General features: G+C 70.0%; 45 protein-coding genes, 1 tRNA gene and 5 pseudogenes (2 of these 51 only partly in view). 27 read left to right on the forward strand and 24 right to left on the reverse strand.

Annotation, left to right across the window (positions count from 1 at the left end; translation table 11 throughout):
* The 3 genes and pseudogenes from ACJ512_RS23820 to ACJ512_RS23830 all read left to right on the forward strand — a co-directional run.
* A pseudogene (locus ACJ512_RS23820) lies at positions 1–317 on the forward strand (PPE family protein); its annotated part reaches 288 nt to the left of the window's first position; the annotation flags it as partial.
* A 111-nt stretch (positions 318–428) separates the two neighbouring features.
* Positions 429–698 (forward strand): annotated as a pseudogene (locus tag ACJ512_RS23825) (PPE family protein, SVP subgroup); the annotation flags it as partial.
* A gap of 55 nt (positions 699–753) precedes the next feature.
* On the forward strand, positions 754–1,239 hold the full coding sequence (locus ACJ512_RS23830; RefSeq protein WP_461480150.1) for a PE/PPE C-terminal domain-containing protein: 486 nt from the start codon (positions 754–756) through the stop codon (positions 1,237–1,239).
* Positions 1,240–1,249: 10 nt separating this feature from the next.
* Here ACJ512_RS23830 and ACJ512_RS23835 read toward each other — a convergent pair whose 3' ends face one another.
* The 4 genes and pseudogenes from ACJ512_RS23835 to ACJ512_RS23850 form a co-directional block, all read right to left on the reverse strand.
* Positions 1,250–2,464, reverse strand: a complete 1,215-nt coding sequence (locus ACJ512_RS23835) for a PPE family protein (RefSeq protein WP_407689761.1) — start codon at positions 2,462–2,464, stop codon at positions 1,250–1,252.
* Between the two features lie 70 nt (positions 2,465–2,534).
* Complete coding sequence (locus ACJ512_RS23840) at positions 2,535–3,395, reverse strand: PE family protein (protein ID WP_407689760.1); 861 nt, start codon at positions 3,393–3,395, stop codon at positions 2,535–2,537.
* 138 nt (positions 3,396–3,533) lie between these two features.
* Positions 3,534–4,772 carry an ISL3 family transposase gene (locus ACJ512_RS23845; protein WP_407689819.1) on the reverse strand — a complete coding sequence of 413 codons (1,239 nt, stop codon included), beginning with the start codon at positions 4,770–4,772 and terminating at the stop codon, positions 3,534–3,536.
* A 354-nt stretch (positions 4,773–5,126) separates the two neighbouring features.
* Positions 5,127–6,436 (reverse strand): annotated as a pseudogene (locus ACJ512_RS23850) (ISL3 family transposase).
* A 613-nt stretch (positions 6,437–7,049) separates the two neighbouring features.
* Between ACJ512_RS23850 and ACJ512_RS23855 the strand changes: the two are divergent.
* Together ACJ512_RS23855 and ACJ512_RS23860 are read left to right on the forward strand one after the other, a co-directional pair.
* Positions 7,050–8,771 carry a transposase gene (locus ACJ512_RS23855; protein WP_461479751.1) on the forward strand — a complete coding sequence of 574 codons (1,722 nt, stop codon included), beginning with the start codon at positions 7,050–7,052 and terminating at the stop codon, positions 8,769–8,771.
* 247 nt (positions 8,772–9,018) lie between these two features.
* On the forward strand, positions 9,019–10,740 hold the full coding sequence (locus ACJ512_RS23860) for a transposase (RefSeq protein WP_461479751.1): 1,722 nt from the start codon (positions 9,019–9,021) through the stop codon (positions 10,738–10,740).
* A 180-nt stretch (positions 10,741–10,920) separates the two neighbouring features.
* Here the strand turns inward: ACJ512_RS23860 and ACJ512_RS23865 are convergent, their stop codons facing one another.
* On the reverse strand, positions 10,921–12,513 hold the full coding sequence (locus ACJ512_RS23865) for a Na+/H+ antiporter (RefSeq protein WP_461479865.1): 1,593 nt from the start codon (positions 12,511–12,513) through the stop codon (positions 10,921–10,923).
* Positions 12,514–12,897: 384 nt separating this feature from the next.
* Here ACJ512_RS23865 and ACJ512_RS23870 point away from each other — a divergent pair, with 384 nt between their 5' ends.
* From ACJ512_RS23870 to ACJ512_RS23910, 9 genes are all read left to right on the forward strand, one after another.
* The gene (locus ACJ512_RS23870) at positions 12,898–14,337 is read left to right on the forward strand and encodes a PPE family protein, SVP subgroup (protein ID WP_407685114.1); all 1,440 of its coding nucleotides are present in this window, start codon (positions 12,898–12,900) and stop codon (positions 14,335–14,337) included.
* Between the two features lie 56 nt (positions 14,338–14,393).
* A complete protein-coding gene (locus ACJ512_RS23875) occupies positions 14,394–15,818 on the forward strand; it encodes a PPE family protein, SVP subgroup (protein ID WP_407685100.1) in 1,425 nt (474 codons plus the stop codon).
* A gap of 96 nt (positions 15,819–15,914) precedes the next feature.
* A complete protein-coding gene (locus tag ACJ512_RS23880; RefSeq protein WP_407685099.1) occupies positions 15,915–16,028 on the forward strand; it encodes a potassium ABC transporter ATPase in 114 nt (37 codons plus the stop codon).
* A complete protein-coding gene (kdpF, locus tag ACJ512_RS23885) occupies positions 16,025–16,114 on the forward strand; it encodes a K(+)-transporting ATPase subunit F (protein WP_407685098.1) in 90 nt (29 codons plus the stop codon). The genes ACJ512_RS23880 and kdpF overlap by 4 nt, the downstream gene beginning before the upstream one ends.
* Positions 16,114–17,784 (forward strand): potassium-transporting ATPase subunit KdpA, encoded by a 1,671-nt coding sequence (gene kdpA / locus ACJ512_RS23890; RefSeq protein ID WP_407685097.1) that lies wholly within the window; start codon positions 16,114–16,116, stop codon positions 17,782–17,784. Before kdpF ends, kdpA begins: the two co-directional genes overlap by 1 nt.
* Positions 17,784–19,907, forward strand: coding sequence for a potassium-transporting ATPase subunit KdpB (gene kdpB / locus ACJ512_RS23895; RefSeq protein WP_407685096.1), 2,124 nt, complete (start codon positions 17,784–17,786; stop codon positions 19,905–19,907). Before kdpA ends, kdpB begins: the two co-directional genes overlap by 1 nt.
* Position 19,908: 1 nt before the next feature.
* A complete protein-coding gene (locus tag ACJ512_RS23900; protein ID WP_407685095.1) occupies positions 19,909–20,784 on the forward strand; it encodes a potassium-transporting ATPase subunit C in 876 nt (291 codons plus the stop codon).
* A 10-nt stretch (positions 20,785–20,794) separates the two neighbouring features.
* Positions 20,795–23,350, forward strand: a complete 2,556-nt coding sequence (locus ACJ512_RS23905; protein ID WP_407685094.1) for a DUF4118 domain-containing protein — start codon at positions 20,795–20,797, stop codon at positions 23,348–23,350.
* A 19-nt stretch (positions 23,351–23,369) separates the two neighbouring features.
* Positions 23,370–24,047 (forward strand): response regulator, encoded by a 678-nt coding sequence (locus tag ACJ512_RS23910; protein WP_407685093.1) that lies wholly within the window; start codon positions 23,370–23,372, stop codon positions 24,045–24,047.
* 55 nt (positions 24,048–24,102) lie between these two features.
* On the opposite strand, the gene ACJ512_RS23915 is transcribed toward ACJ512_RS23910, so the two are convergent.
* From ACJ512_RS23915 to mfd, 8 genes are all read right to left on the reverse strand, one after another.
* Positions 24,103–24,390 (reverse strand): hypothetical protein, encoded by a 288-nt coding sequence (locus ACJ512_RS23915; protein WP_407685092.1) that lies wholly within the window; start codon positions 24,388–24,390, stop codon positions 24,103–24,105.
* Between the two features lie 102 nt (positions 24,391–24,492).
* The gene (locus ACJ512_RS23920; RefSeq protein ID WP_407685091.1) at positions 24,493–25,437 is read right to left on the reverse strand and encodes a Ppx/GppA phosphatase family protein; all 945 of its coding nucleotides are present in this window, start codon (positions 25,435–25,437) and stop codon (positions 24,493–24,495) included.
* Positions 25,431–25,919, reverse strand: coding sequence for a DUF501 domain-containing protein (locus ACJ512_RS23925; protein WP_407685090.1), 489 nt, complete (start codon positions 25,917–25,919; stop codon positions 25,431–25,433). The genes ACJ512_RS23920 and ACJ512_RS23925 overlap by 7 nt, the downstream gene beginning before the upstream one ends.
* On the reverse strand, positions 25,912–26,613 hold the full coding sequence (locus ACJ512_RS23930) for an FtsB family cell division protein (protein ID WP_407685089.1): 702 nt from the start codon (positions 26,611–26,613) through the stop codon (positions 25,912–25,914). Before ACJ512_RS23930 ends, ACJ512_RS23925 begins: the two co-directional genes overlap by 8 nt.
* Positions 26,614–26,618: 5 nt before the next feature.
* Entirely contained in the window at positions 26,619–27,908 is a 1,290-nt protein-coding gene (gene eno, locus ACJ512_RS23935; RefSeq protein WP_407685088.1) for a phosphopyruvate hydratase, read from the reverse strand.
* Positions 27,909–27,969: 61 nt separating this feature from the next.
* Positions 27,970–28,698, reverse strand: a complete 729-nt coding sequence (locus tag ACJ512_RS23940) for a lytic transglycosylase domain-containing protein (RefSeq protein WP_407685087.1) — start codon at positions 28,696–28,698, stop codon at positions 27,970–27,972.
* A 295-nt stretch (positions 28,699–28,993) separates the two neighbouring features.
* Entirely contained in the window at positions 28,994–29,956 is a 963-nt protein-coding gene (locus ACJ512_RS23945) for a nucleoside triphosphate pyrophosphohydrolase (RefSeq protein WP_369737274.1), read from the reverse strand.
* Entirely contained in the window at positions 29,953–33,594 is a 3,642-nt protein-coding gene (gene mfd, locus ACJ512_RS23950) for a transcription-repair coupling factor (protein WP_407685086.1), read from the reverse strand. Before mfd ends, ACJ512_RS23945 begins: the two co-directional genes overlap by 4 nt.
* Before the next feature lie 121 nt (positions 33,595–33,715).
* On the opposite strand from mfd, the pseudogene ACJ512_RS23955 reads away from it, so the two are divergent.
* Positions 33,716–34,417, forward strand: a pseudogene (locus ACJ512_RS23955) (diaminopimelate decarboxylase); the annotation flags it as partial.
* Positions 34,418–34,453: 36 nt separating this feature from the next.
* On the opposite strand, the gene ACJ512_RS23960 reads toward ACJ512_RS23955, so the two are convergent.
* Complete coding sequence (locus tag ACJ512_RS23960; protein ID WP_369741464.1) at positions 34,454–35,047, reverse strand: TetR/AcrR family transcriptional regulator; 594 nt, start codon at positions 35,045–35,047, stop codon at positions 34,454–34,456.
* A gap of 185 nt (positions 35,048–35,232) precedes the next feature.
* Between ACJ512_RS23960 and ACJ512_RS23965 the strand changes: the two genes are divergently transcribed.
* The 8 genes from ACJ512_RS23965 to pth all read left to right on the forward strand — a co-directional run bounded on the left by ACJ512_RS23965 (position 35,233) and on the right by pth (position 41,264).
* Positions 35,233–35,304, forward strand: a tRNA-Gln gene (locus ACJ512_RS23965).
* Positions 35,305–35,437: 133 nt separating this feature from the next.
* Positions 35,438–36,916, forward strand: a complete 1,479-nt coding sequence (glmU, locus tag ACJ512_RS23970) for a bifunctional UDP-N-acetylglucosamine diphosphorylase/glucosamine-1-phosphate N-acetyltransferase GlmU (protein WP_369737272.1) — start codon at positions 35,438–35,440, stop codon at positions 36,914–36,916.
* Between the two features lie 103 nt (positions 36,917–37,019).
* Positions 37,020–38,000: a ribose-phosphate diphosphokinase gene (locus ACJ512_RS23975; RefSeq protein WP_369737271.1), complete on the forward strand. Its 981-nt coding sequence runs from the start codon at positions 37,020–37,022 to the stop codon at positions 37,998–38,000.
* Positions 38,001–38,357, forward strand: coding sequence for an arsenate reductase (glutaredoxin) (gene arsC / locus ACJ512_RS23980; protein ID WP_369737270.1), 357 nt, complete (start codon positions 38,001–38,003; stop codon positions 38,355–38,357).
* A complete protein-coding gene (locus ACJ512_RS23985; RefSeq protein ID WP_369737269.1) occupies positions 38,354–39,004 on the forward strand; it encodes an LpqN/LpqT family lipoprotein in 651 nt (216 codons plus the stop codon). The genes arsC and ACJ512_RS23985 overlap by 4 nt, the downstream gene beginning before the upstream one ends.
* 23 nt (positions 39,005–39,027) lie before the next feature.
* Positions 39,028–39,897 carry an oxidoreductase gene (locus tag ACJ512_RS23990; RefSeq protein WP_369737268.1) on the forward strand — a complete coding sequence of 290 codons (870 nt, stop codon included), beginning with the start codon at positions 39,028–39,030 and terminating at the stop codon, positions 39,895–39,897.
* A 140-nt stretch (positions 39,898–40,037) separates the two neighbouring features.
* Positions 40,038–40,676 (forward strand): 50S ribosomal protein L25/general stress protein Ctc, encoded by a 639-nt coding sequence (locus tag ACJ512_RS23995; protein ID WP_369737267.1) that lies wholly within the window; start codon positions 40,038–40,040, stop codon positions 40,674–40,676.
* Positions 40,677–40,688: 12 nt separating this feature from the next.
* Positions 40,689–41,264: an aminoacyl-tRNA hydrolase gene (pth, locus tag ACJ512_RS24000; RefSeq protein ID WP_369737266.1), complete on the forward strand. Its 576-nt coding sequence runs from the start codon at positions 40,689–40,691 to the stop codon at positions 41,262–41,264.
* 14 nt (positions 41,265–41,278) lie between these two features.
* On the opposite strand, the gene ACJ512_RS24005 is transcribed toward pth, so the two are convergent.
* The 5 genes from ACJ512_RS24005 to ACJ512_RS24025 form a co-directional block, all read right to left on the reverse strand.
* On the reverse strand, positions 41,279–42,913 hold the full coding sequence (locus ACJ512_RS24005) for a fatty acyl-AMP ligase (RefSeq protein WP_369737265.1): 1,635 nt from the start codon (positions 42,911–42,913) through the stop codon (positions 41,279–41,281).
* A 274-nt stretch (positions 42,914–43,187) separates the two neighbouring features.
* Entirely contained in the window at positions 43,188–44,138 is a 951-nt protein-coding gene (locus tag ACJ512_RS24010) for a 4-(cytidine 5'-diphospho)-2-C-methyl-D-erythritol kinase (RefSeq protein ID WP_407685085.1), read from the reverse strand.
* Between the two features lie 82 nt (positions 44,139–44,220).
* Positions 44,221–45,165 carry a 16S rRNA (adenine(1518)-N(6)/adenine(1519)-N(6))-dimethyltransferase RsmA gene (gene rsmA, locus ACJ512_RS24015; RefSeq protein WP_369741463.1) on the reverse strand — a complete coding sequence of 315 codons (945 nt, stop codon included), beginning with the start codon at positions 45,163–45,165 and terminating at the stop codon, positions 44,221–44,223.
* Positions 45,138–46,265, reverse strand: coding sequence for a transglycosylase family protein (locus ACJ512_RS24020; RefSeq protein WP_369737263.1), 1,128 nt, complete (start codon positions 46,263–46,265; stop codon positions 45,138–45,140). The genes rsmA and ACJ512_RS24020 overlap by 28 nt, the downstream gene beginning before the upstream one ends.
* 151 nt (positions 46,266–46,416) lie before the next feature.
* The gene (locus ACJ512_RS24025) at positions 46,417–47,292 is read right to left on the reverse strand and encodes a TatD family hydrolase (protein ID WP_369737261.1); all 876 of its coding nucleotides are present in this window, start codon (positions 47,290–47,292) and stop codon (positions 46,417–46,419) included.
* A 19-nt stretch (positions 47,293–47,311) separates the two neighbouring features.
* Between ACJ512_RS24025 and metG the strand changes: the two genes are divergently transcribed.
* The gene (metG, locus tag ACJ512_RS24030; RefSeq protein WP_369737260.1) at positions 47,312–48,868 is read left to right on the forward strand and encodes a methionine--tRNA ligase; all 1,557 of its coding nucleotides are present in this window, start codon (positions 47,312–47,314) and stop codon (positions 48,866–48,868) included.
* Between the two features lie 7 nt (positions 48,869–48,875).
* Here the strand turns inward: metG and ACJ512_RS24035 are convergent, their stop codons facing one another.
* From ACJ512_RS24035 to ACJ512_RS24050, 4 genes and pseudogenes are all read right to left on the reverse strand, one after another.
* Positions 48,876–49,571, reverse strand: a complete 696-nt coding sequence (locus tag ACJ512_RS24035) for a TetR family transcriptional regulator (RefSeq protein WP_369737258.1) — start codon at positions 49,569–49,571, stop codon at positions 48,876–48,878.
* 133 nt (positions 49,572–49,704) lie between these two features.
* Entirely contained in the window at positions 49,705–50,382 is a 678-nt protein-coding gene (locus ACJ512_RS24040; RefSeq protein ID WP_369737257.1) for a TetR family transcriptional regulator, read from the reverse strand.
* Between the two features lie 447 nt (positions 50,383–50,829).
* Positions 50,830–52,482 (reverse strand): hypothetical protein, encoded by a 1,653-nt coding sequence (locus ACJ512_RS24045; protein WP_369737255.1) that lies wholly within the window; start codon positions 52,480–52,482, stop codon positions 50,830–50,832.
* 50 nt (positions 52,483–52,532) lie between these two features.
* A pseudogene (locus ACJ512_RS24050) lies at positions 52,533–53,027 on the reverse strand (diguanylate cyclase domain-containing protein); the annotation flags it as partial.
* A gap of 400 nt (positions 53,028–53,427) precedes the next feature.
* Between ACJ512_RS24050 and ACJ512_RS24055 the strand changes: the two are divergent.
* Positions 53,428–54,684, forward strand: a complete 1,257-nt coding sequence (locus ACJ512_RS24055; RefSeq protein WP_369737254.1) for an aminodeoxychorismate synthase component I — start codon at positions 53,428–53,430, stop codon at positions 54,682–54,684.
* Positions 54,685–54,806: 122 nt separating this feature from the next.
* Complete coding sequence (locus ACJ512_RS24060) at positions 54,807–55,871, forward strand: hypothetical protein (RefSeq protein ID WP_369737253.1); 1,065 nt, start codon at positions 54,807–54,809, stop codon at positions 55,869–55,871.
* A 5-nt stretch (positions 55,872–55,876) separates the two neighbouring features.
* On the opposite strand, the gene rsmI is transcribed toward ACJ512_RS24060, so the two are convergent.
* Positions 55,877–56,713 carry a 16S rRNA (cytidine(1402)-2'-O)-methyltransferase gene (gene rsmI, locus ACJ512_RS24065; protein ID WP_369737252.1) on the reverse strand — a complete coding sequence of 279 codons (837 nt, stop codon included), beginning with the start codon at positions 56,711–56,713 and terminating at the stop codon, positions 55,877–55,879.
* A 25-nt stretch (positions 56,714–56,738) separates the two neighbouring features.
* Here rsmI and ACJ512_RS24070 point away from each other — a divergent pair, with 25 nt between their 5' ends.
* On the forward strand, positions 56,739–57,671 hold the 5' portion of the coding sequence (locus tag ACJ512_RS24070) for a dolichyl-phosphate-mannose--protein mannosyltransferase (RefSeq protein WP_369737250.1). 624 nt of this gene lie beyond the right edge of the window; 933 of the gene's 1,557 nt are visible here — the first part of the coding sequence; it begins with the start codon at positions 56,739–56,741; its stop codon lies beyond the right edge, outside the window.

Raw genomic sequence — 57,671 nt, forward strand, 5'->3', positions numbered from 1 at the left:
TTGCGGCAACGGTTCCACCGCCGGTGATCGCGGCCAACCGCAGCCTGCTGATGGCGCTGGTCGCGACGAACTTCCTGGGGCAGAACACCGCGGCGATCGCGGCCACCGAGGCGCAGTACGCCGAGATGTGGGCCCAGGACGCCGCGGCGATGTACGGCTACGCCGGCCAGTCGGCGACGGCCGCCCAGGTGACGCCGTTCCGGGCGCCGCCCCAGACCACCAACCCCGGCGGTCCCGCCCAGCAAGGCGCTGCGGTCGCCCAGGCCACGGGCACGCGGGCGGCGACCGCCGCGGTCCCGCAGACGCTGGCGACGAGCTTCCTCAACGCCACCATCGGGCCGTAGACCCCGTCGAAGGTCTACGACCCGCTCGGCACCTTCTACGACTTGGGCGTCCAGAGCTTTCTGGTACCCTTCAACAACTTTCAGATGCAGCAGTCATACCTCAGCGCCCTCGGTGGCACCGGCGGCGCCGGTCCGGCCAGTGCGCTGCGCGCATTCGATCCGGTGCCGCCGGGCGCGCTCGGGTCGGGGATACGCGCGGTGGGCTCGGCCGTCTCGACGGATGTGGGCCACGCGGGCGTGATCGGAAACCTGTCGGTGCCCCAAGGCTGGGCCAGTGCCGCCCCCGCGATCCGGCCGGTCGCCACCGTGTTGCCGCAGAACGGCTTTGGCGCCGTGCCCGCCCGTCGCGGGGCCCGCCGCGGCCGCGCCGACGGTGTCGGCGAGCCTGGGGCAGGCGGCCGCACCGGCGATGTCGGCGGGTGTGGCGCGGGCGGGCGTGGTGGGCGGGCTGTCGGTCCCGCCGAGCTGGACCGCGGCCACCCCGACGGTTCGCCTGGCCGCGACGGTGTTGCAGAGCACCGGCCCGGCCGCCCCGCTGGTCGCGGCCGGCGACAGCGGCGTGTTCGGCCAGATGGCGCTCGGCGGCCTGGCCGGTGGCGTCTCCGGCGGCGCCGCATCCCGAGCTAAGACGAGAGTCGTTGCGCGCGAGAAGGACTCGAGTGAATCCGATACCGACGAGGCGGATGACGCCGAGGACAAGGCCGGCACGAAGCAGGACAAGCTCAACCGGGTCCTGGCGGAGCTGTCGACGAACCCGGAGTCGGTGCAGCACTGGCACACCGACAGGGCGCACCCCGACGGTCTGCTCGAGCAGCTGTCGTCCAAGCCCGGCGTCCACACGGTGCACGTGTCGTCGCGCTACACACCGCAACCGCCCCGGCCCCGGTGGGGTTGAACCGGTCGTCCTACACGAGAACCTGTTTCGGCATCACGGTGGGCTTGACCCCGTAGCGTGGTGCCGCGCCATAGCCCCCGCCGCGGCCGGCCGCGTTGGCGATGGCCGGCATACCGCTGGCCACCGTCATGTCGCCGCCCTCTTCGGCAGGCGCCGTCCAGCCCGAGCCGGCGAGCTCCGTCGCACCGGTGTCGGCCGGGGTGGCCACGGACCAGCCCGCGGGCACGGACATGCCGCCGACCGTGGAGGCCTCGCCCATCCCCGCCAGCACCGGCGCCCCGCCGGCGCCCGCGGAACCCGCTGTGCTCGCCAACGTTCCGCTGCCCAGACCGGCGCTCAAGCTGCTGGTGGACGCGGAAGAAACGGCGCTGACGGCCTGACCGGCGAAGAAGACGTGCCCGGAGAGTATTCCGGCCACCGCGCCGTTGAACGCGTTCCACGAGGCGACATCGAAGAACCCGGTAGTGCTGTTCAACACCAGGTTGTTGTCCAGGATCTGGTTCAGTGGGCCGCCGGTCAGGACGTTCTCGATGGTACTCAGGCTTTGCGCGGGTGATGCAGCCGCGGACGTCGGTGCGCCCAGTGACTGCACGGCGTTGGGCACGTTGGCGACCAGCCCATTGAGACCCGCCGTCTGCGAACCGTTCGCCGCCGCCTGGGAAGCCGCGGCAGCTTGCGCACCCGAACCCCCGGGGTTGGTGGCGGGCGTCGGTGGGTGTAGCGGGTCCAGCCTGCCCGCCGCGGCCGAGGATGCGGCGTAGCCGTACATGGCGGCGGCGTCCTGGGCCCACATCTCGGCGTACTGGGCCTCGGTGGCCGCGATCGCCGGGGTGTTCTGCCCGAGGAAATTCGTCGCGACCAGGGCGGCCAGCTGGGCCCGGTTGGTCGCGACGACCGGTGGGGGCACGGTCGCCGCGAACGCCGTTTGGTAGGCGGCCGCAGACGCCATGGCCTCCGTTGCCGCCAGTCGGGCGGCCGCCGCGGTGTTCTCCATCCACGCCACGTAGGGCGCGGCCGCCGCGGCCATCGCCGCCGAGGACGGCCCCAGCCACTGCCCACCGGTCAGCTCCGAGACCACCGACTGGCTGGCGGCGGCCGTCGTGCCCAACTCGGCGGCCAGGTTGTTCCACGCCGCCGCGGCGGCCATCATCGGCCCGGCCCCGGCGCCGGTGTACATGCGTGCGGAGTTGACCTCCGGGGGCAGCGCCCCGAAATCGAAAACCATTTCTACGATCCTTTGCCTTGGTCGAAGTGATTGCGATTTTGTCGAACTGACGCGTTTGCCAGCGGCCGTCCTACACGACTGTGGGCTTGGGCATGACGGTGGGTTTCGCCCCATAGCGCGGTGCACCCAGGCCGAGACCGCCGCGCCCGGCGTTGGCCATCGACGGCACGCCCGCCGGCAAAGCCGTCACCGACCCGGCGTGGGGCGCAGGAGCAGCCCAGCCCTCGCCGACCAACGCCGCGGGGGCCGGGCTGACAGCCGGGGCGGCGGCCGCGGCCCAGCTGGGCGGCACCGACATGCCGCCGAGAGAGGATGCCTGGCCCAAACCCGCCAGCACGCTTCCCCCCGAGCCCGCCGGGCTGACGCTGCCCATCAATCCCGCAGCAATGTAGTCGGGGATTTCCGAAGCTTTGAATTCAGAAGCCCCCGGCCAGAAGGCGCCGGCGGCCAAGGTGAAGAAGTCGGACGCGGCGGCGCCGACGGTCTGAGTCCAGTTGATCGGGGTGCCCAGGGCGGAGCCCGCCGACGTCGACACGAGGTTACTTCCCGAAAGCGTGCTGAGGAGGGAGGAGAGCGATGGGGCGGCCGGGGCCGACGTGGGCGCCGCGCCGGCAAGCCCCGACAGCGCCGACGACGCAGTCGCCGCATGATTGGCCGCCTCGGTCGTCCCGTAGGAACCGGCGCTGCTGCCCAAGGTGTTCACCAGCATCTGGTGGATCGCCGCCGCTTGGGCACTGACCGCCTGGTACAAGTTGCCGTACGCGGCGAACTGGGTCGCCTGCAATACCGATACCTCGTCGGCGGCCGCGGGAACCAGACCCGTGGTGGGTGCCGCCGCGGCCGCGTTCTCGGCGGCCATGGAGGTGCCGAGGTGCTGCAGCGTGCTCGCCGCAGCCGACAACGCCTCCGGCTGCGTAGTAACGAAGGACATGGGCTTCTCCTTACGAAAACGCGCCGGCCAGTGGGAGGTCGGCGAAGGATGTTGTGTTGTACGGCAGAACCCGCGAGAGCTAGGTACCCGCAAACGCGAGAAATATTTATGGCTCTATTGCCATGAATGTGGATGACCTCATGTGTGGTATGGGAGCTCGAGGGTGACCGGTCCGCAGACGAGCATGATCATGGCGAGCGCGTTCTCGGCGCTGTGGAAGCCATAGGCCCTGCGGATGATCAACCGGACCTTGTTGTTGAGCCCTTCGTGGCGGCCGTTGGCCAGACCGCGCTCGACCGCGGCGTGGATGCCGTCGAGGTGTTTCTTGATGGTTCGGCCGACCTTGACGAACTGCGGTATCCGGCACCGCTGCGCCCAAGCACACCATTTGTCCAGCATGTGGGTGACGGTGTTGGTGTCGAGGTCCCCGGCGAACACCGCCCGCAGCGATTCCTTGAGTTCGTAGGCACGCACCAGTGCGCCGCCCTCACGTTTGAGCTGGGCGAGGGTGGCCTGCTGTGTGTCGGTGAGGGATCCGGGATTCTTCAGCAGCGCCCAGCGGGCTCCCTTGTAGGTTTTGGCGATCTGCTTGTCCGACAGCGTGCGCGCGGACTGCCACACCTGACGGCGCACCTCATCGAGGGCATCGGTGGCCAGCTTGACGACATGGAACGGATCGAAACAGATCACCGCCTGCGGGGCATGCGCGCGAACAGATTTCGCGAACGCCGGCCCGAGATCCATCGACACCGCCTGGATCTTCTTCGCGCCGTCGGCGGGCAGAGCCTCGGTGAAGAACACGTCGAGAGTGGCCGCATTCTTGCCGGGTGCACCCCACACGATTTTGCCGGTGTCGTGGTTGGATACCAGCGTCAAGTACTTGTGGTGCTTGCGCCAGGAGATCTCATCGACACCGATGTCGACCAGCCCACTGAGCCGGTCGGTGTCCAGTTTTTCGGCCATGACGCGCGAACACATCGCCCCGACGGTGCGCCACGCGACGCGGCAAAAGGTCGACACCGTCTTCTTGTCACACTTGGTGGCCAACCAGACCACAAGGTCCTCGAAGTCGCGGGTGAACCCCGACCCCGGCCGCGCGAACGGCACCGACTCGGCCAGCACACCGTGCTCGGGGCAGCGCAACCGGCGTCGCCGCAGCTTGAGCACACATACTTGCCCGCTCAGGTCCAGGTGCCGCCACGTGGAATCCACATCCCGTGTGTCGTAGCGATGCCGGGTGCGGAAATCGCAATGCGGACAGGACATCACCCGTTGTTGCGGGCGCACCCACAGCGTCGCCTCGGCACCGAATTCGACGTCGCGGATCGTGGTCTTCGGCAGGTGAACGAGACGGTTGAGTAAGGTGGTCGCGCGCACGGGCAAGCTCCTTGGTACGAGGTTTTGGAGCTTTCGAACCTATGGGCTGCCCGTGCGCCCAGGCCGTCACGCCACGCGAGACATAGCACACCCCACCCGACCCACATTCATGGCAATAGAGCCATATTTATGGCTCTCCTGACGCATCCGTGGGTCCGATCTGGTGATGGTTGGACGTTTGTCTGGTCCTTTCCGCGATAGTTGCTTTTGGCGCTGCCTCGCGTAGGGAGGGGTCCATGTGGAGCCCCCGAGCGCAGCGAGGCGGAACGACATGGACGCCGACGAGCGGGTGGCGCAGAATCGGCAACGCTCGGGGAAGGGGGCACCCTCCGAGAGGTGCCCTGGTGGGGGGTGTCAGCCGCGGCCGGGTAGGGCGGGTCGCTGCCCGCCGAGGGCGAGCATGGCCAGGGCGATCAGTGCGGCGGGGTTGTGGAAGCCGAATGCGATGCGGGTCAGGACCCGGATCTTGGTGTTGGTGGATTCGATCAGTCCTTGGGATAGGCCGTGGTCGAGGGCAGCGTCGATGGCTTGACGGTGGCGCACGATGCGGCGGGCCAGCTCGACGAACACCGGGATGCGGCAGCGCCGCGCCCAGGAGGTCCATTTATCGAGGGCGTCTTTGCCTTGTTGGCCTTTGACCGAGAACACATGCCGCAGGCCCTCTTTCAAAAGGTAGGCGCGGTAAAGCCGGGTGTCGGTTTTGGCGATCCAGGCCAACTTGGCGCTCTGGCGTTCGGTGAGGTCTTCGGGGTTTTTCCACAGCGCGTAGCGGGCGCCTTTGAGTCGGCGGGCCTGCTCGTGTCCGGGTCTGGGTGCGGCGTCGTTGGCGGGGCGGCCGCGGCGGCGTTTGGGCTCGCTACGGGCCAGCGTCCGCGCATCGTTCCAGGCCCGGCGCCGCTCGGCATCAAGGGCCTCGTGGCCCAGGACACGACATGAAACGCATCGGCGCACAGGATCGCGTCCGGGCAGCGTTCGGCGACCACGGCAGCGATCCAGTCCGCGGCATCGGCGGAGACGTGGGTGATCAACGCGGCCCGCTCAGCACCCAAAGCGTCGAAGAAGCGTCGCAGGGTCGCCTTGTCGCGTCCCGGCGCGGCCCAGACCAGATGCCCGCTGTCGTGGTCAACGACCACCGTCAAGTACTTGTGGTGGCGTTTGTAGGAGATCTCGTCGATGCCGATCCGGCGTAGGTTGGCAAACCGATCAACAGTCTTTTCGGTGTCGGCCCACACCCGCGCCACGATCGCCCCGACGGTGCGCCACGCGATGCGCATCAACTCGCAGACCGCCGTTTTCGAGCAAGCCACCGCCAGCCAGGCCACCGTGTCATCGAAGGCCAGCGTGTGTCCGGCGTGATGACGCGCCCACGGCACCGCAACCACGGTCGGCCCGTGGGTGGGGCAGTTCACCCGCGGCGCCTCGGCCTCCAACAGCACTTGCACCGTCCCCAAATCCAGGCCCCGCCACCGGCGGAGACCCTCCCCGCGGTCATACCAAGGCGCCTTGCTCCCACAGCGCCCACAACGCTGTGAAACACCGCTGCGTGGGCGCACCCGCGCCACCACCACCTCGGCGCCCTCGTCCTCCTCGCAGAATTCGATGTCCTCGACCACCGTGCGCCTATCGACACCCAGCAGCGCACGCCATAACCTCGCATTGCGCACGTCGTTGCCCGCTTCCTTTGGTTCCTGACCTTTGACAGCCAGAAACCCTAAGCCACAACGACGTGCGCCTACTCAGCGCACAAAACCACCCACGGAAGCGTCAGGGGAGCCATATTTATTGCCGCCCTGGCACGCGCGGGGCAGCCCCTAGCCGGCCGCGCCGGCTCGCGGCAATGAGCGGTCTGCCGACTCCGCCGTGCCGAACCCCCGCCAATGCACGGCAACATAACCCGCGGCGCACCGGTGGTGTCCGGCGAGCCCGTGGACACCTTCCGGCAGCCCGAAAATTGTTCAGCCTCAAGGTGTTAGGCGCGCGAACAGGCACCCGCGCAGTCGGACCTGTCGCGCCGTGCAAGCGCCGGCCTGGCGTGGTGGGCCATCAGCTCGCGGTCAGATTCAGGGCGGCCCGGGCAGTCACTCACCGTGCGCTCACGGCGATACCGCGCACCGATTTTTACACCAGACTGCGTGTCCGACGCAGCGAAAGCGTTCCGGCAGGGCGCCCGTCGACGCCCGCTGCCGGCAACGAGTTGACGACCCCTGCCCCTAGGTGGCTGGTGTTTTTCGCGTGGCGTTGACCGGGTAATCGGGTGCGGTCGGCGAGAATGGTTGGGTGAGTTTGGGTTTGACGCCGAAACAGGCGGATTTGTGGCGGTCGACGGTGGATTTCTGCGAGGGCCGGGTGGCGCCGGACTCGATTTACAGCGTGCTGCACCGGGAGTGCTTCAACTTGTTCGGCGATGAAATGTTCGCCGACTTGTTCACCGATGTCGGCCGGCGCAGCGTGCCGCCGATGATTGTGGCGGTGGTGATGGTGTTGCAGCGCATCGAGGGGCTTTCGGATCGGGAGGCGGTGGATCGGTTCGCGTTCGACGCGCGGTGGAAGTATGCCGCGGGCGGGCTGGACTTCGATTATCCGGGGTTTGTGCACACCGTGTTGGTGGACATGCGCGCGAGGCTGGCCCGCTCGGATCGCCCGGACCGGATCTTTGAGGTCACCCTGCAAGCGGCCAAGGCGGCCGGGCTGGTGGGCCGTAAGCGGGTGCTGGACTCGACCCCGCTGTATGACGCGGTGGCCACCATGGACACGGTCACATTGATCCGCTCGGCGATCCGGGGACTGCTGGCGGTCGCCGGCGCGGAGCTGCAACCCGCGCTGCGGGCGCGGCTGTCCCGCGACGACGACTACGTCAGCGCCGGCAAACCGGTGTGTGACTACGACGACGTGGCGGCGCGCGAGGCGCTGGTGGACGCGCTGGCCCGCGACGCGTCTGCGCTGCTGGCCTGCCTGGATGAGCAGGCGCTGAAGCCCGAGGTGGACAAGGCGGCCAAACTGTTGGCCACCGTGGTCGGCCAGGACCTCGACCAAGACGCCGCCGACGGGATATTCCGCATCGCGCGCCGTGTGGCCGCCGATCGGGTGATCTCCACGGTGGACCCGCAGGCACGCCACGGCCACAAGACCTCCGCGCGGGGTTTCGACGGATACAAGGGTCACATCGCGATCGACCCCGACGCCGAGATCATCACCGCCACCGAAGTCACCGCCGGCAACGCCGGCGACGCCCAACCCGCCACCGACCTGCTGGCCGGCGACCTACCCACTCCGGTGACCAGCGACACCAACACCGCCGACGGAGATTGCGTTGATCCTCAGGACGACTCGAGCCTCGGTGCAAGTGCTGGCACGACGACCGCGGCCGGCGCGGTCGGTGATGGTGATGGCGACGGGAGCGCCCCCAGCGTGTGCGGAGCCCAAGACCAGCGATGCCCGGCGGTTTACGGCGACGCCGCCTACGGTGCGGGCAAACTGCTGGCCGTGTTGGAAACCGCGGGCGCGGAAATCTTCACCAAGGTGCAGCCACCGACCGCGCCGGGTGGCCGCTACGCCAAGGACCGCTTCGTCATCGACCTCGACGTCGGCACGGTCACCTGCCCGGGCGCGGTGACCGTGCCGATCCGCCCGGCCAAGGGCGGCGGCGGCAACGCGGTGTTCGGCCCGGCTTGCGCCTGCTGCCCACTGGCCGAGCAGTGCACCAGCTCAACCGCCGGGCGCACCATCGCGATCAGCCGCTACGAGGCCGAACTCACCCGTGCTCGCACCACCCAAGCAGATCCGGGCTGGGTCGCCGACTACAAGGCCACCCGGCCGAAAGTGGAACGCAAGATCGGCCACCTGATGCGCCGCCGCCACGGCGGCCGCCGTGCGCGCGTGCGCGGCACCACCAAGGTCGCCGCCGATTTCTCCCTGCTGGCCGCCGCGATCAACCTCGCACGCCTGGGTGTGCTCGGATTACACCGGGAAGGCGCAAACTGGGCCGCCGCCACGACCTGAGGCCGGTCGGCGATGCCAACCGGCCCACCAGGACCGCCTGTAGACCAGCCAAGCAACGGAATCGCCAATCCCGACAACCGAATTCACCTGAGCTAGGAACCGCTCACGACCACACGAGCATCGCCCAATAGCCCGACCGGTCAACCAGTGCCCCCACAATGGCCGTTCGACACCAGCCACCTAGGTGGCTGGTGTTTTTCGCGTGGCGTTGACCGGGTAATCGGGTGCGGTCGGCGAGAATGGTTGGGTGAGTTTGGGTTTGACGCCGAAACAGGCGGATTTGTGGCGGTCGACGGTGGATTTCTGCGAGGGCCGGGTGGCGCCGGACTCGATTTACAGCGTGCTGCACCGGGAGTGCTTCAACTTGTTCGGCGATGAAATGTTCGCCGACTTGTTCACCGATGTCGGCCGGCGCAGCGTGCCGCCGATGATTGTGGCGGTGGTGATGGTGTTGCAGCGCATCGAGGGGCTTTCGGATCGGGAGGCGGTGGATCGGTTCGCGTTCGACGCGCGGTGGAAGTATGCCGCGGGCGGGCTGGACTTCGATTATCCGGGGTTTGTGCACACCGTGTTGGTGGACATGCGCGCGAGGCTGGCCCGCTCGGATCGCCCGGACCGGATCTTTGAGGTCACCCTGCAAGCGGCCAAGGCGGCCGGGCTGGTGGGCCGTAAGCGGGTGCTGGACTCGACCCCGCTGTATGACGCGGTGGCCACCATGGACACGGTCACATTGATCCGCTCGGCGATCCGGGGACTGCTGGCGGTCGCCGGCGCGGAGCTGCAACCCGCGCTGCGGGCGCGGCTGTCCCGCGACGACGACTACGTCAGCGCCGGCAAACCGGTGTGTGACTACGACGACGTGGCGGCGCGCGAGGCGCTGGTGGACGCGCTGGCCCGCGACGCGTCTGCGCTGCTGGCCTGCCTGGATGAGCAGGCGCTGAAGCCCGAGGTGGACAAGGCGGCCAAACTGTTGGCCACCGTGGTCGGCCAGGACCTCGACCAAGACGCCGCCGACGGGATATTCCGCATCGCGCGCCGTGTGGCCGCCGATCGGGTGATCTCCACGGTGGACCCGCAGGCACGCCACGGCCACAAGACCTCCGCGCGGGGTTTCGACGGATACAAGGGTCACATCGCGATCGACCCCGACGCCGAGATCATCACCGCCACCGAAGTCACCGCCGGCAACGCCGGCGACGCCCAACCCGCCACCGACCTGCTGGCCGGCGACCTACCCACTCCGGTGACCAGCGACACCAACACCGCCGACGGAGATTGCGTTGATCCTCAGGACGACTCGAGCCTCGGTGCAAGTGCTGGCACGACGACCGCGGCCGGCGCGGTCGGTGATGGTGATGGCGACGGGAGCGCCCCCAGCGTGTGCGGAGCCCAAGACCAGCGATGCCCGGCGGTTTACGGCGACGCCGCCTACGGTGCGGGCAAACTGCTGGCCGTGTTGGAAACCGCGGGCGCGGAAATCTTCACCAAGGTGCAGCCACCGACCGCGCCGGGTGGCCGCTACGCCAAGGACCGCTTCGTCATCGACCTCGACGTCGGCACGGTCACCTGCCCGGGCGCGGTGACCGTGCCGATCCGCCCGGCCAAGGGCGGCGGCGGCAACGCGGTGTTCGGCCCGGCTTGCGCCTGCTGCCCACTGGCCGAGCAGTGCACCAGCTCAACCGCCGGGCGCACCATCGCGATCAGCCGCTACGAGGCCGAACTCACCCGTGCTCGCACCACCCAAGCAGATCCGGGCTGGGTCGCCGACTACAAGGCCACCCGGCCGAAAGTGGAACGCAAGATCGGCCACCTGATGCGCCGCCGCCACGGCGGCCGCCGTGCGCGCGTGCGCGGCACCACCAAGGTCGCCGCCGATTTCTCCCTGCTGGCCGCCGCGATCAACCTCGCACGCCTGGGTGTGCTCGGATTACACCGGGAAGGCGCAAACTGGGCCGCCGCCACGACCTGAGGCCGGTCGGCGATGCCAACCGGCCCACCAGGACCGCCTGTAGACCAGCCAAGCAACGGAATCGCCAATCCCGACAACCGAATTCACCTGAGCTAGGAACCGCTCACGACCACACGAGCATCGCCCAATAGCCCGACCGGTCAACCAGCGCCCCCACAATGGCCGTTCGACACCAGCCACCTAGGACCGCCGGAGCCTGGCCATCTCCAGGTCGACGTCTCGTTCGAGGCTGCGCAGCAGGGTCGCGTTGATCTTGCCTTCGCGCCGCAGACCCAGCATCACCGACCGCTCGATGTCGAGCAGCCGGAGCCGCAAGTCGTTATAGCGTTGCGCCTCCTCGGCATTGTCCTCCGGACGGCATCGTTCGTCATCGCCCGGGGCCGCGATCTCGAGGCGCCGCACCCTGGCCTCGTACCTGGCACGGACCGATTCGACGGCCGCATCGGTGTCCTCCTCGCCGCCGCCGTCGACATTGTTCTGCAGCCACTCCAGCGCGGCGCAGGCCGCCTTCAACCGGGCCTGGTTCTCCTCGGTCTGGAAATCCTCGGCCCTGAGCCGCAATCGGCGCAGCACCCAGGGCAGGCTCACACCCTGCACGAGCAGGCTCATCACGATCACCACCGCAGCGACCAGGATCACCAGCGTGCGGTCGGGAAACGGTGAACCGTCGGCACGCCGCAACGGGATCGCGAGCGCCGCGGCCAGCGACACACCGCCGCGCATCCCGGCCCAACCCAGAACCAGCCGTTCCCGCCAGAAGGCACCGCTGTGCGCACGTCCGCGCAGCCTCGCGACGGCGGGCCCGGACAGGATCCACACCAGCCGCAACCCGATCACCACGGCGACCACCGCCGCCGCCACACCCAAAAGGTGCAGCGCGGGCTTGCCCGGCACCAGGTGCACGTCGCGCACCAGGATCACGCCCAGCAGCAGGAACAGCGCCGAGTTCAGCAGGAATACCAGCACGTCGAAGAATGCCAGCGCCTCCAGCCGGCCACCGGGCTTGAAGATGGCGCTCAGGTGCGAGCCCGTGTAGACCCCGGCGGCAACGGTGGCCAGCACCCCCGACAGGTGCGCGGCCTCCGCGGCCGCATACGTGAAGTACGGGGTCGCCAGCGAAATGGTGATCTGCAGCAGCGGTTGCTCGATGCGCCGTCGCACCCGCACGAGCAACCAGGCAACGGCGAGGCCGAGCACCGCACCGCCGGCGGGGGCCGCCAGCAGCTTCACCGCGAGGTCACCGACGTGCACCTCGCCCTGCACGGCGGCGCTCAGCGCGCCCCCGTAAAGCACCAGGGCCACCCCGTCATCGGTGAGCCCCTCCCCCTCGACGATCGTCGACAGCCGCTCCGGCACGTCCAGCCGCCTGAAGACCGAGGTGGCCGACACCGGGTCGGTCGGCGCGACCACCACGCCCGCGACCAACGCCGCCGCCAGGGGCAGGCCGGCGAGACCGACCAGAACGCCGCCGACCGCCGCCGTGGTCACCACCACCAGTCCCACCGCCAGCAGCCCGATCGACCGCGCGTTGGCCCGCAGGTCGTCGGGCGCGATGAACAACGCCGCGTAATACACCAGGGGCGGCAGGAACAGGTAGAAGACGATCTCCGGCGAGGCGTCCGGCGTTCCCACCCACGGCACCAGGTAGAACAACGCCCCGACACCCACCAGCGGAACCGGATACGGTACGCCGACCCGCTCGGCCGCCCACACCGCCGCCGCGGCCAGCAGCGGGCCGCAGATCAGCAGGATGGTGTAGTCGAAGGGAATCACATCCGTACCTCTCACTCTCAGCGCGGCAGCTGGTGGGCCGGCCCGGCCGCGCTGGGATCACATCGCTGACTCCAGGCCTGGTTACCCCGGTGCATTGCGTGCTTAACGACGGGCCCGGCGGCGCCGCGGCGAACAAAAGCGTTGTTTACCGGCCATCACAGCGGGAAAGTTTGCACCAGTCGGTTATACGGTGGAGACCGCAAACGCCACTGCGACCCCCAACGGAAGGGGGCGCCGCCGCCCATCGACGAAGTTGTCGGCCCGCGGACCGCGCCAGACCACGTAGTTCGCAAACCGTTCTCGGTCGACGCGGAGACCCGCAACGAGTCGTATGCTACCTGCGCCGCAAACGCAGTCGCGGCCAGCAAGAGGAGGGGTGCCGTACTGGACTTCGCGGCGTTACCACCGGAGATCAACTCGGCGCGGATGTACAGCGGTCCGGGATCGGGATCCCTGCTGGCCGCTGCCGCGGCCTGGGACAAACTGGCCGCCGACCTGCACCTGACCGCGGCGTCGTACGGGTCGGTCATCTCCGGGCTGACCTCCGGGCCGTGGTCGGGTCCGGCGTCGGCGTCGATGGCGGCCGCGGCCGCCCCGTACGTGGCATGGCTGAACGGCAGCGCTGCGCAGGCCGAGGAAGCCGCGTTGCAGGCCCGGGCAGCCGCCGCCGCGTACGAGCAGGCTTTGGCCGCGACGGTCCCGCCGGGACTGGTCGCGGCAAACCGCACCCGGCTGCTGACGCTGGTGGCAAAGAACACGTTCGGGCAGTACACGGCCGCGATCGCCGCCGTGGAAGCGCAGTACGCCGAGATGTGGGCCCACGACGCCGCCGCGATGTACGGCTACGCGGGCTCGTCGGCGGCGGCGACCGCGATGGCGCCGTTCACCAACCCGCCGCAAACCACCGATCCCAGCGGGTCCGCCAACCAGGCCGCCGCCGCGGGGCAGGCGTCCGCCACCTCCGCCGGGACCGTGCAGAGCGCCGTATCGAGCGCACCGCAAGCATTTTCGGCGGTGCCCGGCGCCCTGCAGAGCCTGGCGGCCGCGACGTCGGCGCAGGCCGTGGACCCGACGACCGTGCTGGAGATCATCAGCGACCTGATCACAATTTTCCTCGACGCACCGGCCAACCTGGCGACGCTGTTCATCGACACACCGCTGGCCCCCCTGGCGGCGGTGTCGCTGCCCCTCGACATCATCGGCGCCGGGACCGGTTTGCACACCGACGACATCGTCAGCGGCTGGGACGGCGAGCAGTCCTGGCCGTTCTCCGGGGATCGGCCCCCCACGGATTTCCCGGCGAAGATCACGGGTCCCATCGAGCCGGCGGCGACGTCGGCGGCGGCGACGTCGGCGCAGCTGTCGGCCGGTCTGGGCGAGGCGAACACGGTCGGGGCACTGTCGGTGCCGCCCACGTGGACCATCGCCACACCGGCCGTACAACCCGTTGCCGTGACGCTGCCCGCGCTGCCGGCCGCCGCCGTCAGCGCGGCGGCCGCCGAGGCCGCGGAAGTCGGGTCGGGCAGCACCTTCGGCGAGATGGCAACGGCGGGTATGGCCGGGCGTGCCATGGCCGGGACGGTGGGCACCGGGGCGGGGAAAGGTGGCCGCACAGCGACCTCAGGCGCCCGTGTGCGCGCCGGTGCCACCGGTACGAGCGAGGGTGCCGCGCCGGTCGCCGGCGACGGAGCCTCGCAGGACAAGCCGCGCAACGTGGTGACCGGGGTCGCGGCCGAGCTACGCGAGTTCGCAAAGCTGCGCGACGAGGGGATTTTGACCGACGAGGAGTACACGGAACAGAAGAACCGCCTGCTCGGGCGGTGATCCAGGCAGCACCGTTCGGGTGAGCACCAACTTTCTGGGACGAGAGACACGCAGCGATGGATTTCGGGATTTATCCACCGGAGATCACCTCCGGACGGATGTATACCGGTCCTGGAGCGGGGCCCATGCTGGCCGCCGCGGCGGCCTGGGATGAGGTGGCCTTCGAACTGCACTCGGCGGCGGCGGCGTATCGGTCGGTGATCTCGGAGCTGAACGCGTCCTGGTCGGGTCCGTCGTCGATGGCGATGGTGGCTGCGGCGACCCCCTACGCGGCGTGGTTGCAAACGACCGCCACCCGGGCCGAGGACACCGCGGCCCGGGCCCAGGCGGCGGTTGCCGCCTACGAAACGGCGTTCGCGGCGACGGTGCCGCCGCCGGCGATCGCGGCGAACCGCAGCCTGCTGCTGGCGCTCGTGGCGACCAACTTCTTCGGGCAGAACACGCCGGCGATCGCGGCGACCGAGGCGCAGTACGCCGAAATGTGGGCCCAGGACGCCGTGGCGATGTACGGCTACGCGGGGTCGTCCGCGGCGGCGACAACGCTGACGCCGTTCGACCCGCCTCGGCAGAACACCGATCTCGCCGGGCCGGCCGGCCAGGCCACCGCGGTCGGCGACGCCGCCGGCACCCCGGCCGGCAACGTCCAAAACACCGTTTCGATTGTACCGCAAGCACTTTCGGCGGTTCCCAGCACACTGCAGGCCGTCGCATCGGCGGCGCCGACGCCCGCAGCCGCCCCACCGGGCCCGCTCACCGCGCTCAATCTGACGAGCTACCTGCTCGCGATTTTTCTGTCCGCGCCGGGCGACGTGGCCGAGTTTTTGGGCAACGCCCCGTTCCTGATCTTGTCGGTGCCGGATCTTTTCCCCACCATCATCATCGACACCGGGACGGCCGTGCACACCGACGACATTCTCAGCGGCTGGCAAGGGGTCAAGTCCTGGCCATGGCTAACTCCGAAGCCTCCCACGGAGTTTCCCGCGATCATCACGGACCCGGGCTCCTTGGCAGGGGCGGGCGTCTCGGCGGGCCTGGGCCAGGCGAACACGATCGGGTCGATGTCCGTTCCGGGGGCATGGACCGTCACCGCACCGGCGGTGCGCCCCGTCGCGCTGAGGTTGCCGGCACTGCCGGAAACGACCGTCGCCGCCGCCGAGGAGACCATGGAAGCCGGGTCGGGAAGCTCGTTCAGCCAGATGGCGTTGGGTGGGATGGCCGGCGCCAGCATGGGCGGCGCGGCGGGCTCCGGTACCGACGGTGACGGCGGCAAGCCGGCGACCGGCACCCGTGCGGCCCCGCGCGCCCCGCGCACCGACAACCGTGCGGCCGCTACCGGCACCGGGGAAACGTCGCCCCGCGAACCGCGGACCGTGGTCACCGGGATCGCTGCCAGGATCCGGGAGATCACGAAGCTGCGCGACGCCGGCGACCTGACCGACGAGGAATACGCCGAACAAAAGAACCTCTTGCTCGGGCGCTGAACCCGACGCGAGGGCGTTAGGAAGCCGTTAGGAATGTCTCGACCAATGGCCCTTCCGGACGGCGCCGTCTAGTTTCAAGCTGATGTGCCTTGACGGATGCACGAACCGGCGCGGAACGGAGACGGGATGGGCGTGTTGGCATTCATCGTGCTGACGGTGGTTGTGTTCGCCGCGCTGGGCCTGGCCCAGAAGTTGGTCGAGCGGCTGTGAGCTACGAGAACGTCGTCGGCCTGGTGCTCTCGATCCTGCTGGCGCTCTTCCTCTTTGGTGCGCTTCTCTTCCCGGAGCGGTTCTAGTGGACACAACAATAGCGGGGATCGTTTTCCTCGCCGCTCTCGTCGTGGCACTGGTGGTGGTGCATGTGCCCCTGGGCGACTACATGTTTCGCGTGTACACCGCGGAACGGGACTCCTACGCCGAGAAGGCGATCTACCGGCTGATCGGCGTCGATTCGCGCTCGGAGCAGTCGTGGGGCCCCTACGCCCGCAGCGTCCTGGCGTTCTCGGCGGTCAGCATCCTCTTCCTGTTCGTGTTCCAGCTCGTGCAGGACAAGTTGCCGTTGCATCTGCACCACCCGGCCACCGCCATGACCCCGTCGCTGGCGTGGAACACCGCGGTCAGCTTCGTCACCAACACCAACTGGCAGGCCTACTCGGGCGAGTCGACGCAGGGCCATCTGGTGCAGATGGCCGGGCTGGCCGTGCAGAACTTCGTCTCGGCCGCCGTCGGCATGGCGGTGGCGATCGCGCTGGTACGCGGGTTCGCCCGCAAGCGCACCGGTGACCTGGGCAACTTCTGGGTGGACCTGGTGCGCGGCACGCTGCGCATCCTGTTGCCCATCGCGACCGTCGGCGCGATCGTGCTGATCGCCGGCGGCGCGATCCAGAACTTCCACCTCGACGACCAGGTCGTCACCACCCTGGGCGGCGCCCACCAGACGATCACCGGCGGACCGGTCGCCAGTCAGGAGGCCATCAAGGAACTCGGCACCAACGGCGGCGGCTTCTACAACGCCAACTCCGCGCACCCGTTCGAGAACCCGACCGCCTGGACCAACTGGGTGGAGATCTTCCTGATCGCGGTGATCGCGTTCTCCCTGCCCCGGACGTTCGGTCGCATGGTCGGCAGCACCCGGCAGGGCTTCGCGATCGCCGGCGTCATGGCGGCGCTGGCGCTGCTCAGCTTCAGCGTGACGATGTGGATGCAACTGCAGCACCACGGCACCGTGCCGGGTTCGGCCGGTGCCGCGATGGAGGGGGTCGAACAGCGCTTCGGTGTCGCCGACTCGGCCGTGTTCGCCGTGACGACCACGCTGACGTCGTGCGGGGCCGTCGACTCGTTCCACGACTCCTACACCAGCCTCGGGGGCATGATGACGATGTTCGACATGCAGCTCGGCGAGGTCGCCCCCGGCGGGGTGGGGTCCGGCCTGTACGGCATGCTGATCCTTGCGGTGATCACCGTGTTCATCGCGGGGCTGATGGTGGGGCGCACCCCGGAATACCTCGGTAAGAAGATCACTCCCCGCGAAATCAAGTTCGCCGCAACGTATTTCCTGGTGTCGCCGCTCATCGTGCTGGTCGGCACCGCGACCGCGATGGCGCTGCCGGGGGAACGCGCGGCGATGCTCAACGGCGGCCCGCACGGCCTGTCGGAGGTGCTGTACGCGTTCACCTCCGCCGCCAACAACAACGGGTCGGCGTTTGCCGGGCTGTCCGTCGACACCGACTGGTACAACACCGCGCTGGGGCTGGCCATGGTGTTCGGCAGGTTCCTGCCGATCGTGCTGGTGCTCGCCCTGGCCGGTTCGCTGGCCAAGCAGGGCGGCACGCCGGACTCGGCCGGCACGCTGCCCACCCACCGACCGCAGTTCGTCGGGATGGTCGCCGGTGTCACGCTGATCCTGGTCGCCCTCACGTTCCTGCCGATGCTGGCGCTCGGGCCCCTCGCCGAAGGAATTCACTGATGACGGCGACTCATTCGGGCCGCAAACAGGTGCAGGGCGGCCTGCTCGACCCGAAGATGCTGTGGCGGTCCGCGCCGCAGGCGCTGCGCAAACTCGACCCGCGCACGCTGTGGCGCAACCCGGTGATGTTCGTCGTGGAAATCGGCGCCGTCTGGAGCACCGTGCTCGCGGTGGTAAACCCCACGTGGTTCGCCTGGCTGATCATGATCTGGTTGTGGCTGACCGTGCTGTTCGCCAACCTCGCGGAGGCGGTGGCCGAGGGCCGCGGCAAGGCCCAGGCCGAGACGCTGCGCAAAGCCAAGACCCAGACCATGGCCCGGCGGCTCAGGAACTGGCAGCCCGGCACCGCGACGTCGGGCGGCGTGGAGGAAGAAGTTCCCGCACCGGACCTGCAACAGGGCGACATCGTCGTCGTCGAGGCCGGACAGGTGATACCGGGCGACGGCGACGTGCTGGAAGGCATTGCGTCGGTGGACGAATCGGCGATCACCGGCGAATCGGCGCCGGTGATCCGGGAATCCGGCGGGGACCGGTCGGCGGTCACCGGCGGCACCACCGTGCTCAGCGACCGGATCGTCGTCAAGATCACCCAGAAGCCCGGGCAGAGCTTCATCGACCGGATGATCGCGCTCGTCGAGGGCGCCAACCGGCAGAAGACGCCCAACGAGGTCGCGCTGAACATCCTGCTGGCCGCCCTGACGATCATCTTCGTGTTCGCCGTCGCGACCCTGCAGCCGCTGGCGATCTACTCCAAGGCCAACAATCCCGGTGTCCCGAACACGCAGGCGCTGAGCTCAGGCGGCGTGACCGGCATCGTGATGGTGTCGTTGCTGGTGTGCCTGATCCCGACGACCATCGGCGCGCTGCTGTCGGCCATCGGCATCGCCGGCATGGACCGGCTGGTGCAGCGCAACGTGCTCGCGATGTCCGGGCGCGCCGTCGAGGCCGCGGGCGACGTCAACACGTTGCTGCTCGACAAGACCGGCACCATCACCCTCGGCAACCGGCAGGCGGCCGCCTTCCTCCCGGTCGACGGGGTCTCCCCCGAACAGCTGGCCGACGCCGCGCAACTGTCCAGCCTCGCCGACGAGACCCCGGAGGGGCGTTCGGTCGTCGTGTTCGCCAAGGAGCGGTTCGGGCTGCGCGCGCGCACCCCCGGCGAGCTCTCGCACGCCCACTGGGTGGCGTTCTCCGCCACGACCCGGATGTCGGGCGTCGACCTCGACGGCCACGAGCTCCGCAAGGGCGCCGCCAACTCGGTCGCCGAATGGGTTCGCGGGCACGGCGGCACGGTGCCCGCCCAGCTCGGCGACATCGTCGACGGCATTTCCGCAAGCGGCGGCACGCCGCTGGTCGTCGGGGAGCGCCGCGACGGCAAGGGTGCGATGCTCGGCGTGATCCACCTCAAGGACGTCGTCAAGCAGGGCATGCGCGACCGGTTCGACGAGATGCGCCGCATGGGCATCCGCACGGTGATGATCACCGGCGACAATCCGTTGACCGCCAAGGCGATCGCCGACGAGGCCGGCGTCGACGACTTCCTCGCCGAGGCCACCCCCGAGGACAAGCTCGCACTGATCAAGCGCGAACAGGAAGGCGGCAGGCTGGTCGCGATGACCGGTGACGGCACCAACGACGCGCCGGCCCTGGCACAGGCCGACGTGGGCGTGGCGATGAACACCGGCACCTCGGCCGCCAAAGAGGCCGGCAACATGGTGGATCTGGACTCCGACCCGACCAAGCTCATCGAGATCGTCGAGATCGGCAAGCAGCTGCTGATCACCCGCGGCGCGCTGACCACCTTCTCGATCGCCAACGACATCGCGAAGTACTTCGCGATCATCCCGGCGATGTTCGTCGCCCTGTTCCCCGGCCTGGACCTGCTCAACATCATGCGGCTGCACAGCCCGGAGTCGGCGATCCTGTCCGCGGTGATCTTCAACGCGATCATCATCGTGGCACTGATCCCCCTGTCGCTGCGAGGTGTGCGCTACACGCCGAGCAGCGCGTCGAAACTGTTGAGCCGCAACCTCTACGTGTACGGGCTCGGCGGCATCATCGCCCCGTTCATCGGCATCAAGCTGATCGACCTGATCGTCCAATTCGTCCCAGGGATGTCCTGACATGAACTTCTCGAGTTTCGTCCGCACCCACTGGGCGGCCCTGCGCACGCTGCTGGTGCTGACCGTGGTCACCGGTCTGGCCTACCCGTTGTTCGTCTGGCTTCTCGCCCAGATACCGGGACTGCACGACAAGGCCGAGGGATCGGTCCTGACCGCCAACGGCAGGCCGGTCGGCAGCAGGCTGATCGGTCAGCTGTTCACCGACTCCGACGGCAAGCCCCTGCCGCAGTACTTCCAGAGCCGGCCCTCGGCGGCGGGCGACGGCTACGACCCGCTGTCCTCGGGTGCGAGCAACCTCGGCCCGGAGAACATCGTCGACGCCCCGGGCAAGCCGAGCCTGCTCACGCAGGTGTGCTCGCGCAGCATCGCGGTGGGGCGCCTGGAGGGGGTGGACGGGTCGCGGCCGTTCTGCACGGGTGCCGGTGTGGGCGCGGTGCTTTCGGTGATCGGCCCGCGCGACGCGCGCGGCGACGTCGTCCACCCCAAGCGGGTGGTCAGCGTCAACGAACCCTGCGCGTCGACGCCGGCGCCGTTTCTGGACGGCTACGAGGGGGTGCGGGTCGAGTGCGCCAGGGAAGGCGAGGACTACTCGATCGGACAGATCGTGCCCGTCCGCGGCGCCGCGCCCGCCGACCCGGTCGTGCCCGCCGACGCCGTCACCGCCGGCGGCAGCGGCCTGGACCCGGACATCTCGCCCGCCTACGCCGACCTGCAGGTGGCGCGGGTGGCCAGAGCGCGTCACGTCGGCCCGGAGCAGATAAGCAAGCTCGTCGCGCAGAACCGGAATGGCCGCGCCCTCGGGTTTTTCGGCGAACCGACCGTCAACGTGCTGCGGCTCAACCTGCAACTCGACCACTGGTATCCGCTCACCAGCTGACCGCTGGGGGATGATGGTTGACGTGAACGACCACCCGCCCAAGCGCGGCGAGCTGCGTATCTACCTCGGCGCGGCCCCGGGTGTCGGCAAGACGTACGCGATGCTCGGCGAGGCGCATCGCCGGCTGGAGCGCGGCACCGACCTGGTGGCTGGGGTGGTGGAAACCCACGGGCGGGCCAAAACCGCTGAGCTGCTCGACGGTGTCGAAGTCATCCCGCCGCGCTACGTCGACTATCGCGGTGGCAGCTTCCCCGAACTCGACGTGCCGGCCGTCCTGGCCCGCCACCCCCAAGTCGTCCTGGTCGACGAGCTCGCCCACACCAACACACCCGGCAGCAAGAACGCCAAACGCTGGCAGGACGTCGAGGAGCTGCTCGCCGCCGGGATCACGGTGATCTCCACCGTCAACGTCCAGCATCTGGAGAGCCTCAACGACGTCGTCGCCCAGATCACCGGTATCGAACAGCGGGAGACGGTGCCGGACTCGATGGTGCGCGAAGCCTCACAGGTCGAACTCATCGACATCACCCCGGAAGCGTTGCGCCGCAGACTTTCCCACGGAAACGTGTACACCCCCGAAAAGGTCGACGCGGCCCTGTCCAACTACTTCCGGCGGGGAAACCTCACCGCCCTGCGGGAATTGGCGCTGCTGTGGCTGGCCGACCAGGTGGACACCGCGCTGGCCACCTACCGGGCGGAGAACAAGATCACCGCCACCTGGGAGGCGCGCGAGCGGGTCGTGGTGGCCGTGACCGGCGGCCCGGAATCCGAGACGCTGGTGCGGCGGGCGTCGCGGATCGCGTCGAAATCCAGCGCCGAGCTCATGGTGGTGCACGTCGTCCGCGGCGACGGCCTGGCCGGGCTCTCGGAGTCCCGGATGGCCAAGATCCGCCAGCTGGCCAACAGCCTGGACGCGTCGCTGCACACCGTGGTCGGCGACGACGTGCCCACGGCCCTGCTCGATTTCGCCCGGGAGCGCAACGCCACCCAACTGGTGATCGGCACGTCGCGACGCTCCCGCTGGGCGCGCCTGTTCGAGGAGGGCATCGGCCCGAGGGTCGTCGAGCTGTCCGGAAAGATCGACGTGCACCTGGTCACCCACGGGGAATCCAAGCGCGGCTTCCGGGCGGGATCACTGACGCGTCGCGAGCGGCGGGTCACGTCGTGGCTGGCGGCGTTTCTCGTGCCGTCGGCCATCTGCGCGATCACGGTGTTCACGCTGGACAGCTACCTGCAGACCAGCGGTGCCAGCGCGCTGTTCTTCGTCGGCGTGGTGGTGGTCGCCCTACTGGGAGGCGTTGCGCCCGCAGTTTTTTCGGCCGTGCTCTCCAGCCTGTTGCTGAACTACTTCCTGACCGCGCCCCGGCACACGTTCACCATCGCCGAACCCGACGCCGCCGTCACCGAGGTGGTCCTGCTGCTCGTGGCGGTGGCGGTCGCGGTGCTGGTCGACGGCGCGGCCAAACGCACCCGGGAGGCCCGGCGCGCCGCGCAGGAAGCCGAGCTGCTGACGCTGTTCGCGGGGTCGGTGCTGCGCGGCGCCGATCTGGAGACGCTGCTGGAGCGCGTGCGCGAGACCTACTCGCAGCGCGCGGTCAGCATGCTGCGCGAACCCGGCGAGCCGGACCGCACCGCCGGCAACAGGAGCGACGTCGTCGCCTGCGTCGGTAACGACCCGTGCCTGACCGTCGATTCCGCCGACACCGCGATCGAGGTCGGCGACGACGAGTTCTGGATGCTGCTGGCCGGCAGGAAGCTCTCGGCGCGGGACCGCCGGGTGCTGAGCGCGGTGGCCCGGCAGGCGGCCGGGCTGGTCCGGCAGAGCGAGCTGGCCGAAGAGGCCAGCCGGGCCGAGGCGATCGTGCGGGCCGACGAGCTGCGCCGGTCGCTGCTCTCGGCGGTCAGCCACGATCTGCGCACCCCGCTGGCGGCCGCCAAGGTCGCGGTGTCCAGCCTGCGCGCCGAGGATGTCGCCTTCTCCCCCGCCGACACGGCCGAGCTGCTGGCCACCATCGAGGAGTCCATCGACCAACTGACCGCGCTGGTCGGAAACCTCCTCGATTCCTCGCGCCTGGCCGCGGGCGTGGTTCGCCCGCAGCTGCGCAGGGTGTACCTGGAGGAGACGGTGCAACGCGCGCTGGTCAGCATCGGCAAGGGCGCCACCGGCTTCTACCGCTCGGCCATCGAGCGCGTGAAGGTCGACGTCGGCGACGCCGTGGTGCTGGCCGATGCCGGACTGCTCGAGCGGGTGCTGGCCAACCTGATCGACAACGCGCTGCGGTACGCGCCCAACTGCGTGGTCCGGGTCAACGCGGGCCGGGTGGGTGAGCGCGTCCTGATCAACATCGTCGACGAGGGCCCGGGCATCCCGCACGGGACCGAAGACCAGCTGTTCGCGGCGTTTCAGCGGCTGGGCGATCAGGACAACACCATCGGCGTCGGTTTGGGGATGTCGGTGGCGCGCGGCTTCGTCGAAGCGATGGGCGGCAGCATCCAGGCCGGTGACACCCCGGGAGGCGGACTGACCATCGTGGTGGACCTGGCCGCGCCGGGGGATGTCTCATGACCCGCGCCGGGGGGCGCCGATGACTCGCGTCCTGGTGATCGACGACGAGCCGCAGATCCTGCGCGCGATGCGCATCAACCTGTCGGTGCGGGGCTATGAGGTCGTCACCGCCTCGACCGGCGCGGGCGCGCTGCGTGCCGCGGCCGAACACAAGCCCGACGTGGTGATCCTCGACCTCGGCCTGCCCGACATCTCGGGCATCGAGGTGCTGGCCGGTCTGCGTGGCTGGCTCACGGCGCCGGTGATCGTGTTGTCGGCGCGCACCGACTCCTCGGACAAGGTCGCGGCGCTCGACGCCGGCGCCGACGACTACGTCACCAAACCCTTTGGGATGGACGAGTTCCTGGCCCGGTTGCGCGCCGCGGTCCGCCGCGCCGCCGCGTCCGATACGGAGGAACCGGTCATCGAGACCGACGCGTTCACCGTCGACCTGGCCGCCAAGAAGGTCACCAGGAAGGGCGCCGAGGTGCATCTCACCCCGACCGAGTGGGGGATGCTCGAAATGCTGGTCCGCAACCGGGGCAAGCTCGTAGGCCGCGAGGAGTTGTTGAAGGAGGTGTGGGGCCCCGCGTATGCCACCGAAACCCATTACCTGCGTGTCTATCTGGCCCAACTGCGCCGCAAGCTCGAAGACGACCCGTCGCACCCGAGACACCTGCTGACCGAGTCGGGCATGGGCTATCGCTTCGAGATGTGAAGTCAGATCCGCCACAGCAGTCCCTGGAAACTGAACGCCACACTTTGTGCCCGCCTCATAGCGACAACCTGGCTGCGGCCCGCAGCGCGAGTACCCGTTGGTGCATTCGGTACTCCGTCGAGCGCGGGATACTCCCCGGCCCATACAGACCCCGACCGAGCCGGCGCGCCCTGTCGCGGCCGGTCTCCCAGCGCAACGCATCGGAAACGGCCTTCGATTCCCGGCCGCGGATGCGGAATCCTTGCTCGCTCAACGCATTGATCAGCTGGGCGACCGTCGCCCGTCCGTTGTGGGCAAGGTACATGGTGAGCGCGTAACGCAGCTCGATTCCGTGGAGTTCCATGTCGGAACCGTCGCATACGGGTACGACATCGCCGCAAGTGTCGCTATGAGGTGGGCACAAAGTGTGCCGACTTTTCCAGGGACTCGTGTGACGGGTGTGACTTCAGCCGGCGATCGACAGCACGATGCCGTCCAGGATGTCGTGCTCGCTGACCACCAACTCGTCGATGCCGGCCCGCGCGCGCAGTTCGCGGGCCAACTCCTCCACCACGATCGCGCCGCCGCCGATCACGTCCGCCCGGCCCTCGTGCATGGGCCCCAGCGCGGCGCGCTGCTCCCGCGTCATACCGATCAGCCGCTCGCACACAGCCAGCAGATCGCAGCCGGGCACTCGCGAAAGGTGAATGGCCGCAGAGTCATACGACGTCATGTTGTGCGCCAGCGCGGACAGGGTGGTCATCGTCCCGGCGACCCCCACCCAGGTCCGCGCCTCTTCGACGGGCACCTCGCGCAGCGCGACCCCGAGCTGCTCGCGCACCACCGAGCGCGCCGCCGCCACCTCCTGCGGCGTCGGCGGATCCGAGTGCAGGCAGCGTTCGGTCAACCGCACACAGCCGATGTCGGCCGAATAGCTCGCCGCCACGCCGTCCCCGCCGAGCACGATCTCGGTCGAACCACCACCCAGATCGACAACCACGAAAGGCGCCGCGGCACTGTTCAATTCACCGACCGCGCCGCGGAACGACAACTCGGCCTCCGCGGCGCCGGTGATCACCTCCGCAACCGCGCCGGGGATGACGGCGCCCAGCACGTCGGCCGTCATCGCAAAGAACGCGTCGCGGTTGGCGGCGTCGCGCGTGGCCGAGGTCGCCACCATCCGGACCCGTTCGGCGCCGTGCGCCCGCAGCAGAGCGGCGTAATCGGTCAGCGCGGCCCGGGTCCGCGCGATCGCGTCCGGCGCGAATTCACCCGTCGCGTCGACGCCCTGCCCGAGCCGAACGATCCGGGTCTCGCGATGCACGTCGCGCAGCCCGCCGTCGCCGACATCGGCGATCAGCAGGCGAATCGAGTTGGTGCCGCAGTCGATTCCGGCGAGCCGGCTCACCATTTCCCCGCCTCCAGGACATCGGCCATCGCCGGCTCGGCAGCCAGCATCCGCAGCACCTCGTCGCCGAGCGGATTGCAGCCGGGCCCCTTGGCCAGCGAGTGCGCGATAAGCACGTGCAGACACTTGACCCGGTCCGGCATGCCCCCGGCGGAAAACGTGGTCCCCAGCGGTTCGATCGCGTCCCGCTCGGCCAGGTACGCCTCGTGGGCCCGCCGGTACGCGGCCGCCAATTCCGGATCGCGCCCCAACCGCTCGGTCATCTCGCGCATCAGTCCCGAAGTCTCCAGTCTGCTCGCGGCCGCGGTCAGCAGCGGGTGCGTGAGGTAGTACAACGTCGGGAACGGTGTTCCGTCGGCAAGCCGCGGAGCGGTCTTCACCACCCCAGGTTCACCGTTGGGGCAGCGGTAGGCGATCTCGAGAACGCCGCGCGGTTCGCGACCGAGCTGGCGCGCCACCGCCTCCAGGTCGGCGCGGTCAACCACCGGGCGCGGCGGGGCTCGGTGCGGCCGGCGCCACCGGACCGGGCGATCCGGGTTCGGCCGGCGGCGGGGCTTCCGGCGGAGGGGGTTTGGCCGGCGGCAGGTGCGGCTCGTCGGCGATGGTGTGCCACAGCGCGGTGTACCACGGCTGGTTGCGGGCCGGTTTCGCGGCCTCGGAACCCGGCTGCGGGGCGGCCGCCTCGCCGGGCGGAAGCTGCACCTGGAACGGGGTGTCCCCGGGCATCACGAAGCCCAGACGCTCGCGGGCCTGCGCCGCGATGTACGCCGGATCGGCGAGCTTGCCCTTCTGCTGCTCGAGTTCGGCGATCTGGCGGCGCAGCGCCGCCTGGCTGGCGGCCAACTGATCCATCTCGGTGCGTTGCGCGAAGTAGGTGCGCACCGGCCCGGCGACGGTCAGCGTCAGCACGCAGACCACCGCGGCCAGCACCGCGGCGCGCCGGGCGGTGAAACCCAGCCGCTGGTCGGCCCGCTGCTCGATGGACTCGGCGATCTGGCGCTTGATGGGTTCGACGACGTGCTCGGCCAGCGTCCGGGCCGAGTCGCGGCCAGCGTGGGCTGCGCTCTGCGACGGCCGGGAAACCTTGGCGGCGCGACGGCGCCGAACCGCGCCGCCGGGCTTGCCCGGACGCGGTGCCGGGGACCGGCGCTTGGGATCTGGCCGCTTGGCTTCGGGCATACCGCCTATTTCGTCTCCAGCGCGAACCGCGGAAACGCCAGGTCACCGGCGTAACGGGCGGCGTCGCCGAGCGCCTCCTCGATCCGCAGCAGCTGGTTGTACTTGGCGACGCGCTCGCTGCGGGCGGGCGCACCCGTCTTGATCTGCCCGCTGCCGACCGCCACCGCAAGGTCGGCGATCGTGGTGTCCTCGGTCTCGCCGCTGCGGTGGCTGATCATCGTGCGGTACCCGCTGTGGTGCGCGAGCGCGACGGCGTCGAGCGTCTCGGTGAGCGTGCCGATCTGATTCACCTTGACCAGCAACGCGTTCGCCACGCCCTTCTCGATGCCCTCCTCGAGCCGCTCGGGGTTGGTGACGAAGATGTCGTCACCGACGATCTGCACCCGGTCGCCGATCGCCGCCGTCAGGGCGGCCCAACCATCCCAGTCCCCTTCGAACAGGGGGTCTTCCAGGGACACCAGCGGGTAGGAGTCGAGCAGGCCCGCGTAGAACTGCGTCATCTGCTCGGCGGTGCGGGCGTTGCCCTCGAAGTTGTAGCCGGTGGGATCGGCGTGGAACTCGTTGGCCGCCGCGTCCAGCGCCAGCGCCACGTCGGAACCCAGTTTCAGGCCAACCGACTCGACCGCCGTGCTGATCAGGTCCAGCGCCGCCGTCGTACCGGCCACGTCCGGGGCGAAGCCGCCCTCGTCGCCCAGGCCGGTGGACAGCCCCTGCTTCTTCAGCACCGACTTCAGCGCGTGGTAGACCTCGGCGCCCCAGCGCAGCGCCTCGCCGAAGCTGGGCGCGCCGATCGGCGCCACCATGAACTCCTGGATGTCGACACCGGTGTCGGCGTGCGCGCCGCCGTTGAGGATGTTCATCATCGGCACGGGCAGGATGTGGGCGTTGGGGCCGCCGAGATAGCGGAACAGCGGCAGCTCCGCGGAATCCGCGGCCGCCTTCGCGACGGCCAGCGAGACGCCCAGGATCGCGTTGGCGCCCAGCCGCGACTTGTCGGGGGTGCCGTCGAGGTCGACCAGCGCCTGGTCCACCAACCGCTGGTCGTCGGCATTGAGACCGATCACGGCCGGACCGATCTCGTCGAGCACGGCCTCCACCGCCTTGCGCACGCCCTTGCCGCCATACCGCTCCCCGCCGTCGCGCAGCTCGACGGCCTCGTGTTCGCCGGTCGACGCGCCCGACGGCACCGCCGCACGCGCAAACGTCCCGTCGCTGAGCGCTAGCTCGACCTCGACCGTGGGGTTGCCACGGGAGTCGAGGATTTCGCGGGCCCCGACCTGCTCGATAATTGGCACTGGGTTCTCCTTGCGTGGTAGCCGGTGCTGCACATCGCTTCGCGTTCAGCGATACATCCTGCTATAGCGGGTGGCCCGCCGCGTAGGCGGTCGCCCAGTCCCGGACCGCCCGCGCGTACACGCCGGAGTTGTTGTAGGCGCGCAGGGCGGTGACCCACCCGCGCGGGGTCGCGAGATCCTTGCCGCGCCAGCACAAGTAACCCGCCGCGGCCAGCGCCGCATCGTCGATGTTGTCGGGGCTGACGACCCCGTCGTTGTGCGCGTCGACGCCGTACAACCGCCACGTCTCCGGGATGAACTGCATCGGACCCATCGCCCGCGCCACGCCGTCGGTGTCGGTGACGTCTTCCTGGGCATCCACGATGCGCAGATTGCCGCCGGTGCCGTCGAGGCGCACACCCCGAATGGGCGGGCTCACATCCCCGTTAGCGGACAGCGTCGCACCCCGGTAGGTGCCGTGGTGGCTCTCGACCTGGCCGATCCCCGCCAGCGTGGTCCACGAGATGTGGCACTTCGGGTTCTCGACCTCGGCGACGCGGGCGGCATAGGCGTAGGCCTCCAGTGCGATGACGGGGATCTCCAATGTCCCCGAGCGTTGCTCGGCCCAGTCGCGCAACTGGTCGGCGGGCCGGCCGCCGCCGTGGGTGTCGACGGGCGGCACCGGAGCCCCCGCCGGGGGTGGCACGCCCTCGGGGATGAACAGGCTGAGCTGCCACGTGCAACTCGACGCCAGCAGCATCGCGGTCGCACCGATCACGGCGGCCGCACGCATCCAACGCCTCGGCGACACCACGCTCCCCTGCAACTCCCCTTGATCAACTTCCTCTTGTTCATCGTCCCACGCGTTTGCGGCGCACTCGGCGATTTCGAGGCAGCGACACCTCTCCAAGAAACCGATTCCGGCGAATTGTCGATTAGCTGCCGGCAATATCGGCTAGCAATGCAGCGCCTTCGAAAACCATTGGAATTATCGCCTCACGTGCCACGATAGCCGGCGATAAAGCGGGAAATGGCGAACGTTGCCGAGGTCGCTGAGCGAAATATGCGGCCGGCGCGAAAAACCGACGTCCACCACGACCGTCCGGCTACCCCTCGACGGCTTCGGCGACCGCCGAGACGGTCGACGGCCAGTGAGCGCGCCACTCCTCCTCGGTCACCGCGCCCAGCGGCGTCACGTCGAGCTCTTCCGGAACGGCGTCCCCGCGCCGGGTGGCGGCGATCGCCCGCTCGACGACGCGGACGGTGTCCACGAAACCCAGAACCGCTGTGCGCAGCGCGCTTTCCGCGTCGATGTCGGCCGACACGACGACCGAGGTGACCTCGACGGGAATTAGGTCGGCGGGCAGCCCCGCCTGCTGCGCGCGCTGCATCACTTTCTGCGCCAGCGCCAACGCCGGCTGACCGGTGTGGACGTCGTCCATGACCGAACTGCGGGGCTTCTCGGCGGCCTTGCGCTCCTCCCACTGGGCCAACTGGTCCTCGAGTGAGATCGCTTCGCCGGCTAGCACTCCCGGCACCCGGTTGCCGAGCTTTCGCGTCAGCGCCAGGGCGACGTCGTCGATGGTGAACGCGTGCTGCGGCGCCTCCTCGGCGATGCGGGCGTGGAAGAGGACCTGCAGCAACACATCGCCGAGCTCGTCGCGCAGTTGGTCGGCGTCACCGCTGCGGACCGCGTCCAACAGCTCGTAGGTCTCCTCCAGCAAGTAGCGGCGCAACGAGTCGTGGGTCTGCTCGCCCTCCCAGGGCCCGGCGGTGCGCAGCTTGTCCATCATCGCCACGGCATCGACGAGGCGTTCGCCGCGGGGGGTCTCCGGGGCCGAGATCAGCCGGGCCCCGGCGGCCAGCCGGGCGGTGACGGCCGGGTGGTCGGGGTCGGACGACAGCAACACCGGCGCGTCGTCTCCCATGCCGACCGGATGCGCCGAGGGCAGCGACCACGGGACCGCGACCGGCATCTCTTCGGTGTACTGCACCTCGCCGAGGAGGTACTCCACGGCTTCGACGGGCACCAGCGACGGGCGGCGCGGGTCGAACAACACGACGATCACGGACTCGTTATACCAATCTTCACCTGCGATTTCCCCTGCAGGGCGGTCACCAGGTCGGCGACCATCTGCAGCAGCTCGACGTCGCGGATGCGCGGCGCGCCGACCGAACTTCGAGAGCCGCCGGCCCGGGGGATCGGGACCTGCACGGTGGCAGTCGTGGCGCGGTAGCTCGCCGCCGGGTACATGCGCTTCAAACGCACCTGGGCGGAGTCTTGCAGCGTGACCGGCGACAACCGCACCACCGAAGCCGAAGGCGCCGACACCTCGGTGATCCCGGCGGCGCGGCACAGCAATCGGACCCGCGCCACCGCCACCAGCCGCAGGGCGGGTTCGGGCAGCGCCCCGTAGCGGTCGACGAGCTCGTCGACGACCGCGGCGATCACCGCGTCGTCCGTGGCCGCCGCCAGCCGCCGGTAGGCCTCCAGCCGGAGCCGGTCGCTGCCGATGTAGTCCGGCGGCAGGTGCGCATCCACCGGCAGGTCGATCCGCACGTCCTTGGGCTCCTCGGCGGTGGTGACCGTCTGGCCGTCCACCGCGGCGCGATAGGCCTCGACGGCCTCGCCGACCAGCCGCACGTAGAGGTCGAACCCGACCCCGGCGACGTGCCCGGACTGCTCGACGCCCAGCACGTTGCCGGCGCCGCGGATCTCGAGGTCTTTCATGGCGACCGCCATGCCCGCACCGAGCTCGTTGTTCTGCGCGATCGTCGCCAACCGGTCGTAGGCGGTCTCGGTCAGCGGCGTGTGCGGCGGATAGAGGAAGTAGGCGTAGCCCCGCTCCCGGCTGCGCCCCACCCGGCCACGCAGCTGGTGCAGCTGGGACAGGCCGAAGGTGTCGGCGCGCTCGACGATCAGCGTGTTCGCGTTGGAGATGTCCAGCCCGGTCTCCACGATCGTGGTGCACACCAGAATGTCGTATTCGCGGTTCCAGAAGCCCTGCACCGTGCGTTCCAGGCGCTCCTCGGGCATCTGCCCGTGCGCGACGACGATCCGCGCCTCGGGAACCTGCTCGCGCAGCCGGGCCGCGACCCGGTCGATCGAGCTGACCCGGTTGTGCACGTAGAACACCTGCCCGTCGCGCATCAGCTCGCGTCGCAACGCGGCGGCGACCTGCTTGTCGTCGTGCGGGCCGACGTAGGTCAGCACCGGATAGCGCTCCTCGGGCGGCGTCAGGATCGTCGACATCTCCCGGATCCCGGCCAGGCTCATCTCCAGGGTGCGCGGGATCGGGGTGGCGCTCATGGTCAGCACGTCGACGTGGGTGCGCAGAGACTTGATGTGTTCCTTGTGCTCGACGCCGAACCGCTGCTCCTCGTCGACGATCACCAGCCCGAGGTCCTTCCAGCGCACCCCGGTCTGCAGCAGCCGGTGGGTGCCGATCACGACGTCCACGGAACCGTCGGCCAGGCCCTCGATCACGGCCCGGGACTCGGCGGCGTCGGTGAACCGCGACAACCCCTTCACGGTCACCGGGAAGCCGGCCATCCGGTCGGTGAACGTCTGCAGGTGCTGGTCGGCCAGCAGCGTCGTGGGCACCAGCACGGCGACCTGCTTGCCGTCCTGCACCGCCTTGAACGCCGCGCGCACAGCGATCTCGGTCTTGCCGTAGCCGACATCACCGCAGATCACCCGGTCCATCGGGATCGGCTTCTCCATGTCGGCCTTGACCTCGGCGATGGCGGTGAGCTGGTCGACGGTCTCGGTGAAACCGAACGCGTCCTCCATCTCGGCCTGCCACGGGGTGTCCGGGGCGAACGCGTGGCCGGGGCTGGCCTGCCGCTTGGCGTACAGGGACACCAGCTCGCCGGCGATCTCGCGCACCGCGCGGCGCGCCTTGGTCTTGGTGTTGGCCCAGTCGCTGCCGCCGAGCTTGCTCAGCGCCGGCGCCTGCCCGCCGACGTAGCGCGACAGCTGGTCCAGCGAATCCATCGGGACATAGAGCTTGTCGGAGCCTCCCCCGCGCTTGCTCGAGGCGTACTCGAGCACCAGGTACTCCCGGCGGGCCCCGCCGACGGTGCGCTCGGTCATCTCCACGAACCGCCCGATGCCGTGCTGGTCGTGCACCACCAGGTCACCGGCCGTCAGCGCCAGCGGGTCGACGGTGTTGCGCCGCTTGGCCGCCAGCCGCCTGCCCTCGACGGCGGTGGCCCGGCTGCCGGTCAGATCCGTCTCGGTGATCACGACGAGGTTGGCGCCGTCGACGATGACGCCCTCGTGCAGCGGCCCCTTGAGCACCCCGACGACACCGGGTTTGGGGGCCTCGCCCGAGTCCAGCATCGCCGCGGGCGCTTCGTGCTCGGCCAGCCGCTCCACCACGCGGTGGGCCGTCCCGGTCCCGGGCGCGACCACCACCGCGTGGCCGCCGGCCGTGACGTGGGCACGCAGCATCCCGAAGATCTCGTCGACGTCGTGCTGATGCCCGCGGGCCGACGGCGAGGGCCGGATGTCCAGCTCGATCGCCGACTCGTCCGACAGCTGGCTCAGCGTCCACCAGGGATGACCGCGCCGCGCCGCCGCGTCGCGCACGTCGTCCAGTTCGGCGAAGCCGGATCCGCCGAACTGCTCGACGTCGACGGGCGCATCACTACCCAGCGCGGCCACCGACCACGACGCCTCGAGGAACTCCCGGCCGGTCTTGATCAGGTCGGCGGCCCGGCTGCGCACCTTCTCGGGGTCGCACAGCAGCACCGGCGTGCCCTGGGCCAGCTGGTCGGTCAGCAGCGCATGGGCGCCATCCTCGCCGGGCCGAAGCACCGACAGCAGCGCCTCCATGCCGTCGACCGGGATCCCCTCGGCCAGCTTGGCCAGCATGTCGCCGACGCCGCCGCCGGCGACGTCGGGCTCGGTGGCCGGGTGCCGCGCCGCCAGCGCGGCGGCGCGCTGCCGGACCTCCTCGGTCAGGAGCAGTTCGCGGCAGGGGACCGCGATGACGGTGTCGACCTCCAGCTCCGGGATCGACCGCTGGTCGGCGACCGAGAACATCCGCATCTCGCTGACCTCGTCGCCCCAGAACTCGACGCGCACCGGGTGCTCGGCCGTCGGGGGGAAGACGTCCAGAATCCCGCCGCGCACGGCGAATTCGCCCCGACGTCCCACCATGTCGACCCGGCTGTAGGCCAGCTCGACCAGCCGGGAGACGACGTCTTCGAACGCGATTTCCTGGCCGACGGCCATGGTGACGGGTTCGATCAGGCCGAGCCGCGGGGTCATCGGCTGCAGCAGCGAGCGCACCGCGGTCACCACCACCTGCAGGGGCGGGCCCAACCGCGCGTCGTCGGAATGGGCCAGCCGCCGCAGCACGGTCAACCGCGCGCCGACGGTGTCGACGCCCGGCGAGAGCCGCTCGTGCGGCAGGGTCTCCCAGGACGGGAAGACCGCCACCGCGTCGCCCAGCACGCCGCGCAGTTCGGCCGCGAGGTCGTCGGCTTCCCGACCGGTCGCGGTGACCACCAGCAGCGGGCCGCGCCGCGCCAGCGCGGCGGCCACGAACACCCGTGCTCCGGCCGGGCCGGCCAGCCTCAGTTCGGCGGGGGCAGCGGCCGCGCTGTCGATCAACCGCTGGAAAGTCGGCGCGGTGAGCGCCAATTCGACAAGCCCGGCGATCGGGGTTTCTGGGCGAGCAGGCCCCGGTGCGGTCATGATGAATCCATTCTAAGGGCGGCGCGGGAAGCCGCCGGAGGCCGTCAAGATCGGGCCCCGCACCGTCAAAGGGTCGTAAGGAAAGCCGCGCGCACTGAATCAGCGCGCGCAGGCTGGAGCCATGACATTGCTGGACATCCTGCCCGCCATCGCTCACGTGGGGTCCCCGCTGTCGTCCGGTGCCAGACTCCACGTCCCGGCCCGCGTGACCGACGAGGCCGATTTCCGGGATCGCGCCCGCCGTTGCCGCAGAGCGTTCAAGGGTGCGCGCGTCGTCCACTGCGGCCGTTCGCCGCTGACGATCGGCGTCGCGCGCTGGGCGCGCGCAGCCGGCCTCGGCATCGGCGTCCGATCGAGCGGCGAACTGGCGGTTGCCCTCGCCGCGGGGACGGAACCGGCACGCATCGTCGTGCATGTGGGGTCGCCCGATGACCTGCGCGCCGCGGTGGGCGCCGGTGTCGGCCGCATCGTGCTGGACTCGCCCCACGAGATCCCCCACGTCGCCGGCCCGGCGCGGCGCGGGGCGGCGCGTCTCACCTTCGACCTGGTGGGCCTGCACTGCCGGCCGAATTCCGGGGGTTCTGGGGCCGGCGCCCCGGCCTGCTACGGCGAGGCGCTGCGCCGCACGGTCGCCGCCATGGCCGACGCCCGATCCCGGCACGGCGTCATGCTGACCGAAGTGCATGTGGGCGGTGACCAGGCCGGCCCGTACGTCGCGGGTGTTGCGGAACCCGGTGTGGACGAGTTGGCCGCCGTCATCGAGGACGCGCTCGACGAGGCCTGCGCCGCGGAGCGTTTTCCCCGGCCCGTCGTCGCGGTCGATGTGACACTGACCGGGTGACGGCCCGGCCGGCAATCCCTACTCGTCCTGCAGCCTGGGGTCGGCTTCCAGGTGGGTCAGGCCGTTCCACATCAGGTTCACCAGATGCGCGGCGACCACTTCCTTCTTGGGCTCGCGGGTGTCGAGCCACCACTGGGCCGTCATCGACACCGAGCCCACCAGCGCCTGGGCGTACAGCGGGGCCAGCCCGGGATCCAGGCCGCGGCGCGCGAAGTCGCCGGCCAAGATGGAGCTGACCTGGCTGACGGCGTCGTTGAGCAGGCTGGAGTAGGTGCCCGAACTGATCGATGCGGGTGAGTCGCGGATCATGATGCGGAAGCCATCGGTGCGTTCCTCGACGTAGGTGAGCAACGCCAGCGCCACCCGCTCCACGCGCACCCGGGACCGGTTGTTGGTCAGCGAGGAGGTGATGCCGTCCAGCAGCGCCGACATCTCGCGGTCGACCACGACGGCGTACAGGCCCTCCTTGCCGCCGAAATGCTCGTACACCACCGGCTTGGACACGTTGGCCCGCTGGGCGATCTCCTCGATCGAGGTGCCGTCGTAGCCGCGTTCGGCGAACAACGAGCGTGCGATCCCGATGAGCTGATGGCGGCGCTCGCTGCCGGTCATCCGCGCGCGCGGCGACCGCACCTCTTTGTCCGGTTTGTCCGGCTCGGTGCCCAGCACAGCCACGCCGATCAGCGTATCGGTTTGCCGGTCCCGCGTACGGCGGCGTTTGGCTCGGTTCCACAACCGGTGCCCACATTGTCTAGAGTTTGGGGGGCGCGGTCTCGTGTGGTCGCCGCGGTGTGCGGTCCGTCGTGGTGTAATCGGCAGCACCTCTGATTTTGGTTCAGATAGTTCAGGTTCGAGTCCTGGCGACGGAGCCCCGAAAAGCCCCCGCCCTTTGCCGCGAGCGTGCACGAAATGCCACGCTTGACGGCGTGTCGCGGCACAGACACGCACGCTCGCGAGCGGGAGGCACCCGCGGCTCGCGCGCCGAGGGTTCTAGGAGAGTTCATGTCGTTTCGTGGTGACATCGCGGTCCTGGTTCTGGCGGCCGGAGCCGGCACCCGCATGCGGTCGGACACCCCCAAGGTGCTGCACACGATCGCCGGGCGCAGCATGCTGGCGCATTCGCTGCACGCGATCGCCAAGGTGGCGCCCCGGCACCTGGTCGTGGTGCTGGGCCACGACCACCAGCGCATCGAACCGCAGGTCGCCGAGCTGGCCGAGAGCTTCGGGCGCCCGATCGACGTGGCGCTGCAGGACCGGCCGCTGGGCACCGGGCATGCCACCCTGTGCGGGCTGGCCGCCCTGCCCGACGAGTACGCCGGCATCGTCGTGGTCACCTCCGGGGACACGCCGCTGCTGGACGCCGACACCCTGGCGGACCTGGTCGCCGCGCACGGCGCGGCCGGGCTCGAATACCAGCCCGCGGTCACGGTGCTGACCACCACGATCGGCGATCCCAGCGGCTACGGGCGGATCCTGCGCACCCAGGACGACGAGGTGACGGCGATCGTCGAGCACGCCGACGCGACACCGTCCCAACGGGAGATCCACGAGGTCAACGCGGGCGTCTACGCCTTCGACATCGGGGCGTTGCGCTGGGCTCTGAGCCGGCTGAGCTCCGACAACGCCCAGCAGGAGCTCTACCTCACCGACGTCGTCGCCATCCTGCGCCGCGACGGCCGGGCCGTGCACGCCCGGCACGTCGACGATGCCGCGCTGGTGGCCGGGGTGAACAACCGTGTCCAGCTCGCCGAACTGGGCGCCGAGTTCAACCGCCGCATCGTCGCCGCCCACCAGATGGCCGGTGTGACGGTCGTCGATCCCGCCAGCACCTGGATCGACGTGGACGTCACGATCGGCCGCGACACCGTCATCCAGCCCGGGACCCAGCTGCTGGGCCGCACCCGGGTCGGCGGGCGCTGCGTCCTCGGCCCGGACACCACGCTGACCGACGTGAGCGTCGGTGACGGCGCGTCGGTGGTGCGCACCCACGGCTCGGAGTCCTCGATCGGCGACGGCGCGATGGTGGGGCCCTACACGTATCTGCGGCCCGGCACCGTGCTGGGAGCCGACGGCAAGCTGGGCGCTTTCGTCGAAGTCAAGAACTCCACGATCGGCGCCGGCACCAAGGTTCCGCACCTGACCTACGTCGGCGACGCCGAGATCGGCGAGCACAGCAACATCGGCGCGTCCAGCGTGTTCGTCAATTACGACGGCGAATCCAAACGGCGCACCACCATCGGCTCGCACGTGCGCACCGGGTCGGACACCATGTTCGTGGCCCCGGTGACGGTCGGCGACGGCGCCTACACCGGCGCCGGCACCGTGGTGCGCGAAGACGTCCCGCCGGGGGCGCTGGCGGTCTCGGCGGGGCCGCAGCGCAACATCGAAGGCTGGGTGCGGCGCAAGCGGCCCGGCAGCGCGGCCGCGCGGGCCGCGGACGAGGCCGCCGCCCGCACCGGTCAGACATCCGAGCCCGAATAGACACGGTGAGTTCGTTTCCTGGCAACCCGTCCACATCTCGGTCCCCCTCGCTACGTACGATGGGGCTTCTTCCAATTCGATCCCGAACGGCGGGGGCAGCACCGTGAGCCACGACTGGACCGATAACCGCAAGAACCTGATGCTCTTCTCCGGCCGTGCGCATCCCGAGCTGGCCGAGCAGGTGGCCAAAGAGCTCGACGTCCACGTCACCGCGCAGGTCGCGCGGGAGTTCGCCAACGGCGAGATCTTCGTGCGGTTCAACGAGTCGGTGCGCGGCTGCGACGCGTTCGTCCTGCAGTCGTGCCCGATGCCGGTGAACACCTGGCTGATGGAACAGCTGATCATGATCGACGCGCTCAAGCGGGGCAGTGCCAAGCGGATCACCGCCGTCATGCCGTTCTACCCCTACGCCCGCCAGGACAAGAAGCACCGCGGCCGCGAGCCGATCTCGGCGCGGCTGGTGGCCGACCTGCTCAAGACCGCGGGCGCCGACCGGATCGTCTCCGTCGACCTGCACACCGACCAGATCCAGGGATTCTTCGACGGACCCGTCGACCACATGCGCGGCCAGCACCTGCTGACCGCCTACATCAAGGACAACTATCCCGGCGGCGACATGGTGGTGGTCTCCCCCGACTCGGGCCGGGTGCGCATCGCCGAGAAGTGGGCCGACGCGCTCGGCGGGGCTCCGCTCGCGTTCATCCACAAGACTCGCGACCCGCGGGTGCCCAACCAGGTCGTGTCCAACCGCGTGGTCGGCGAGGTGGCCGGCCGCACCTGCGTGCTGATCGACGACATGATCGACACCGGTGGCACCGTCGCCGGCGCGGTCAAACTGTTGCACGACGACGGCGCCACCGACGTGATCATCGCGGCGACCCACGGCGTGCTCTCGGACCCGGCCGCCGAACGGCTGGCCGGCTGCGGCGCCCGCGAGGTGATCGTGACCAACACGCTCCCGATCGACGAGAACAAGCGGTTCCCGCAGCTGACCGTGCTGTCCATCGCGCCGCTGCTGGCCAGCACCATCCGCGCCGTCTTCGAGAACGGCTCAGTCACAGGACTTTTCGACGGGGACGCCTAGATGGGTGCCGAGGCGAAAAAAGCCACCGTCTACCACAATCCCCGGTGCAGCACATCCCGTAAGACGCTGGAGCTGCTGGCGGACAACGGTTTCGAACCGACGATCGTCGAGTACCTGAAGAACCCGCCGTCGCGCGAGGAGCTGGCGGCGATGATCCGGGAGGCGGGCATCGACGTGCGCACCGCGGTGCGCAAGCGCGAAGCGCTGCACGCCGAACTGGGCCTCGCCGACGCGACCGACGACCGGTTGCTCGACGCCATGGCCCAATACCCCATCCTGATCGAGCGGCCGTTCGTCGTCACGGCGAAGGGCACGCGGCTCGCCCGGCCGATCGACGCGGTCCGCGAGATTCTGTGAGAGCACGGGCGATCCGGCTTCTCGCGGTGGTCGCCCTGGCGCCGGCCGCGGCGGCCTGCGCACCGAAGCCCACCGACTTCCGCTCGATCCTGTCGACCACCTCGACCACCAGCGCCACCACGACGGCCGCGAACGCCGTCCCCCTGTCGCAGTACTTGCAGAGCATCGGCGTCGCCGGCCAGCAGGTGGCACCCGACACCCTCACCGACCTGACGGTGTCCATTCCCACGCCGCCGGGTTGGGCGCCGTTCAACGATCCCAAGGCCACGCCGGGCACGGAGACGATCTCCAAGGGCGGTGAGTATCCGATGGCTATGCTGATGGTGTTCAAACTGCGCGGCGAGTTCAACCCCGCCGAAGCGGTCAAGCACAGCAACGCCGACGCCCAGATGGCCCGCGACTTCAAGCAACTGGACGCCTCGACGGCGGACTTCAACGGCTTTCCGTCGTCGATGATCCAGGGCAGCTACGTCGCCGGCGGCGTACGGCTGCACGGCTACAACCGGGTGGTGTTCCCCACCGGTCCGCCACCGGCGAATCAGCGCTACCTGGTCCAGCTCACCGTCACCAGCCTGGCCGACCGGGCGGTCGCGGAGTCGTCCGACATCGAGGCGATCATCCACGGCTTCGTCGTCGCGACGAAGTGATCCCGGCCGTAAGGTAGTTAGCCATGGCCGACTGGACCGCAGCAGACCTTCTCTCGTTCGCCGGACGCACCGTCGTCGTCACCGGCGCCAACAGCGGGCTGGGGGCGGTGACGGCCCGCGAGCTGGCCCGCAGGGGCGCCGAGATCGTCATGGCCGTCCGCAACACCGCCAAGGGCGAGGCCGCGGCGCAGGAGATTCCCGGCGCGGTCGAGGTGCGCCGGCTCGACCTGCAGGATCTGTCGTCGGTTCGCCGGTTCGCCGACGGAGTCGACAAAATCGACGTCCTGATCAACAACGCCGGCATCATGGCCGCGCCGTACGCGCTGACCGCCGACGGCTTCGAGAGCCAGATCGGCACCAACCACCTCGGCCACTTCGCGCTGACCAACCTGCTGCTGCCCAGGCTCACCGACCGCGTGGTCACCGTGTCCTCGATGGCGCATTGGCCCGGCCGCATCGACCTGGACGATCTGAACTGGAAGAACCGCCGGTACTCGGCGTGGCTGGCCTACAGCCAGTCGAAGCTGGCCAACCTGCTGTTCACCAGCGAGCTGCAGCGTCGCCTCGACTCGGCGGGGTCGCCGCTGCGTGCCCTGGCGGCGCACCCCGGCTACTCGCACACCAACCTGCAGGGGGCCACCGGGCGCAAGCTGGGCGACGCGGTGATGTCGGCCGCCACCCGGGTGGTCGCCACCGACGCCGACTTCGGTGCCCGGCAGACCCTGTACGCGGCGTCTCAAGACCTGCCGGGCGACACGTTCGTCGGCCCCCGGTTCGGCTACCTCGGCCGCACGCAGCCCGTGGGGCGCAGCCGCCGGGCGCGGGATGCAGCCACGGCCACCGCGCTGTGGGACCTCTCCGAGCAGCTCACCGGCGTCAAATTTCCGCTCTGAGGCGCAGATGCGCTAACCTGGCCGGGCGTCACGGCGAGGGTGGCTGGCGAACCGGCCCCGTTATCGACGGAGACCGACTCATCAAGTCGCGACCCTGGCCGTGCCCTGGAACTGGGTAACGAGCACACAGGAGCGACATCATGGCTAAGGCACCGGCCAATCAACTGGCGGTCACGAGGCGGACCGAGACCGGCAAGGGCGCGTCCCGGCGAGCCCGCCGCGAAGGCAGGATCCCGGCCGTTCTCTACGGTCACGGCACCGACCCGCAGCACCTGGAACTGCCCGGCCACGACTACGCGGCCGTGCTGCGCCACGCGGGCACCAACGCCGTCCTCACCCTCGACATCGAGGGCACCGAACAGCTGGCCCTGACCAAGGCGCTCGACGTGCACCCCATCCGCCGCACCATCCAGCACGCCGACCTGGTCGTCGTGCGTCGCGGCGAGAAGGTCGTCGTCGAGGTCAACGTCGAGGTGCAGGGCGATGCCGCGCCCGGCACCCTGGTGCGGCACGAAGTCAACAGCGTCGAAATCGAAGCCGACGTCTCCTCGATCCCCGAGCAGCTGACCGTGTCCGTCGAGGGCGCCGAACCCGGTACCCAGATCACCGCCGGGCAGATCCCGCTGCCGGCCGGCGTCAACCTGATCTCCGACCCCGAGTTGCTGGTGGCCCACGTGGTAAACGCGCCGACCGCCGAGGAGCTGGAGAGCGAGGGCGGCGGCGAAGTCGCCGAGCCCGAGGCGGCCGGGGCCGAGGTCGAAGAAGAAGCCGGCGAGTAGGCGGCCCCGGACGTGGCCGAACCGCTACTCGTGGTCGGCCTGGGTAACCCCGGGGACAACTACGCGCGCACCCGACACAACGTCGGGTTCATGGTTGTCGACCTGCTGGCCGCGCGACTGGGCTCGACGTTCAAGGCGCACAAGCGTTCCGGCGCGGAAGTGGTCAGCGGCCGGCTGGGCGGGCATTCGGTGTTGCTGGCCAAGCCGCGCTGTTACATGAACGAGTCCGGGCGGCAGGTCGGGCCATTGGCGAAGTTCTACTCGGTGGCCCCGGCCGACGTCGTCGTCATCCACGACGACCTCGACCTGGACTTCGGCCGCATCCGGCTCAAGGTCGGCGGCGGCGAGGGCGGCCACAACGGGCTGCGCTCGGTGGCCGCCGCGCTGGGGAGCAAGGAGTTCCAGCGCGTGCGCGTGGGGATCGGTCGCCCACCCGGGCGCAAGGACCCCGCCGCGTTCGTGCTGGAGAGTTTCACCAGCACCGAACGCGCCGAAGTCCCCACGATCTGCGAGCAGGCCGCCGACGCGACCGAACTGCTCGTCCAGATGGGTTTGGAGGCGGCGCAGAACCGGGTCCACGCCTGGTAGCTCGCTCGCGCGGCCTAGGTGACCAGCGTGACGGAGTTGGACCGGCGCAGCTTGCCCGACGGGGTCTTCGGGATGGTGCCCGGGCCCAGCACCACGACGTTGCGTGGCCGGACGTCGACCTCGGCCACCACCTCGTGGGCGACCTGGTGCTCGATGCGGCGCACCTCGGCCGGGTCCTGCCACGCGTTGGACTCGACGGCGACCGCGAACGTCTCGCGGGAGTGGCCGGCGTCCAGGCGCACCGCGACCGCACACCCGGGCCGCACCCCGTCGACGCGGCCGGCGGCACGCTCGATGTCGGTGGGGTAGATGTTGCGGCCCGCCATGATGATTACGTCCTTGACGCGGCCGCACACCACGACGTGGCCCTCGTCGGTGAGGTAGCCGAGGTCGCCGGTGTCATACCAGCCGTGTTCGTCCTGGGCGGGGATGAACCCGCCCATAGTCAGGTAGCCGGGCGTCAGCGACTCGCCCCGCAGTTCGATGACACCGACGCCGCGCGGGGGCATCACGTTACCGTCGTCGTCGACGATGCGGGCCTCGAGGCCCTTCAGCAGCGGACCGAGCGTGGCCAGCCGCCGGGTGTTGCCCTTGCTGGCGGGCACGGCCCGGCGCAGCGCGGCCAGAAGGTCGGCGTCGACCTCGTCGACGACCAGGCCGGCGTTGCACTCCGAGAACGAGACGGCCAGCGTCGTCTCGGCCATGCCGTAGGCCGGCAGGATCGCCGAGGACCGTAGCCCGAACGGGCGGCCCGCGTCCAGCAGGTCCTCGACGTCGGCCGGCTCGACCGGCTCGGCGCCGGACAGCGCGAAACGCAGCGTGGACAGGTCGAAATCGCCCGGCTTGGCGTTGCGGCGCAACCGCTTGGCCAGCAGGGCGTAGGCGAAGTTGGGCGCCGCGGTCATGGTGCCCTTGTATTTGTCGATCAGCTTGGCCCACAGCAGCGTGTCGCGCAGGAAGTCCATCGGCGTGACCTTGATCAGCTCCGCGCCGAAGTACATCGGGATGGTCAGGAACCCGACCATGCCCATGTCGTGGAAGCAGGGCAGCCAGCTGACCATGACGTCCTTGTCGACGTCGTACTGGGCGCCGATGAACATCGCCTCGGCATTGGAGTAGATGTTGCGATGGGTGATCTGGACGGCCTTGGGCGAACCGGTGGATCCGGACGTCAGCTGCATCAGCGCCAGGTCGTCCTCGCCGACCTCGACGGGGTCGGTCGGGTCCGACGCCAGCAGGTCGGCGACGGTCAGGACCTTGACGCCCTTCTCCTCGAGCACCGGAATGGCCACCAGGAAGGGCTCGGAGACGATGACGGCCTTGGCCTCGATCATGCCGATGACGGTCAGCGTGTCGTGGGCCCACACGGCCAGGTCGGTGCGCGGCGTGGGCTGGTGCAGCATCGTCAGGCTGGCCCCACGCATCCACAGGCCCTGCGCCGTCGGGGCGATCTCCACCGGGAAGCCGGCGAGCACGCCCACCGCGTCGCCGAGGCCGATGCCGGCGGCGGCCAGACCGCCCGCGATGCGACGTGCCCGCTCGTGAACCTCGCCCCAGGTGTGCCGGACGGGTTCGTGGGGTTCGCCGGTGACCATGCCCGTCGTCGCGGTTTGGGCGTTCCGGTACATCTTCTCGGTAAACCTGCTCACAGAAGCCTCCTCGGTTCCGGCACTTCACCCAGGGCCCGGAATTCCATAGTCCGCTCGCCGAACGCCACGTGGTAGCAGGCGCGCGAGCACAGTTGGGCAGCGGTTAGGTCTCGAAGCGGTGATGGGACGACCCCGCGCGCGGCCGCAGCCCGTCCGCCCACGCGCAGGGCGGACGACCGGATGAAGGGGTTCTGCTTACCGCTGTAGGTCACCGCGAGTCATCTTAAACTCCTCTTAAGTAACCTCCAAACTCTTGCGGCGTTTCGGTTTGATCTCACACCTCGGTGGGCGCCGGCACCACGCGGGCGCCGAGCACCGGGCCGCTGGCGACGCGCACGGTGCGGCACACGCCCGCCCCCGCCAGCTGGGCGCCGACGTCGACCGCCGAGCTCGCCGAGGCGCACAGGAACGCGCACGTGGGGCCCGAGCCGGACACCAGGCCCGCTAGGGCGCCGGCCTCCACCCCGGCGCGCAGCGCACGCCGCAGGGCCGGCTGCAAACTCACCGCGGCCGCCTGCATCTCGTTGCCCAGCAACGGTGCCAGCCCGGCGGGATCGCCCGCGGCCAGCGCCGCCAGCACCGGGCCGGACTCGGCGAGTCGGGGGGGGTCCCCGGCGGCCCTGAGCCGGTCGAGCTCGGCGAACACCGCCGGAGTGGACAGCCCGGCGTCGGCGAACCCCAACACCCAGTGGAAGGTGTTCCGGGACAGCACCGTGGCCAGCTCCTCGCCGCGGCCCGTGCCCAGCGCGGTGCCGCCGTGCAGTGCGAACGGCACGTCGCTGCCCAGCTGGGCGGCCAGCATGCGCAGGTCACGGCGGGGCACGCCCAGCTCCCACAGCGAGTTCATCGCGACTAGCACCGCCGCCGCGTCCGCGCTGCCGCCGGCCATGCCTCCGGCCACCGGGATGGTCTTGTCGATCAGGATCGAGACGTCCGGAGCCCGGCCCACGTGTTCGGCCATCAGCTCGGCCGCCCGCCAGGCCAGGTTGCGCTCGTCGGCGGGCAGCGTGTCGGCGCCCTCGCCGACGAGCTCGAGCGAGAGCACATCGGCGTTGCGCACCGTCACCTCGTCGATCAGCGAGACCGCCTGGAACACCGTCGTCAGCTCGTGATAGCCGTCCGCGCGGCGATCGCCGACGGCCAGGTAGAGGTTGACCTTGCCGGGCACCCGAACGGTGACCGAACCCGTCGGAACCCACTGCGCGGCGGTATTGCCCTCAGACATCGTCGGTCACGTCAGCCACCGCAGCAGACTATCGCTGCCACCGCCCAACCACACGCCATGACGCCGCCTGGCGACGCGCGACTCAGCCCGCGGGGGCGGGCCCGGGGAGTTGCGGCGCCGCGGCTCCCGGACCGCTGCCCGGGGCGCCCCCGGAGCGCCGCAGCAGGCGGACGAAGTCGTCGACGGACAGAGTCTCGCCGCGGCGCGCGGGATCGATGCTCGCGGCCAGCAGGCGATTCGCCGACTCGTTGCCCGAGCCCGCCCATTCGGCGAACGCATTGCGGGCCGTCTTGCGCCGCTGAGCGAAGGCGACGTCCACCAGTTCGAAGACGCGCCGCCGGAAGGCGGCGTCGGTCGGCCACGGCGGGTCGGGGTACCGGTCGATGCGGATCAGTCCGGAGTAGACGCGGGGAATCGGCCAGAACACGGTCGGCGGCACCATGCCACAGCGGCGCACCCGGCCGAAGAAGCGCATCTTGACGCTGGGCACGCCGTAGTCCTTGCCGCCCGGTTCGGCGGCCAGCCGCTCGGCCACCTCGGCCTGCACCATCACCGTCACGACCTGGACGGACGGAAATTCCGCGAGCAGATGCAGCAGGGCCGGGACCGCGACGTTGTAAGGCAGATTGGCCACCACCGCGGTGGGCTCGGCGGGCAGATCGCCGGGCTCGAGGGTCAGCACGTCGCGGTTCAGCACCGTCAGCCGGTGGATTTCGCTGTTGGAGTGCTCGGTCACCGTCCCCGGTAGCCGGGCGGCCAACACTGGGTCGATCTCCACGGCCGTGACGGTGGCGCCGCGGTCGAGCAGGGCCAGCGTGAGCGACCCGAGACCGGGGCCGATCTCCAGCACGTGGTCGGACAGGCCGACCCCGGAGGCCGCGACCACCCGCCGCACCGTGTTGGCGTCGTGAACGAAGTTCTGGCCGAGGGACTTGCGGGGCCGAAACTCGAGCTCTCTGACCAGCCGCCTGATCTCGGTGCGGCCGAGCAGCCTAATCGTCAGCGCGCACCCGCCCGACCACTGCATACCGGCCACGCACCCCAGCCCTGGCGCTGCCGCGTCACCTCGGCAACGGCGATCTGCTCTTCCCTGGTAGCCAGATCGGCGCGGGGCGCGAACCGCAGGCCGCCGTTGCGCTCCCATGTGCCCTGGTCGAACTGCACGCCGCCGTAGTACCCGTTGCCGGTGTTGATCGCCCAGTTGCCGCCGGCCTCGCAGCCCGCGATCGCGTCCCAGACGGACCCGTCGCTGACCGGCGGCACCTCGGTGCCGGGTCTGGTGCCCACCCGCACCACGGCCTCCCGGGCCGGTGTCACGACGGTATTGGCGACGGGCAGCCGGCCCGTCTCGACACCGTTGACCATGGCCACGGCGAACGTCACGTCCTGCATGCCCGGGCTGCCGGGATCCTCGACGACCTCGCGGCTCATGTTCATGTCCGGGTCTTCGACGCGGCGGGCGGGCGGCAGCAGCGGGATCCGCTCGGTGACCCGTTCGATCCGGTTGCGGGTCACCTCGACCTGCATGCCGTCGACGATCGGCGCGGTCGCGGGCGGCACCACCTGGTCGCTGTCGGCCAGCGGGACACCGGCGGCGCCCAGCAGCCCGGCGACGTTGGCGGCCGGCAGGTGCACCGTGCGCGTCGTGCCGCCGTCGTTGATCTGGACCGTCTTGGCGCTGACGACCGGCAGCGCCATCCCGGCCAGCGGAACCCGGCTGCCGCGCGAGGCGGCGGCCGGCGCGGTGTCGGTCATCGCCAGCTGGGCCAGCGCCTCGTCGACGGTCGACGCCGTCGTCCACACCTGCTTGGAGCCGCGTCCGTCCAGCGAGATCTGCAACGGGCGGCTGCGGCGCAACACGATGTTGGCGGCGTCGTGGACCTTCACCTCACCGGCGGGATACAGGTCGTCGCGCTCGGCGACGGCGAAGCCGTTCTCCTGGACGATGTCGATCACGCGCGACTTCATCGTCGTCACCCTCATCGCGATTCCGTCGACGGTCAGCGTCACGGTCTTGCATGCGGAAACCGCGATCCCGCCCGCGGCCGCGACTACCAACAGCAGCCCTGCGACTACCAGCCGCAACATCGGTGATTGATTCTGATGAAGTTTTGTCAAAACACTCAACGCGCGTCTACCCCGACCTCAGTAAGCACTTCAACGACCTAATTCACCTGACACCTGAAATGACAAATGGGCCCAGAGGCCCACCCGTATGATCACAAGACGGTAACGAACCGGCCACTGTTGAGCAACTCCGGGGCGCGTGTCCGTTTCGTCAATCTCCGAAACGGGAACCCACGCCGGGCCCCAGCCCGTAGACCCGACGAGCGTTGCTCGTGGTCAGTTGTGCCATCTCCTCGGCCGGACGATGCACCAACTCAGCGATCGCCTGAACAGTATAGGGAAGGCAGTAGGGCTCGTTGGGCGAGCCCCGGTGCGGGTGCGGCGTCAGGAACGGCGCGTCGGTCTCCACCAGCAGCTGCTCGGACGGGATCAGGGGAACGGCCTCGCGCAGCGCGCGGGCATTGCGGAAGCTCACCGTCCCGGACAGGCTCAGCAGCCAGCCGGCGTCCACGCACCGGCGGGCCATCGCGGCGTCCGACGAGAAGCAGTGGAAGATCACCGCGTCCGGCGCGCCCTCGGCCGCCAGCACGTCGAGCACCTCGGCGTCCGCGTCCCGGTTGTGGATCATCAGCGGCTTACCGCACCGCTTTGCCAGGTCGATGTGCCAGGCGAACGCCTCGCGCTGCGCAGCGGGCTCGGCGCAGCCGTCCAGGCGCCCCGGCCAATACAGGTCCATGCCGGTCTCGCCGACGGCCACCACCCGGGGGTGGGCCACCAGTTTCTCGATCTCGGCGCGGGCGGCGTCGGTCAGCGCGGCCGCGCGGGTCGGGTGCAGCGCAACCGCGGCGTAGACCCGCGGGTCCCAGTCGGCGGCCCGGGTCACCCAGCGCGCCGACTCCAGGTCGTCGGCGATGGTGACCGCCGCCTGCACACCGACGGCGGCGGCGCGGTCCATGATGGCGGCCACGTCCGCGGCGTCGCGGGCACCGCACGCGTCGAGGTGGGTGTGCGCGTCGATCAGGGGCGCCAACGGCGCCGGCGGCGGCGGCGCCTCTCGTTTGGCTGGTCGGTCAGAGCTCACGGCCACACAATAGGGTGGACTCTCGATGAGGCCCTACTACGTCACGACTGCCATCGCGTATCCGAACGCGGCTCCGCACGTCGGGCACGCGTACGAGTACATCGCCACGGACGCGATCGCCCGGTTCAAGCGGCTCGACGGCTTCGACGTGCGCTTCCTGACCGGGACCGACGAACACGGCCTGAAGGTGGCACAGGCCGCCGCGGCCGCCGGCGTACCCACCGCACGGCTGGCCCGGCGCAACTCGGATGTGTTCCAGCGCGTCCAGGAGGCGCTGAACATCTCCTTCGACCGGTTCATCCGCACCACCGATCCCGACCACTACCGGGCCTCCCAGGAGATCTGGCGGCGCATGTCGGCGGCCGGCGACATCTACCTCGACAACTACTCGGGGTGGTACTCGGTGCGCGACGAACGGTTCTTCTTCGAGGCCGAGACGCAGCTGCTCGAGGACGGGACCCGCGTGGCGACCGAAACCGGCGCCGCGGTGATCTGGACCGAGGAGCAGTCCTACTTCTTCCGGCTGTCGGCGTACGCCGAGAGGTTGCTGGCCCATTACGACGCCAACCCCGGCTTCATCGCCCCCGAGGTGCGGCGCAACGAGGTGGTCAGCTTCGTCTCCGGTGGGCTGGAAGACATCTCGATCTCGCGAACCTCCTTCGACTGGGGGGTGCCGGTGCCCGACGATCCGGACCACGTCATGTACGTCTGGGTCGACGCGCTCACCAACTACCTGACCGGCGCGGGCTTTCCCGACACCGACGCGGAGTTGTTCGGCCGTTACTGGCCGGCGGATCTGCACATGATCGGCAAGGACATCATCCGGTTTCACGCCGTCTACTGGCCGGCGTTCCTGATGTCGGCCGGGATCGAGCTTCCCCGAAGGGTTTTCGCGCACGGGTTCCTGCACCACCGCGGCGAGAAGATGAGCAAGTCGGTGGGTAACGTCGTCGACCCGGTGGCGCTGGCGCAGAGGTTCGGGGTGGACCAGGTCCGCTACTTCCTCTTGCGTGAGGTCCCGTTCGGCCAGGACGGCAACTACACCGAAGAGGCCATCGTCACCCGGATCAACACCGACCTGGCCAACGAGCTGGGCAACCTGGCCCAGCGCTCGCTGTCGATGGTCGCCAAGAACCTGGGCGGCGTCGTCCCGGAGCCCGGCGAGCCGAGCGCCGCCGACACCGAGTTGCTGACGATGGCCGACGGCCTGCTGAAGCGGGTGCGCGCCGGTTTCGACTCCCAGGCGATGCATTCGGCCCTGGAGGCGATCTGGCTGATGCTCGGCGAGGCCAACAGGTATTTCTCGGCCCAGCAGCCGTGGGTGCTGCGCAAGAGCGAATCCGAGGCGGACCGGGCGCGCTTTCGGGCCGTCCTGTACACGACGTGCGAGGCGGTCCGCATCGCGGCGCTGCTGGTGCAGCCCGTCATGCCCGAGTCGGCGGGAAAGCTGCTGGACCTGCTCGGGCAGGGCGAAGACCAACGGCATTTCGCCGCCATCGGCTCCCGGCTGGTCCCCGGCACGGTGCTGCCGGCGCCGGCGGGGGTGTTCCCGCGCTACCAGCCCGTTTCCGAACCCACGTAGCCTGCCCCTAGGTCGCTTCGGCCACCATGGCGTCGACGGCGGCAGCATCCGGCTGCGCGTGACGCAGCGCCTCACGGGCGAGGAATTGGCGGAAGTACGCCAGCGCGGCCTCGTCGACGATGCCGACGAGCAGCAACTGCCACATCCGGCCCGTTCGCCCGATGAGGTCCTCGTCGCGGCCTTCGGCACGAACCAGGCTGGAAAGCAGGCGGGTTCCGAACATGGAACCGACGACCGACTCGCCCAGTTCCACCGGGTCGAGGTCTGACCGAAGGTCCCCTTCGGCGGTTGCCCGTTGCGCCTCGGCGGACATCAGCTCCACCAGGCCCGTGCAGAAGCTGGCCGCAGCGTCGTTGAATCCGCTTAAGGCACAGGTCAATTGCTCGGCGGCACGGGCCGTCTTGTCCAACCGAACCACGTTCGCGATCGTGAACGTACCGTGGATCATGTTCTCGAGCGCCGGCGACGAGGCCCCGCACACGTTGCGGAACGCACCCAACAGCGTGTCCGATCCCTCGTCGATGATCGCCGACGCCAGCGATTCCTTGGAATCGAAGTGGTGGTACAGGGCCCCCTTCGTCATCCCCGTCCGTTCGATGATCGTGCCCCAGGCGGCGGCGGCGTAGCCCACATCCCCGAACACGTCGATCGCGGCATCGAGAATCTTCCGGCGGGTGGCTTCGGATCGAACCTGGCGCGCCATCGCTCCTACACCTCCGGAGTTCCGCGAATCTGCAGAGATTCCGAATCTCGGCGTCTCGTCTCTCGCTGCAAAGGACCCAAGCCTAGCAACTTAGCCTAGCGAAGGTCTCGATCGGGTGGATTCGCCGTGTCGTTCAATTCGACTCGACCCCACCCAGGCGGGACTGGATGGCGAGCGCCGTACGCCGCCTGACGAATTGGTTGAAGTAATCGATCCTATCGGGCTGCAGTATGCCGATCAGCACCAGCGACCAGCTCTTCTCCAGGTCGAGCAGGAACCGCTCGGGTTCGTCGAGGTTGCTGGTCTGCCGCAGGCCCATGTGCAGCGACACGATGAGCCTGCCCACATCGCACGGGCTGCAGCGTTTGTCGACATCACCGTCGGCGATCGCTTTCTGGACGACCACCGAGAGGGCTTGAACCCAGCCGTCGAACAGTCGCTCCTGCAGCCCCTCGGCCCGCCCGACCGACTCGAGCAGGTTCAGCCCCGCTCTGACCCTGTCCATCTGGGTGTCCTGGGCGGCCAGCCGGTAGGAGAAGTCGATCAGCGTCTCGAGGCCCGACAGGTTGCGGGACAGCAGGTCTTCCACGGCGACGGTCCCCGCGACGGTCTGGTCCTCGATGATCGCGACGGCCAGCGCCAGCTTGGAACGGAAGTGGAAATACATCGCGCCCTTCGTCAGTTCGGCTTCGGTCAGGATGTCGTCGAGGCCGACGTCGTGATAGGCCCGCTGCGCGAACTGATGTGAGGCGGCTCGCAAGATCTGCCGCCGAGTAGCGTCCGCGCGCCCGTCCGGCGCGCTGTCCGTCATGGGACGGGGAGGCGACACTATGCCGGCCCGTCGGCGGGGCGACCACTGCGCAAACGGCGGTTCTCGGATTGGCACCGGCCCCGCCGAGCACCGACCGCCTTTTGGTACACGATGCCCTCGTCGGCGGGCCACGCTGGCAGCAGGCGCTCACCGGCGCATTGGACGCCTTCAAGCCGCTTCTGAGGTTGGCAGTATGCCCTAATGCCCTGCTTTTCAACGGTAATGACCAAAGCTCCCTGCTGCAATAACTTGTAGTTGGTTGTGGATTTTATAACATACTCCGCGTATGTATACGCATTATGCATGTGTTTGATAGTTTCGGCCAGCGTCGGTGCGGCGCACCGTCTGGCGTGCAGTGCCGCACCCCGCTACGCCGCAGCTTCGCCGGCGATAAGGCGATCGAGAGCCCCTTCGGGGTGCACTCGCTCGATCAGCGGGCGCGAGTGATCAGCCGTTGCCGCCCGGAGTCGTGCCCTCGCGCGGAATGTCGAGGGTGGCAATCGGATACATTCCCGACCCGTCGCGGCCGTCGCGGGCCAGCGCCATCGGCGCGTAGTTCACCACGTGCGAGCCGCCGGGCTTGTGCTGCTGCCAGTCCACGGCGGCACGCAGCGTATAGTGCCCCGGCGCCAGGCCGGTCAGGTCCACGTGAACGGACTCGGTCGACGACGCCGGCACCGCCTCCTCTCGCGATTGACTGGAGTCGTCGTGGACCAGGGTCTTGAGGTCGACCGTCGCCGGCAGGCTCCGCACCACCGCCCCGGTGAAGTCCACCAGCCGGTAACCGGGAACCCAGTGCTCGGTGGCGGCCGCCGAGCCATAGTTCGTCCAGGCGACCGAAATGCTGGCCACGGCGCCGCGAACGGATTGCGACCCCGGCTGGGCCTCGACCGAATAGCGATAACCAGCGGACGAATTGGCTTGCGCCCAGAGCAGATACAGGCCATGATCCATCGCCGTCCTAGAGTCGCGGTCGGGGAAGCCGGTACTCGACGTCATCGACACGTGATACCTGACCACGTCGTGCAGGCCCTTCTCGTAGTAGGACCGTGGGTCGGTTCCGTCGGGCAGCTTGCACCATTGGGCGATCACGGGCGCGGAGACCAGCCGCTGCTTGAGCGCCGCAACCACGGCATCCCCGGTCTGGACGTAATGGGAGTCGCCGGAGTCCGCCCACGACGGGAGCGGCGATTGCACGCCCAGGCAGTCCGACCGGATGCCCACCGGCCCGGACAGCTTCCTGGTGACGTCGTCGGCGAGCAGCTGGCGCACGATCTCGGGATTCTGCGGGGCGACCACCAGTTGCGTGTGCGGGAACGCGGCCACGTTCGCCTCGACCAGGCGCCGGATGGCCGTGGCGGTGATGCTCTGATCCCGGGACTGGCTGTAGTAGCCCAGTGCGGCCATGCTGTCGCCGGGGGCCGGCCCCGGCGCCCCCAGCGCGTCGCGCACATAGTCGATCTGGTTCTCCCCGAAGTCGCCGTATCCGGAGAACTCGAACACGCTGAGCCGCTCGTCGCCGTCGTAACGGCGGCCGAGCGCGCCCAGGAGCTGCGTGAACGCGTCCAGGTAGCCGGCGTCGTTCCAGTTCGGCACCACCTGCGTCACCCCGGGCGCGGAGCCGTTCGGCCGCCCGGGGTAGGAGGTGGCCGCGGGGCGCATCCAGTCGGGGATCGCGATGTTCGTGTTGTCGGGGTAGGAGCTCCCGCAACAGGAACTGAACGCGTACACGCCGAGGATCAGCCGCATGTTGCGGTTCGCCAGCTTGGTCAGCGCGTCGTCGATGGCGCCGAAGTCGTACTTGCGGTCGTCGGGAGCGTCCGGCGGAAGAGTGCGCGGATCGGTGGGCTGCAACTGCCGCCACGACACGCGCAGACTGGCGTCATAGGACGCGGGCCACCCCGAATACCGCTGCTGCGCGGGGTTTGCTTGCGGGAAAAGAGGGTTCAGCAGAGTCTCGTACTGGCCGCGCAGCGGATTGGGGATCTCCTGGACGCTGGGCGGTATGGCCGGACTGACCATGGCCGACAGCGGCCCGGGATCGGGGTGGCCGCCACAGCCGGCCAGCGCCAGTGCCGTGCACGCGACAACGACCGACACGCCAATTCTCGACAACAAACCGTACCTCGACACCAGGATCAGATCGCGCCCGCCGACAGCGCCTCGCGGTCGGCGACGCGTCCGGGCACCCCCACCGTCACCCGGATGCTCACCGAGGGGGTGATCACGTGCCCGCCGATGGTCATGCGCTCGCGCAGCATCGTCACCAGACGCCGGGCGAAGGCCTCGGCGGTCGCGGCCACCATCGGCCGCTCGGGAATGATGACGAACTCGTCGCCGCCCAGGCGGGCGATCATGCCGTCACCCGCGCACACGCGCATGCGTTGCGCGAACACCTTGATGAACCAGTCACCCGCGGCATGGCCGAGGCCGGTCAGGTCGTCGTGCTCGGCCAGGTAGCGCAGCTTCTCCTCGGCGGCGATGCGCGCCTGCAACTGCGCGAACAGGGCGGCGACCGCCTCGAGGGTGCTGATCTCGCCCTGCTTCCACTTCCTGGCGCCGAACCTGACGAACGCGAGCACCCCGGTGGTCGCCTCTCCGGAGACCAGCGGCGCGGCGGCGACGGACGGCCAAGCGGGCACCCGGGTCGCGTTCGCCCCCGTGGCCTTCACGAGGAGGGCGGCAACCGAGGTCACGACGAGATCCGGGTTGCGCGGCACGGGCTCCTCCGATACGAAGCGCATGTCCCGGCTGGCACCGGGCGCAATCAGGGCGGTGGTCGTCTGCAAAGTCGCTACCCCCGATGCGCAAACGTACCGGGCGCGCCTACTTTCGGCGTCTGTCTGGCGGGGTACGTCGGCGCGGGGGCCGGTCACGGATTGGCGTAGCGCAGCCTAACACGCTCAACCCGCGCAGCTAGAGGGATATTTTTGCCGCCCACGCGCCTCGGCGGCACGGCGACGACCGAGATGTCCGCCTCGTCTGCGGGCGACCGGCGACGGACGTCCACGGGGCGCGAAGCGGCCGTTCTGTCAAGCTGGGGCGGTGCGAATCGACCGGCTCGGCGATCTCGGCGCCGCACCCCGGGTGCTGCGGGCGATCGGCGACGCCACCGGCCGGCTCGGCCTGCCGCCGCCGGCCGCGCTGACCGGCGACTGGTTCGGCGCGGCGGCGGTGATCGCGCCGAGTCTGTCGCTGCAACCCGTGGACGGCGCCGACGCGTTCGCCGTCCCGCAGGACCACCGCGCGCAGGATCCCGACGCGGTGGGCGGCGGCTGGATCGGATACCTGTCATACCCGGACGCCGGCGCCGACGGGCGAGGAAGCCGGATCCCCGAGGCCGCCGGCGGTTGGACCGACTGCGTGCTGCGCTGCGACCCGGACGGGCGGTGGTTCTACGAGAGCCTGTCCGGTACGCCGATGCCGGACTGGCTCACCGCCGCGCTGGCGGCGCCCCCGGCCCGGACGCGCGGCTGCCGGATCGCCTGGGACGCTGCCGACCGGGACGCACACCGCGGCGGGGTGCTGGCCTGCCTGGACGCGATCCGCGCGGGCGAGGTCTACCAGGCGTGCGTGTGCACCCAGTTCACCGGGACGGTCGCCGGGAACCCGCTGGACTTCTTCGTCGAGGGCGTCGCGCGTACCGCCCCGGCCCGAGCGGCCTATCTCGCCGGACCATGGGGCGCGGTGGCATCGCTGTCCCCGGAGCTGTTCCTGAAGCGGCGGGGGTCGGTCGTGACGTCCAGCCCGATCAAGGGCACCCTGCCGCTGGACGCCTCGCCGTCGGCGCTGCGCACGTCGGTCAAGGACGTGGCCGAGAACACCATGATCGTGGACCTCGTGCGCAACGACCTGGGCCGGGTCGCGGTCGTCGGCACGGTCACCGTGCCCGAGTTGCTGGTGGTGCGGCGGGCGCCGGGCGTGTGGCACCTGGTTTCGACGGTCTCGGCCCGGGTTCCCGCCGGGTTACCCACGACGGCGTTGCTGGACGCCGCCTTTCCCCCGGCCTCGGTGACGGGCACCCCGAAGCACCGCGCGCGCCAGCTGATCTCCCGATGGGAACAGCGGCGACGCGGAATATATTGCGGCACGGTGGGCTTGGCCTCCCCGATCGCCGGGTGCGAGCTCAACGTCGCGATCCGCACGGTCGAGTTCGACGCGGCGGGCGGCGCCGTGCTGGGCGTCGGCGGCGGGATCACCGCCGACTCCGATCCCGACGGGGAGTGGCAGGAGTGCCTGCACAAGGTGGCTCCGATCGTCGGGATGCCACGCATCCCGGCCGCGGCGCCGGTCGGACGGTAGCTAAACGGCCCGGGCCCCGCCGGTGAAAATCCGGGTAACCTGCACGCCAGTGGCCTCGAGCGCCTAAGCTCGAGCCATCGGCCCGCGCTCGGCGCGTGTCGGCTGTTCTGGAGGGGTCTGTCATGAGAATCGCTGTCCTCGGTGCCGCCGTCGCCGCGCTCGTGGGCGGGACGCTGGCGGTCACGCCGGTGACCAAGGTGAGCGCGCCCTTGCCGGCGGGGGAGGTCTGCAACGGCGCGGGGGGCGCCGGATGCGAGAAGCTGGCCTCAGTCCTCATGCCCGAGGCCCCGAAGCCGATTGCGCGGGCCCCCGAAACCTCGCCCTTTTCCGAGGCGGGCAACGTGATCGCCCCGAGACCGGCGCCCGAACCCGGCGTGCCGTCGGCCGATAGCGAAGTGCCGGGCGGCCCACCCGGCGGATTGGTCGGTGGCGGCGGCGCATCGGGCATCGGCGGGGGCGCCACGCCGGCCGCGGGGCTGGGCGGTGTTCCCGACGTCGGGCTCGGCGGCATCCCCGACCCGTACGAGGTCGCACCCATGCTGCCCGGCCTGGCCGGAGTCGGCGGCCTGGCCGCCGTCCCCAACAGCGCGGCCGTCGCCGTGTCGGTCGCGCAGGGCGTCGTCGGCGTCGGCGGCAGCCTCGTCGGCATCGGCACAGGCCTGGTGGGTACCGTCGAGTCCGCCGTGATCGCAGTCGTGTTCCTGAAGAACGCCGGCCTCCTGCCGAGCAACATCGGCCTGCCCTCGGTTTCGCTGCCGTCGGTGGGCTCACTGGGCGTGCCGGGCATCGGTGCGCCCAGCCTGACGACCGCGGCGGCCGCGCTCCCCGCGGTGGCGTCCATCCCGGGCGCGGCGGCGGTCCTCCCGGCGGTGGGTCTGCCCTCGGTGGGCCTGCCCGCGGCCCCCGCGCTGCCCGCGGTGGGTCTCCCGGCGGCCCCCGCGCTGCCCGCGGTGGGTCTCCCGGCGGCGCCCGCCCTTCCCGCGGCGCCCGCCCTTCCCGCGGCGCCCGCCCTGCCCTCGTTTCCCCAGGTCGGTCTACCCGCGGCGCCGGCGCTGCCGGCGCTGCCCGCGGTCGGTCTGCCCGCGCTCCCGGCGGTCGGCGTTCCGGCGCTACCGGGCCCGCCCGCCATCCCGCACCCGCGATTCTGCACGCCGTCGATCGGGCCCATCGGGGCGTGCACGCCCTGACCGGCTCAGCCGTTCCGGGACCGCAGCAGCGCGTCATAGAGCTGGCGTGAGCGCACCCCCGGGTGCGCCGCCGCCACCTCGCCGCAGGCGTCTTTGACGCGAACACCGTCCGCGACGAGTTCTTCCACCCGCGTCACCAGCGCCGGCAGGTCGGCGCGGGGGATGGCGCCGGCCAGCACGACGGTGATCTCGCCGAGTACACCGTCGGCCGCCCAGGCCGCCAACTCCTCGAGCGGCCCGCGCACCACTTCCTCGTGCACCTTGGTCAACTCTCGGCACACCGCCGCCGAGCGGGCGCCGCCGAGTTCCTCGACCGCGTCGCGCAGGCACGCGGCCAGCCTGCGCGGCGACTCGAAGAACACGCATGTGCGGGGCTCGTCGGCCAGCGACGCCAGCCAGGTCCGACGCGCCGAGGCCTTGCGTGGCGGGAATCCCTCGAAGCAGAACCGGTCCGAAGGCAGACCGGAGACGGCCAGCGCGGTGGTCACCGCCGACGGCCCGGGCAGACACGTCACCGGCAGGCCCGCCTCGACGCACGCCACGACCAGCCGGTAGCCGGGATCGCTGATCACCGGCATGCCCGCGTCGCTGACCACCAGCACGGTCGCGCCTGACTTCACCTCGTCGACCAGGGCGGGCACCCGCTCGGCCTCGACCTGGTCGAACAGGCTGATCACCCGGCCCGCGATGCGCACCTCGAGCGCCCGGGCCAACTTCCGGACCCGGCGGGTGTCCTCGGCGGCCACCACGTCGGCGCGCGCCAGGGCGTCGGTCAGCCGTGGCGACGCATCCGAGGGCTGCCCCAACGGGGTCGCGCCGAGCAACAGCCGACCGTGGGTCATGCCCCACAGCCTACGATCGACACCGATGACCGCCCCGCCCCGCGAATCCTCCCTCGCCGACCGGGGGCGTGTCGTGCCCGTCGTCAGCCCGGGACGGCTGGTCCCGCTCGCGGACTTCGGGCCGACCGACCGCGTCCGCGGCTGGGTCGCGACGGGCGTCATCACGCTGCTGGCGACGGTAAGCCGGTTCGTGAACCTGGGCTCGCCGACCGACGCCGGCACGCCCGTCTTCGACGAGAAGCACTATGCGCCGCAGGCCTGGCAGATGCTGCACAACAACGGGGTGGAGGACAACCCCGGCTTCGGCCTGGTGGTCCATCCCCCCGTCGGCAAGCAGGTGATCGCGCTGGGCGAGGCGATCTTCGGCTACGACGGCGTGGGCTGGCGGTTCAGCGGCGCGCTGCTGGGGGTGGTGCTGATCGCGCTGGTGACGCGCATCGTGCGGCGGATCAGCCGCTCGACGCTGGTCGGTGGCGTCGCCGGGTTGCTGCTCATCTGCGACGGCGTCAGCTTCGTCACCGCGCGGACCGCGCTGCTCGACGGGATCCTCACCTTCTTCGTGGTGGCGGCTTTCGGCGCGCTCGTCGTCGACCGCGACGAGGTGCGCCGGCGGATGCACGTCGCGCTGCTGGAGGGCCGCAACGCCGAGACCGAGTGGGGTCCGCGGCTCGGGGTGCGCTGGTGGCGCTTCGGCGCCGGGGTGTTGCTCGGGTTGGCATGCGGGACGAAGTGGTCCGGTCTGTACTTCGTCGTGTTCTTCGGCGCGATGTCGTTGGCGTTCGACGTGGCCGCACGGCGTCAATATCAGGTCACGCGGCCCTGGCTGGGGACGGTGCGCCGCGACGTGGTGCCCACCGGCTACGCGCTGGGGCTGATCCCGATCGCCGTCTACCTGGCCAGCTACGCACCGTGGTTCGCCTCGGAAACCGCGATCGACCGGCACGAGGTGGGTCAGGGA

Origin of the sequence: Mycobacterium cajalii, assembly GCF_045809005.2 — a bacterium.
GTDB lineage: Bacteria > Actinomycetota > Actinomycetes > Mycobacteriales > Mycobacteriaceae > Mycobacterium.

What these genes read in the sequence shown, in the direction of transcription:
- arsC (WP_369737270.1), top strand. Translation starts at nt 38,001, where the DNA reads ATGGGTGCCGAGGCGAAAAAAGCCACCGTCTACCACAATCCCCGGTGC.
- ACJ512_RS23990 (WP_369737268.1), top strand. Translation starts at nt 39,028, where the DNA reads ATGGCCGACTGGACCGCAGCAGACCTTCTCTCGTTCGCCGGACGCACC.
- glmU (WP_369737272.1), top strand. Translation starts at nt 35,438, where the DNA reads ATGTCGTTTCGTGGTGACATCGCGGTCCTGGTTCTGGCGGCCGGAGCC.
- ACJ512_RS24035 (WP_369737258.1), bottom strand. Translation starts at nt 49,571, where the DNA reads ATGGCGCGCCAGGTTCGATCCGAAGCCACCCGCCGGAAGATTCTCGAT.
- ACJ512_RS23830 (WP_461480150.1), top strand. Translation starts at nt 754, where the DNA reads ATGTCGGCGGGTGTGGCGCGGGCGGGCGTGGTGGGCGGGCTGTCGGTC.
- ACJ512_RS23920 (WP_407685091.1), bottom strand. Translation starts at nt 25,437, where the DNA reads ATGGTGAGCCGGCTCGCCGGAATCGACTGCGGCACCAACTCGATTCGC.
- ACJ512_RS23995 (WP_369737267.1), top strand. Translation starts at nt 40,038, where the DNA reads ATGGCTAAGGCACCGGCCAATCAACTGGCGGTCACGAGGCGGACCGAG.
- ACJ512_RS23880 (WP_407685099.1), top strand. Translation starts at nt 15,915, where the DNA reads ATGCACGAACCGGCGCGGAACGGAGACGGGATGGGCGTGTTGGCATTC.
- ACJ512_RS23915 (WP_407685092.1), bottom strand. Translation starts at nt 24,390, where the DNA reads ATGGAACTCCACGGAATCGAGCTGCGTTACGCGCTCACCATGTACCTT.
- metG (WP_369737260.1), top strand. Translation starts at nt 47,312, where the DNA reads ATGAGGCCCTACTACGTCACGACTGCCATCGCGTATCCGAACGCGGCT.
- rsmI (WP_369737252.1), bottom strand. Translation starts at nt 56,713, where the DNA reads ATGACCCACGGTCGGCTGTTGCTCGGCGCGACCCCGTTGGGGCAGCCC.
- ACJ512_RS23905 (WP_407685094.1), top strand. Translation starts at nt 20,795, where the DNA reads ATGATGGTTGACGTGAACGACCACCCGCCCAAGCGCGGCGAGCTGCGT.
- ACJ512_RS23960 (WP_369741464.1), bottom strand. Translation starts at nt 35,047, where the DNA reads ATGACCGGCAGCGAGCGCCGCCATCAGCTCATCGGGATCGCACGCTCG.
- rsmA (WP_369741463.1), bottom strand. Translation starts at nt 45,165, where the DNA reads ATGCAGTGGTCGGGCGGGTGCGCGCTGACGATTAGGCTGCTCGGCCGC.
- ACJ512_RS24040 (WP_369737257.1), bottom strand. Translation starts at nt 50,382, where the DNA reads ATGACGGACAGCGCGCCGGACGGGCGCGCGGACGCTACTCGGCGGCAG.
- mfd (WP_407685086.1), bottom strand. Translation starts at nt 33,594, where the DNA reads ATGACCGCACCGGGGCCTGCTCGCCCAGAAACCCCGATCGCCGGGCTT.
- ACJ512_RS23930 (WP_407685089.1), bottom strand. Translation starts at nt 26,613, where the DNA reads ATGCCCGAAGCCAAGCGGCCAGATCCCAAGCGCCGGTCCCCGGCACCG.
- ACJ512_RS23900 (WP_407685095.1), top strand. Translation starts at nt 19,909, where the DNA reads ATGAACTTCTCGAGTTTCGTCCGCACCCACTGGGCGGCCCTGCGCACG.
- ACJ512_RS23910 (WP_407685093.1), top strand. Translation starts at nt 23,370, where the DNA reads ATGACTCGCGTCCTGGTGATCGACGACGAGCCGCAGATCCTGCGCGCG.
- ACJ512_RS23840 (WP_407689760.1), bottom strand. Translation starts at nt 3,395, where the DNA reads ATGTCCTTCGTTACTACGCAGCCGGAGGCGTTGTCGGCTGCGGCGAGC.
- ACJ512_RS23835 (WP_407689761.1), bottom strand. Translation starts at nt 2,464, where the DNA reads ATGGTTTTCGATTTCGGGGCGCTGCCCCCGGAGGTCAACTCCGCACGC.
- ACJ512_RS23875 (WP_407685100.1), top strand. Translation starts at nt 14,394, where the DNA reads ATGGATTTCGGGATTTATCCACCGGAGATCACCTCCGGACGGATGTAT.
- kdpB (WP_407685096.1), top strand. Translation starts at nt 17,784, where the DNA reads ATGACGGCGACTCATTCGGGCCGCAAACAGGTGCAGGGCGGCCTGCTC.
- ACJ512_RS24010 (WP_407685085.1), bottom strand. Translation starts at nt 44,138, where the DNA reads ATGTCTGAGGGCAATACCGCCGCGCAGTGGGTTCCGACGGGTTCGGTC.
- ACJ512_RS24060 (WP_369737253.1), top strand. Translation starts at nt 54,807, where the DNA reads ATGAGAATCGCTGTCCTCGGTGCCGCCGTCGCCGCGCTCGTGGGCGGG.